Source organism: Psychromonas algarum (genome assembly GCF_004376845.1).
GTDB lineage: Bacteria > Pseudomonadota > Gammaproteobacteria > Enterobacterales > Psychromonadaceae > Psychromonas.
Window position 1 is genome coordinate 1 of the sequence record NZ_SNUW01000014.1, and the last position, 53985, is coordinate 53985.

Below are 53985 nucleotides of genomic sequence, written 5' to 3' on the forward strand. Positions count from 1 at the left end.
GATTATAACGACATAGTCGATCAATGTTGTAGGGCTTGGAACAGCTTCTGCGAAGACACAAGCCGAGTCATTTCATTATGCTTTAGAGACTGGACTAAATTGGAAACTTAATTAACGGAATTGGTATTAGCTAACGGACCAAAATCTAAACCATTAATAACTGTTGTTTCTTGAGAAAAAGTTAAGGGTGAAGTTAATAATAAAGCAGTCAGTATAATTTTATTTTTCATCATCTTTTCCTTTTGATGGACAATCTCCGTATTGGATAAAAGTGAGTCTAATCAGGAAGTAAGAAATGAATATTGATTTGTGTCATTTTAATAATGAGTATTATTTACACTTATCAAAGCAGCATATAGAAAATAGAAAATTGAGAGATTAATCATTAAATTTGGGAAGGAGAAAAAGGCTTGGCAACTTATTCATCCTTAAAGAAGTTGCGTTCGATATTAAACTAGATAGACACTGTTTTAGAACGTGAAAGCTCAGAAACCACTTTATTTATTTCACTAACAGCTATAAGTACTTTATGCTCTTTATTAACATGTTTATAGGCAACAACTTTTCCATCTACAACTCTAAATCGACCTAGGCCAGCAATAAATATACGGCCATTAAAAAAACCCTTAACAAATTTAGCTATTTGACGAGGTTGATACTTTTTAAAACTTCTTAATGTAATTGAACGATTAACTTTCATCGTCATCCCTTTTATTATTTTTGTTTTATTCATAATATGAAGTGAATAATTTAATGCGCATATTACTTTGTTAACATGACACTTTTATTACTATGACATAATTTGTCATAAAACATACGCTTTATCGATCAATTATCAACTGCAATAGTGACTTATGTGACTACCATCAAAATAATACGTATAACAAAAGTCAAATATCAATCAATTCTTTTTTCTTCTTTACGTTCAAACTCACCTTCAATGACCGAGTCATCATCTTGATTTTTTTGAGTAAAACCTTGTTGAGAAAAACCACCCATTGTTGCAGATGAAAATTTAACATTTGCCATCAAAGCTTTAGCAATGTTGGCGCGAATACTAGGTACTAATAATAATAAACCACAGAGATCAGTGACAAAACCAGGGGTCACTAATAACACACCTGTAATAATTAACATGATGCCTTCGATTAATTGTTGCCCAGGCATTTCACCTGCAGCCATACGGCGTTGTAACTCTCGCACTAACTGTAAACCTTGACTGCGTACTAATGCAGAACCAACTAATGCAGACACAATGACCAATAAAACAGTTGGCCAAGCACCTAAAAAGCCACCCACTTTAACTAAAACATATATCTCTAATAAAGAAACACCGGTAAAGATTAAAAACAATCGTGCAAACATAACTACCCCAATTAATAAAAGATCACCCCTATTAGATGGGGATTAAATATAAAAACTCAACCTAATGGCTTTAAAAGCTTAATAATGATGCTTATTCTACACGCCACTTCTTTAAAAAAATGAAAACGGGTAATAAAATGATAACCATCCACAAAAATATAGTGCTTTGTTGAGGAATGTATATCCAACCAGAAAGAAATGTTAATAAAGCCATCATTAACCCTAACGCAACACTCGAATATAAAGTTTGATATCCCACCATCAAGTGATCAGACTGTAATGCAATAAAGCGCATAGCAGCAAGATGAGCAAGTGCAAAAGTGAATGCATGAAAAGTCTGTAGTAACATTAACAAAGTAAAGTCGGTTGTTTGCGATAAAACACCCCAACGTATTATCCCAGCAATTAATGCAAGTAAGATCATTTGTTTAATACTCCAGCGCTTAAACCATTTATCGTTAAAACGCATTAATAAAACTTCAGCACAAACTCCCATCCCCCAAAATAAAGCAATATCAAATTCAGAAATCCCCATGGAATCCCAATACAAGGCACTAAATGCATAATAAGCAGCATGACTGCCCTGTATTAACCCAACGATCAATAAGAAATAGATAACACTCGGTTGCTTTAATAATAAAAATAAACCTCTGTTATTGCCTTTGGAGTTATCATCTTGCTCTTGTAATTGTGGGTTAAGCTTTATCAAACTTAAACAGTAGATACAAAAGCTAGCCACAATCATCAGCCAGAGAATACTTTCATGGCCATACTCAGTGATCGTCCAACCAATAAAAGTTGAACCTACGATAAAACTAACCGATCCCCATAAACGCACCTGCCCATAATTAATTTGGATTTGTTTAACTAATCGAGTACCTACAATATCCCCCAACGGAACCATTGGTGCCATTAAAAAATTGAGCAATAAAGTTAATGCAGCCAGTGCATACCAACCTTGGAAGTAAACTAAAACCAATAAGCAAAGAAAGATACTAAAGCTTAAATAAGAGATAAGTTGCAATGGAGCATTGGCTGTTTTAAGACGTGGTAACAAACCTAGATTACTAGCAAAACGTAATAATAATCCCAGCGAAAATAATGTGCCTATTTGTTCAGGGCTAACACCTTTATCTGCTAACCATATTCCCCAAAATGGTAAGAATATCCCCCATATAAAAAAGAAAAAAACAAAATAAGTCGTTAACCAATATTTAGCTGAGATATGCAATTCTGACTTCCTGTGCTTATAAAAATAACGACGGTATTGAATTTAAGTTCAAAGATAAAAATTGCTCTCAAACTAAAATAAAAATGAAGATTATAGGTATTACAACCTTAATGACAGTTCAAAGATAGGCTAAACAATTTAATGAAATTCTCTATTACGTACTTGAATACGAGTTTGTAACTGATGTTTATAATCACTATTAGCAACAAGCTCTGCTGCAACATGAATATCTACACTACGAATAGTCACCTGAGCATTAGAAACCACACTTTCAACAAAACTTAATTCAGTCACTTTTACAAATTCAGGATATGTTAAATTTACCCAAGTCCCGCTACTGAAACAATTACTTGCTTGGATATCAACCCGCTTACCAAATTGTACACTTTTATTCTTAATAGAATAACGAAAGGCCATAAAATGGGAAGTTGTTGCACTGTCTGTTTGATCATAGTTATATGCATAAACAATACATTTTTGCGTAGTACTATTAATTGAGTCAATCACCTTTGCTTTACCAGCCCCAACCATATATTCATTTCCGCCATAACCAGCGCGGCGAATATCTTCTTCCATTAAAGCAACTAAAGCTTGTAAATCAGTACGAAGGCGTGAAAATTTAAGTGCTTTGGCACTCGCTGTTACATTAGTGACATATAAGCTGATCACCATTGCCAGCAAAACAGAACCTAATAATAATGAAATCAGAATCTCTATTAATGTAAAACCTGATTTTTTATTATGGCAGCCTAACATTTTGGGTAACCTAATTGACTTTTATTAGGAGCACAAACTCTTAAACGCATGGCGCTTTGAATAACTGATAATGAATTTTGTTGACTATTACTGATAGTGATTGTGCCACTTTCTACACTAAAACGTAACGCGCCATAAGAAGCTTCTTTCCCAGCAAAAGTTAACTTATCAGCATCTATTGATAAGATTTTCCCATCAGCTAAATCATATACTTTTTCAATACCATCTAATTGACACGAATTTTCACTAAAACAATCACAATTTGATTGTTCACTAACTCCCATTTTCCAAATACTTTGTTGCTGACAAAAACGTACATATATTTTGTTATTACGTTTAACTGCCTCTGTTTTAACAAGTTGCAGTGTGTAATAAATCTGATCTATTCGATGAGTCAACGTCTGGTTAGCAATTAAACCTTGGTAGGAAACCGTAGAGATTGCAACAACAATCCCTAAGATAATAAGCGAGATAATTAACTCTATAAACGTAAAGCCTTTATAACGAAAGATAAGGACTCCCCCTATACTTATTTAAAGTGAGTCTTTCAGCATAGAAGATAATACAATTTATTGATAATAACCTGATGTTTGTAATATTAAGAAATAGTGATGTACATACCGATTAAGCAATTAATTAAAACATCATACTAGCGTAATAAAAATGTCATCTATAATCATTATTGTATGCAATATACACACACTCTTGGAATGTAATATTTAAGGAAATGATATGAGACAAATTCAATTAAATGATACGGAAATTATCAATGATAGCCTCTTCCACACTCCTGTGAAACGTAAAGCAGCACCTCGTAAGTGGCGTGAAATTGAAAATATTAAAGCCCAGCTTTTATTAGCAAAGGAGTTACGTGAAATTGACTCTTCTTTCAGTTTATCTGAGTCGGAGATTGCATAAATTTATTGAAACACTTATACCTATCACATTAAGTGGCTATGTATTAAATAACGATGTGATTTACTACGATAGGTATTAGGTGCTTACAGCAGAATAAATATTATTAAGAGATAAACTAAAAAACGCATCCACTGGATGCGTTTTTTTAAAGTATTAAAAAGTAGATTTATAAATCATATTGAAATAAAGCATCAATAGATAAACCTTGTTGAGATAAAACATCTCGTAATGCTTTTAGCGCCTCAACTTGGATTTGACGAACACGCTCACGTGTTAAACCAATCTCTTTCCCCACATTTTCTAAAGTAGCAGCTTCATAACCTAGCAAACCAAAACGACGAGCTAATACTTCGCGTTGTTTAGGATTTAAATCCTCTAACCACTCAACTATACGCAGTTTCATATCATTGGTTTGTAATTCATTTTCTGGTGTACAGTCATTACTATCAGGAATGATATCCAATAATTCTTTGTCTGAACTATTACCAATCGGTGTATCGACAGAGCTAATACGTTCGTTTAGTTTTAGAATTTTAGAAACTTCTTTAGCTGATACATCAAGCTCTTTTGCAATATCTTCAGGGGTAGGTTCGTGGGTTAATTTATGTGCTAGTTCCCGTGCTGTTCGCAAGTATACATTTAATTTTTTAACGATATGAATAGGTAATCGGATCGTACGGGTTTGGTTCATGATTGCACGTTCAATCGTTTGACGTATCCACCAAGTTGCATAAGTTGAAAAGCGAAATCCTTTTTCAGCATCAAACTTCTCAACAGCACGAATTAACCCTAAATTACCTTCTTCAACTAAATCAAGTAATGATAATCCTCGATTATTATAACGACGTGATATTTTAACAACGAGACGTAAATTACTTTCAATCATACGTTTACGCGCAACTTCATCACCGCGCTGTGATTTTCGAGAGTAATAAACTTCTTCGGGAGCAGTTAATAAAGGAGAGTAACCAATTTCTCCTAAGTACATTTGCGTTGCATCCATGGCTTTATAATCAACGCCAGCAGCAAAACGTTCAACTTCTTCAGGTTTTTCGGCGATCACTTTTTCTTCAATATCGTCATCAATGACAAGACTGTCATTATAATTATTTAGCTCAGTATTATTTGTATTAATTGCCGTTTTCCCGACCATAGTTAACACTCCCTTAATAACGCTTAATATTTTGATGAACAATTATTTCATGTAGGCCTTATTATTTTATATGTTGCTAATAAACGCTTTCCCCATTCAGACATAAAATATTATCTTTTAGGTAAATAACGTAATGGGTCCACAGACTTACCACGGTAACGGATATCAAAATGTAATCCAACACTACGAGTACCGCTGTCTCCCATAAGAGCTATTTTTTGGCCTACTTTAACCAGTTCATTTTCTTTTATTAATATTTTTTCATTATGTGCATAGGCACTTAAGTAGTCATGGTTATGTTTAATAATGATCAGATTGCCATATCCTCTCAATCCACTACCTGCATAAACCACTTTACCAGCAGAAGCTGCATAAATAGGTGTCCCACGGGCATTAGAAATTGAGATCCCTTTCATACCCTGTGAAGAGCTACCAAAAGTCTTTGTTAATCGACCCTTGCTCGGCCATTGCCAATCACTCACCTTTTCATTATTTTCTTGCTGACTAGACTGTTGTTTTGTGGCGTTTTTTTCAACGACCTTGTTAGCAGAATATTCGTTTGAGGCGTTTTTAACAACCCTACTTTTGATATTTTGTTTACAGCTTTGACCTGTGCAACTTGTAGCGCCTGGTTTATGTGTTTTTTGTGAATGGGATGCTGTTTTATTATTGCTTTCTTGTAATTTTAATACTTGTCCAGTCCTGATCAGATAAGGTGGTTTCAAATTATTACGTTGAATTAAAGCTTCTACATCACTATCGGTACGCCAAGCAATGCCATATAAAGTATCTCCGGATTTAACTACATATTCTTCAGTAGATGAATATACAGACGGTCGACTACCTTGATGTGATTTAACATCATATACAGGCGCTCTGCTACTATGCGAGGAGCAGGCAGTTAGTACAAATAACACAAAAATAAATGATATAGTTTTCACAATAAACTTAATGCTTCAAAATAAAATACAGCACAATTGCCGCAAAAATAGTTAACCAACCGAGTTGATCGATATATTGACTTAATTTAGCTTCCATTTTCTCACCGCCTAATACCATTAGGCCAGCCACCAAGAAAAAGCGTAACCCTCTGCCAATAAAAGCAGTTAATACAAATGGCCAAAAGAGCATACTCATGGCACCAGCAGTAATAGTGAAAACTTTAAAAGGAATAGGCGTAAAACTAGCAATAAAGATAACCATGATCCCCCATTCATTAAACCATGATTGAGCGGTGATCATTTTATCTTGATACCCCATCATATCAATAAATGGAAGAACAACAGGATCATATAAAACACTTCCTAAATAGTAGCCAACTGCACCACCTAAGACTGAAAACATGGTTGCACCTAAAGCATAATGCCAAGCACGTTTGCGCTTAGCTAAAGCCATTGGAGCAAGCATTATATCCACAGGAATAGGCCAAAAAATGGATTCTACAAATGCTGTTAAATATAAATAAAACGGAGCATATTTATGTTTTGACCAAAGCATTACTTTTTCATATAACGGAGCAAATATTTTCACTTAATCTCTCTTTTAATAAATATTGAAATGGATAAGACAAGGATATTAAAATGCACTTAACCATTGTTCTAAAATAGGTAATTGTTCAGTAGCTGTTAAATCAACTTTAATAGGAGTAATAGAGATATAACCATGCTCAATAGCATGAAAATCAGTCCCCTCTCCTGCATCAGCTATATTGCCCGGAGGCCCTACCCAAAAAATTTCACGCCCTCTTGGATCTATACTTTCTTCAATCATTTCAGCTTGATGCCGTTTTCCCAAACGAGTAACTTTTATACCTTTAATATTTTCAAAAGGTAAATCTGGCACATTAATATTAAGTATTTGTTGTTGTGATATAGGAGAGGCTAACAGATGCTCCACTATTTTTTTTGTATAGAGAGCAGCCGTTTCATAATGTGTTGTTCCTACTAATGAAACTGCAATCGCAGGTAAACCTAAAAAGCGTCCTTCCATTGCAGCAGCAACCGTACCAGAATATAAAACATCATCCCCCATATTAGCACCCGCATTAATACCCGACACAACTAGCTTGGGCATGCTCTCACATAATATATTAAGCGCGAGATGCACGCAGTCTGTAGGAGTCCCATTAACTGAAATAAAACCATTCTCTAAATGCTGTTTTCTTAATGGTTGATCCAGTGTTAATGAGTTGCTCGCACCACTATGATTACGTTCAGGTGCAACAACTAAGGTTTTAATTTCGTTTATTTTACTTAACTGTTGCTGTAAAGCTAATAAGCCCGGAGCTCGAACACCATCGTCATTACTAATCAATAACATCATGCATTCATCTCAATGAGTTCTCGAATAATGCTCGTTGCATAGCATCCAGCAGGCAAGTAAAAATCAATTGTCACCTTATTTTCATCTAACCATTGATAATTAAATTTTTCCGGTATTAATAATAAAGGACGACGTTCTTGTTTTAAACCTTCCTTCGCTAATCCAACTTGTAGTGCTGCAAATGAACTCAAACAATCTAGCTCATACTGTTTTGCATCATCGCATGAAGTTAATTCACCAGCCCCCCATAAAGGCGCTGTTAAACATACTTCTCGAGTAGTCAAACGTTGTAACGTTTGCTCTGATAAATCAGGTAAAGGAAAAAATGAACGATTAGCAACAAATTGAACACAATCACCTAAAAGAGGAGTTGACTGTAAGTTATCACTAATTCGTTGTGAGATAACACAATTAAATAAATAGCTTCTTGCTGCGCTCAAATACATACCTCGTTTAAAACGATCTTTTACTTTCCGACCATTAAAAAGTTGTAATGCTGCATTAACGTTATGGCCATCAAAGCCAAAACGTTGATTACCAAAATAATTAGGCACACCTTGCTGTATTTTATCTAATACTATTTGCAAACTTTCTTTATCAGATACCTCGCGTAGTACAATAGAGAATGAGTTGCCAGTTAAACAACCTGTCCGTAGTTTTTTATTATGGCGAATCACTTTTAAAATGGTGACCCCTGGTAACTCAAATTCATTAAAATCTGGTGTTACTTTTCCTGGAATATACAAAGAAAACCATTGATACGTTTCAGCTTGTCGATCTTTTAAACCAGCATAACTTACATTCTTAGCGGCAATACCTGCGAATTTAGCTAATTGACGCGCTAAATAATCAGTATTTTCACCAATTTTTTTAACCCATAAACAAACATGCTCACCTTCACCTGTGAGTTCAAAACCTAAATGCTCTTCTACTTTGAAGTCTTCACAATATTGTTTAAACCGAGCGGTACAGCTTGGTTTGCCATACAAGTAGTTAAAATCCAATGGATAAATCATTTTCTCTAGCGATACATCGCTCATTAGGCTTCCTTTAATAAGATGACAACAGCGTGTGTTGCGATCCCTTCTTTGCGCCCCATAGGCCCCAATTGTTCAGTGGTTGTTGCTTTGACATTCACATTACCAATGTCTGTATTTAATAAACCAGATAACTCACCACGCATTGCATCAATATAAGGAGACATTTTAGGTGCTTGCGCAATAATCGTAATATCTAAATTACCTAATCGATAACCTTTTGTGATAGCAAGTTGATAGACTTGTGAAAGTAATTTTCGACTATCCACTCCTTTATAAGCAGGATCATTATCAGGGAAATGACGCCCTATATCTCCTAAGGCTAAGGCCCCTAAAATAGCATCACAAACAGCGTGTATTGCAACATCCCCATCAGAATGAGCAAGTAAACCTTGTTCATAAGGAATTTTTATACCTGAAATTGTAATTGGGCCTTCACCACCAAACTTATGCACATCATAACCATGACCAATTCGGATCATATTGTTTCCTTAACTGGGATATTAAATTTAGAAAGGTAGAATTCAGCTAATAAAAGATCTTCAGCTTGTGTGACTTTTAAGTTATCACTACGTCCTTCAATTATAGTGACATCCCCTCCTACCATCTCAATGGCAGATGCTTCATCAGTAATTAAATGCTGATCTTCAATTTTAACAATGGCATCAAGTAACTGTTGGTTTTTAAATAATTGAGGAGTTAAAGCATGCCATAAATTATGTCGTTCTACCGTTTGTAAAATGTGATTAGATTGATCACTACGTTTCATAGTGTCACGCACTCTATAAGCTAACATTGCACCACATTTAGCTTTTTTAACGTATGCAATAAGCTTATTAATATCAGACAACTGAATACAAGGACGCGCAGCATCATGCACTAATACGTATTCATCAACTGGTAAAATACTTAATGCATTAAAAACAGAATCAACTCTTTCTTTACCACCTTCAACCACAACCAATTTAGGGTGTTGAGCTATAGTTAATTGGCTAAACCATTGATCATTTTCAGCAATAGAGACAACAACTTTTTTTATCTCAGGGTGTGCTAGAAACGGAGTAATACTATGTTCTATGATTGTTTTATTTAAAATATTTAAATACTGTTTTGGGATCTCTGTACCAACACGTTTTCCGATCCCAGCTGCAGGGATCACTACTGAAAAAGAAATTTCACTCATCCGTTATACCTTTCTTGACGCATTTATCTTTCATCCTTCGGTATAATACGGAAAAATGTTTCGCCCTCTTTAATCAAACCTAATTCATTACGAGCACGTTCTTCTATCGCATTTGTTCCTGTTTTTAAATCATCTATTTCAGAAAACATCATTTGATTACGATTTACTAATTCAGCATTTCCAGCTACAGCAATATTTACTTCTTCAACTAACGCTCTATTATCTTGCAGTCCATTTTTTCCAAACCAGAGGTGATATTGCAACACAGCAAAAAGAAAAATAAAGATAAATAGCAATAAACGCATAGTGTTAAACTCAATATAAAAGAAACAATCATCCCATATTCATGGGAAAATTAAAATATACCAGACCTGCTAAAATAAATTGATAATCGTCATATGATTAATAAATTATTTCTTCCAGAAAAGTAGCTTTTGTTCAACGATTGGAAAATGAGGATGAATAAATAACTTATGAGTCATTATCATCGCTACAATCGCTTTGATGACAATCATCTGTTCAATACCTAATAGGTAATAAGCATATGCGCCAACAAAAGCAGAAAGCAACATAAATGCTTGGAAAAGGCGTAGTTTTTTAACACTTAATGCCGTCAATATAATGGCAAAATCAACCCAAGTTAATAACAAACCAAGTGACGGATTAGCAAGATAATCATTAATTGAAAAATACGTCGCATATAATAAAAAGACGACCATAATAACTAATATTGTACGAGTAGCTGTAATTGATAATTTAGTAAAATCACAAATATAACGATATAAATTAACACTTCCAACAACAAGGTTTAATAATACCTTTGGCATAACACCAATCATAAGGCCCCAAACGACATCATTAACAACAGAAAGAAATGATGCAATCCTCATATTTTTCATTCGATTAAAGACTAATAAAACAATATAGAAGAAGACACTTGTCCATCCAAGTACATCAATTAAATGAGGCATAAATATTTCCAAATAAAACAGCAGATAAATAAATGCCCGCAGTTTACTCTGTCAAACTTCAATAAGATATAACCTAACATCAATGAAAAGTTATTTTCTAAATACACCTAACGAATAAATTAAAAATCGCTAAATAACACCTCCTAGGCAACTTGTTGCTTCTGCCTTAATTTACCAAACGATAGGCAAAAAAAATCCCCAATCTAAGTTGAGGATTTAAATCTTAAAATTTAAAAATCATATTCTATTTAAAGAATTACTGACCTTTAACTTCTTTAAGACCGTTGTAAGGTGCAGCTGCGCCTAGAGCTTCTTCGATACGTAGAAGTTGGTTGTACTTAGCAACACGATCAGAACGGCTTAGAGAACCAGTTTTGATTTGACCAGCAGCAGTACCAACAGCTAAGTCAGCAATTGTTGCATCTTCAGTTTCACCAGAACGGTGAGAGATAACAGCAGTGAAACCAGCATCTTTAGCCATTTTGATTGCAGCTAAAGTTTCAGTTAAAGAACCGATTTGGTTAAATTTGATTAAGATTGAGTTAGCAATACCGTTGTCGATACCACGTTTAAGAATCTTAGTGTTTGTTACGAATAGATCGTCACCAACTAATTGGATTTTGTCACCAAGAAGTTTAGTTTGGTGTGCGAAACCATCCCAGTCAGACTCGTCAAGACCATCTTCGATAGAAACGATTGGGTATTGTTCAGTAAGATCTTTAAGGAAGAAGTTGAATTCTTCAGAAGTGAATTTTTTACCTTCACCTTTAAGGTCGTAGATGTTTGCTTCTTTGTCGTAGAACTCAGATGCAGCACAATCCATCGCTAAAGTGATGTCTTTACCTAATTCGTAACCAGCGTTTGCAACAGCAACTTTGATTGCAGCAAGTGCAGCTTCGTTAGATGCTAAGTTAGGAGCAAAACCACCTTCATCACCAACAGCAGTTGAATGACCGTCAGCTTTAAGTACTTTAGCTAGGCTATGGAATACTTCAGCACCCATACGTAGACCTTCACGGAACGTAGCAGCACCAACAGGTTGGATCATAAATTCTTGGATATCTACAGAGTTATCAGCATGCTCACCACCATTGATGATGTTCATCATTGGAAGAGGCATTGAGTAAACACCAGAAGTACCGTTTAAGTCAGCAATGTGAGCGTATAGAGGTACTTTTTTAGAGATTGCAGCAGCTTTAGCAGCAGCTAGTGAAACAGCTAGAATAGCGTTTGCGCCAAACTTAGCTTTATTTTCAGTACCATCTAAGTCGATCATGATTTGATCAAGTTCAGCTTGTGCTAATGCATCTTTACCAGCAAGAGCTTCAGCGATTGGACCGTTTACAGCTGCAACAGCTTTAAGAACGCCTTTACCTAGGTAACGTGCTTTGTCGCCGTCACGTAATTCAAGTGCTTCACGAGAACCAGTAGATGCACCAGATGGCGCAGCAGCCATACCGATAGAACCGTCTTCTAAATGAACTTCCGCTTCTACAGTTGGGTTACCACGTGAATCCATGATTTCACGACCAAGTACTTTAACTATGTTTGACATGATTTTTCCTTTATTTTAGTAAAAATAAGACTTCAAAATTTCTATGAGTTGCCATGTAATTAAGCAACGCTATATTGTGTAATTTTTTAACAAAAAAATGCGATCTGGTCAACAAAAACTATTCAAATCGTCCTTGTTGATGATCTATCGCAGCTTTTATGAAACCTTTAAACAACGGATGTCCATCACGAGGTGTTGATGTAAATTCCGGGTGGAATTGTGCAGCAACAAACCAAGGATGATTTGGGTTTTCAATGATTTCAACTAATTTTTTATCTGCTGACAAACCAGTAACAGCTAGCCCAGCTTTTTCTAATATTGGTAATAAATTATTGTTTACTTCGTAACGATGACGATGACGTTCAAAAATCTCTTTACTACCGTACATTTCTAATACTTTTGAATTATCAGCAAGGTAACACTTCTGAGAACCTACTCGCATCGTACCACCTAAATCAGAATTTTCAGTACGTTGCTCAACTTCGCCTGTGTTATCAATCCATTCTGTAATTAAACCAACAACGGCTTGTTCTGTAGTTGCATCAAATTCAGTTGAATGTGCATTTGTGAGCCCAGCAACATTTCGAGCAAACTCAATAAGAGCAACTTGCATACCTAAACAAATACCTAAGTAAGGGATTTTATTTTCGCGAGCATATTGTGCCGCTAGAATTTTACCCTCAACACCACGCTCACCAAAGCCACCAGGGATCAGGATAGCATCGACACCATCTAATACTGAAAGGCCCTTGATTTCTACATCTTGAGAATCAATATATTTAATTTTTACTGATGCAGCATTTTTTAAACCACCGTGTTTTAATGCTTCGTTTACAGATTTATATGCGTCTGGTAATTCAATATATTTACCCACCATACCAATAACAACTTCACTGGTTGTATTTGCTTCTTCTGAAACTACTTTTTCCCACTCACTTAAATCTGCTTCAGGGCAGTCTAAACCAAAACGATTAACACAAATTTGGTCTAAACCTTGTTGTTTTAATAAAGCTGGGATTTTATAAATAGAGTCCACATCACGTAATGAAATGACTGATTTCTCTTGAACATTACAGAATAAAGCAATTTTTGCTCGCTCATTGGCAGGGAAGCTAACTTCACTACGACAAATAAGAATATCTGGTTGAATACCTAAACTACGCAACTCTTTTACAGAGTGTTGCGTAGGTTTAGTTTTCACTTCACCAGCAGTTTTTAGGTAAGGTAAAAGCGTCAAATGCATATACATTGCATTTTCTTGACCCACTTTTAAACCTAACTGACGAATTGCTTCTAAAAATGGTTGTGATTCAATATCACCTACTGTGCCACCAAGTTCAACAATAGCAACATCATGACCTTCACCACCAGCAATAACACGGGCTTGAATTTCGTTAGTAATATGAGGGATAACCTGAATAGTTGCCCCTAAATAATCTCCACGACGCTCTTTAGCTAATACGTCAGAATATATGCGTCCCGTTGTGAAGTTATTACGTTTAGTCATTTTGGTGCGAACAAAACGTTCGTAATGACCTAAATCTAGATCAGTCTCAGCGCCATCATCAGTTACAAAAACTTCACCGTGCTGAGTTGGACTCATTGTCCCAGGATCAACATTAATATATGGGTCAAGTTTTAGAATAGTGACGTCTAAACCGCGCGCTTCTAAAATTGCAGCAAGTGAACCCGCTGCAATACCTTTACCAAGTGATGAAACCACACCACCTGTTACGAATATATATTTTGTTGTCATATTAACCCTGAGCCATTAACAATGAGAAAAAGAATTCTAATACCAATTACACTCAATAGCAGATCACACCTTAATGTGATTGGTATCATTTCACCGTAAATAAAAACATGACACAGCAAAAAAACTCAACTTATAAATAAGTAAAGTGTAATTATTAAAGTGTGACCGTTTTATCAAAATGGAGAAAATTGAGCATTTAGATGGGATAGTAGTATAACAAGCCCTATTATTTTCGACAAACAATAAAACACTTTATTGTTAATAAAGTGTTTTAGAAAAAACTATCTATCGGAAGTGCCTAAAATCACGTTATAACTGTTCTTTTTTTACTTCATTCCAGATCGCATCTAATTCATTTAAAGTACAATCACCCATTTCTTTGCCTGATGCTTTAACATGCTGTTCAACCAAACGAAAACGTGAGGAGAATTTGTGATTGGCTTGATTCAATACTTGCTCTGGATTTGCTTTCAAATGACGAACAAGGTTAATATTTGCAAACAATAAATCTCCTAGTTCATCGACAATACGCTCTTTTTGCTCTTCAGCATTTAAGTCTTTTCGTTTAACTTCCACTAATACTTCATCTATTTCTTCATGAATTTTTGCAATAACTGATTCTAATTCAGTCCAATCAAATCCAACACTCGCCACGCGCTTTTGAATCTTATATGCGCGAGTCATAGCAGGTAAAGCTAATGGGATATTATCTAAAATACTTTCTTCTACGTTCAATGATTGTGCTTTTTTAAGGCGCTCTTTTTCTTTCTCTGCTTCCCAATTTGCATTGATTTCTTCATCAGTTGTAAACTCCGAAGTAGAAAACACATGTGGATGCCGACGAATTAACTTTTCATTTAAGACTGCGAGAATGTCGTCAAATTCAAAGAGTTCTTGTTCTTTAGCCATTTGCGCATAAAACACAACTTGAAATAATAAATCTCCTAATTCACCTTTCAGATCATCAAAATCTTTATTCGCAATAGCATCAGCGACTTCATAGGCTTCTTCAATGGTATGTGGAACGACACTATCGAAAGTTTGTTTTAAATCCCACGGACAACCTATTTTCGGTGTTCTTAATTGCTCCATGATGGATAATAATTGGGTTAAGTTTGCTGACATAATAATTCCTAAAAACGATAATTCGAAAGATTAATCCACTAATAATGCAATCACTTTTTTCAAGGCTTCAATAAACATCTTCGCTTCATCTAAGGTGTTATAAATAGAGAAAGAGACTCTGATCGTCCCATTACAATTCAATGCAGACATTAATGGCATTGCACAATGAGTCCCACTTCGAACAGCAATTCCTTGTGCATTTAATAACATAGCGATGTCTGCGCTGTGTTCATTTTTTACGATAAAACTAATGGATCCCGATTTATAAGCGCCTTTTGCAAACACCTCTATTTCAGATATTTGCGACAATGCGTTTTCGGTATATTCGATTAATCTTAATTCATGTTGTTGGCTGGCAATAGCATCTAATTCATTCATAAAATCAATAGCAGCACCTAATCCTATCGCACCTGCGATGTTGGGTGTGCCAGCCTCATATTTAAAAGGTAGTTGATTGTAAGAGCTTTCTTCAAAAGTCACCGTTTTGATCATTTCACCACCGCCCTGCCACACAGGAAGTTGATCTAATAAATCATACTTACCATACAACACACCAACACCCGTCGGACCATATAGCTTATGCCCAGAAAACAGGTAAAAATCACAATCTAATTGCTGTACATCAACGCCTATATGAGCAATAGCTTGAGCCCCATCAATCATCACTTTTGCATCAAACTGATGTGCTAAATCAATTATCTCTTTAATCGGATTAACAATACCTAATGCATTGGACACATGAGCAACGGTAACTATCTTAGTTTTATTTGAAAGTAATTGTTGATAGGCGTGAATATCTAAAGCATGCTCATCAGTTAATGGGATCACCTTGATAATCGCACCTGTTTGCTTAGCAAGTATTTGCCAAGGCACAATATTAGCGTGATGCTCTATAGCACTAATGATGATTTCATCACCTACATTTAATTGCTCTGCAAACACATTCGCTAATAGGTTAAACCCTTCAGTGGTACCTTTAGTCCAAATAATCTCTTGTGAACGTTTAGCGTTAATAAAGTGTTGTACTTTTTCACGGCTTTGTTCAAATAACTGAGTTGCTTGATTACTCAGCGTATGGCTAGATCGATGAACATTAGCATTACTTGTTTGGTAGTAATGACAAATAGCATCAATGACTAATTGAGGTTTCTGAGTGGTGGCAGCATTATCAAGATATATAAGCGCATGCTCATTCACTTGTTGATCTAAAATGGGGAATTGGCGACGTAATTGCTCAATATAAAGATCTGAAATCACGGGCACCTCTTATAAAAAATAAGAAAACAAATAATACCAATTACATTAAGTATGTGATCTAAGTTTTACACAGAAAAAACAATTCAATTCGAGACATAAATTTCGTAAACGTTTGTTCCATTTACGAAATTTATAATAAAGAAGTGATTTTTTTAACCAGTAAAATAGATCCGCTATTTACTGCGATTTGTATAATATAAGGAATAGAAATTGCTAACTGTAAATTAATAGCTATTCACAATTGGCAAGTGATTAATACTTAAAGACTTTGATTACGCCCTTCAACCATTAAACGTTTCATTTCACTCACTGCAGTAGAGAAGCCATCAACTAATGCTCTAGCAACAATTGCATGGCCAATATTTAATTCGATAATTTCAGGTAATGCTGCAATTGCTTTAACATTATGGTAATTCAAACCATGCCCTGCGTTTACCTTAATCCCAGCTTGATGCCCATAAGTTGCAGCTTTAGCAACTCGAGCTAATTCTGCTGCTTGAATGTCTTCATTTTTAGCATCTGCATACTGCCCTGTATGTAACTCTACATAAGCCGCTTTCATTTTTACTGCTGCATCGATCTGAGCTTCTTCAGGATCAATAAATAAACTAACTTGAATGTTAGCTGCATTTAAACGACTTACAGCATCAGCAATTTTATCGAAATTACCTACGACATCTAAACCACCTTCAGTGGTTAACTCTTCACGTTTTTCAGGTACTAAACAAACAAAAGCAGGTTTAGTTTTAATTGCAATCTCAACCATTTCTTCAGTGACTGCCATTTCTAGATTCATTCGAGTTTGTAATGTTTGAGCAAGCACCGCAACATCACGATCATGAATATGACGGCGATCTTCACGAAGATGAATAGTGATCCCATCAGCCCCAGAGGTTTCAGCCACAGCTGCTAAATGTGCAGGCTCTGGGTAACATGTACCACGTGCATTACGAAGTGTTGCAACATGGTCGATATTCACGCCCAATAATATTTTGCTCATGCTCTTTCCTTTATTCTCTTTAATTGTCCGCAAACGATTTATTACAAGTTATTTACTTGCGAATAAAGTGCGGCTATGTAACGGTTTATCACCTAATAATTCGGCCAATGCTTGACGACAAAAACGCTTAGCCATTTTTAATGTTGTATCTGTATCAAGTTTACGTTGCGATAAGTTAATAATGTCTTCACCATCATAAACGTGTTGAGGGTTACAAATAGCTTGTTTAGCAAAGAACCCGAGTTGTTGCTTATATTGATATTGAAAACCTGACTCTATGAGTTCATCGCTATAAACATCACGATCGAAGTTAACGCCATAACCCAGTGTTTCTAATAAGGTAAGCTCAAAAAGACGCAATGCTTTTTGTGGATCATCATCACGAGCAATACTAATTAATGTACGCTGATAACATTCGAACAAACCATCGCAGGCAGTTTCTGCTTGTAACAACCGATACAATAACTCATTGATATACATAGCAATATACAATCTTTGTCCATGCAATGGGACAACCTGAGTCTGTGCTTCTAATGACTTAACTGTTTTTAAACTTCCTCGACCAAAGTAACTCGCCAGTAATAATGTAAAAGGTTGCGCCATACCACGCTTCATGCGTGTACTACTACGCCCACCTTTAAACACTAAACTTACCTTACCTATATCTTGACAGAACAGATCAACTATCTGACTCGTTTCACCATAAGGACGGCGATGTAATATAAAAGCATTGTGGCACTCAATAGACATAAATTACGCCATCATTAACAACTAAAACAATAGTTGGGCTGTTAGTTCCTAATAAAAGAACTAACAAGAATACTACGCTCTAACCGTTATAATCATCACCATAACCCAGTGAGCGTAATGCACGATCATCATCCGCCCAACCAGACTTCACTTTCACCCAGATTTCTAAAAATACTTTTGAATCAAATAATTCTTCCATATCAATTCGTGCATTTTTACCTATTGCTTTTAGTTTTTCGCCTTTATTACCAATCACCATACGTTTTTGGCCTTCGCGCTCAACTAAAATCAAGGCATTAATGTGTAATAAACCATTCGCTTTTTGCTTAAATTGTTCAATTTCAACAGTGACTGAATACGGTAATTCGTCACCTAAAAAGCGCATTAATTTTTCACGTACAATTTCAGATGCCATAAAACGAGAAGAACGATCGGTGATGTAATCATCTGGAAAGTAGAATTCAGATTCAGGTAAAACAGCTTTTGCCCATTCACGGATTTTTTCAACGTTATCACCAGACTTAGCTGACATCGGTAAAATATGAGCAAAATTATAAAGCTTACCGATCTTTTGTAGATGCGGTAATAATAGTTCTTTATCTTCTACGTTATCAATTTTATTAACCGCAAGAATAACCGGGCATTTTAAGTATTCAAATTTTCTTAATACCATCTCATCATCAGCATTCCAATTTGTACCTTCAACAACAAATACAATCATTTCAACATCATTAATTGAACTTGATGCAGCACGGTTCATTAAACGGTTAATGGCACGTTTTTCTTCAATATGTAATCCGGGTGTATCAACAAAAATTGTTTGATAATCACCATCAGTATCAATACCTAAAATACGATGACGTGTTGTTTGTGCTTTACGCGAAGTAATACTTACTTTTTGTCCAAGTAATGCATTAATTAGAGTCGACTTTCCTACATTAGGGCGCCCGACGATGGCAACTAGGCCACATTTTTGAGTCATTATTTAGCTCCTAAATAGATCAAAGTTAAAGTGAAGAATACAGGTAAATAAATACTATTTAGTAATAACATTATTGTTCACCTAATAATGCAGTTAGCATAGATTGAGCAGCAACTTGTTCCGCTTTACGACGACTAGTTCCTTTACCCTGTACCGCTTGCATGCCTTCAATAGTGCAACTCATCGTAAATTGTTGATTGTGAGCCTCACCTTTAACATCCAGTACTTCATAAAGTGGTAATGCTTGCTTGCGAGATTGTAAATGTTCTTGTAATCGGGTTTTAGGATCTTTTTGACTAATCCCTGGTTTGATTGTGTTAAGGCGGCTATCAAACCAATTTAATACTAACTTATTCGCTGTATCGATATTTGAATCTAAAAAAACAGCACCAATAATTGCTTCGACACCATCGGCAATAATAGAATCGCGACGAAAGCCACCGCTTTTTAATTCGCCAGGACCTAAAATTAGGCAGTCACTTAAGACAAATTCACGCCCTACTTCAGATAACATTTTTCCACAAACTAAGGTTGCACGCATACGGCTTAAATCACCTTCATCAACTTTAGGAAAACGTTTATATAAATCTGTTGATATAGCAAAACTTAAAATAGAATCACCTAAAAATTCCAAACGCTCATTATGGTCACCTAATGCACTGCGATGTGTAAGCGCTTGCTTCAACAATGAAAAGTCAGAGAACTGATAACCAATTCGTTTTTCTAATCGCTTTAATTCTTCTTCTTTCATGTTCATTTAATACTACCTATACGCTCAAAACGCACATTGCTTGGCACCCAATTTGGTAAGAAACTATCAGCACCACGATCAAATTCAAAGCTGATCCATTTTGCAACTGCTTTACCTACAAGATTACGTTCAGGAACAAATCCCCAGTAACGACTATCTCGGCTATTATCTCTGTTATCACCCATTACAAAATAATTACCTTCAGGAACAACCCACTCATAAGCATAAGTAGCAACATCTTTTTGCTGATAATAAGCAGCTACCTGATCGCGTCGAGATGGATTAATCAATAACTGATGCGCACCTTTGCCCAAAATTTCACTATAAACATCCATTAATCCATTTTCATGTTTAAAGCTTTCTTGTCCTAAGAAATTCATATCTAGTTTTTTATAATCACCACAAGTTGCTTCACCGCAGGCTGGTATTAAATATAATTGTTTGTCTTTGTAGACAATACGGTCACCAGGCAAACCAACAACGCGTTTAATAAAATCAACTCGTTGATCTTCTGGGTATTTAAAAACAGCAACGTCACCACGCTCAGGTGTGCCTGTTGGTATGATAGTATTTTGCCAAATAGGCTCTTTAATCCCATATGAGAATTTCTCTACAAGAATAAAATCACCCACCAGCAATGTAGGCATCATTGAACCTGATGGAATTTGGAATGGCTCATAAATAAATGAACGTAATACAAAAACAATGGCTATAACGGGAAATAAACTACGCGCGTTTTCAACGATTGGATTTTCAGGATACATTTTAGCTAAGGTTTTATCATCTAAAGGGACTTCAGATTTTTCTTGTAATGCTTGATAAGCGAGCTTACGTTTTTTAGCCCATTTCACTTTATCAATAACCCACACTATCCCGGTGACTAAAGTTAAAAGAACTAATATTAATGCAAATGAATTTGCCATTTGGTTTCCTATCTATTTTATAAATCAGATTACTTAATTTTTTCACTAATAAATTAGTGACATTTAAATAATATGACTCATTGAAATTTAAATGCGCCACTGAATACCAGCGCATTACAAAGCTATTAGTAAAACTCTACTGCCTAATAGTCAATAACTACTTATCTTTACCAATATGAAGAACGGCTAAGAACGCTTCTTGTGGTACATCTACATTACCTACAGACTTCATACGCTTTTTACCTTCTTTCTGTTTTTTCAACAGTTTTTTCTTACGGCTAATATCACCGCCGTAACATTTTGCTAATACGTTTTTAGTTAATTGCTTAACCGTTGAACGAGCAATAATCTTACTGCCTATTGCTGCTTGTATAGCAATATTAAACATTTGGCGGGGAATAAGTTCTTTCATTTTTTCCACTAATTCACGGCCGTAAGCTTCTGAATTATCACGGTGAGTGATTAGCGCTAAAGCATCAACACGATCACCATTGATCATTACATCAACGCGTACCATATCCGCTAACTGGAAACGAATGAAATTATATTCAAGTGACGCATAACCGCGACTGGTTGACTTCAAACGGTCAAAGAAATCGAGTACAACTTCACCCATTGGAATTTCATAAGTTAATGCAACTTGCTTACCGTGATAAGCCATTTTAGTTTGCACGCCACGTTTACCAATACATAAAGTAATTACATTACCTAAATAATCTTGTGGTACTAAAATATTACATTCAGCAATTGGCTCTCGGATCTCTTTAATATTATTAATTGGTGGTAATTTAGCAGGACTATCAACGTACTCCACTTCACCATTGTTTTGCTCAACTTCATAAATTACAGTTGGCGCTGTGGTGATCAAGTCAATATCGTATTCGCGTTCTAAACGTTCTTGAATGATCTCCATGTGTAATAAACCTAAGAAGCCACAACGGAAACCAAAACCAAGTGCCGAAGAGTTCTCTGGTTCATACAATAAAGAAGCATCGTTAATACTTAATTTACCCAATGCATCACGGAAGTTTTCATAATCATCCGAACTAACAGGAAATAATCCAGCATAAACTTGTGGTTGAACACGTTTAAAACCCGGTAACGCTTCAGGAGAAGGATTATCAGCTAACGTTAATGTATCCCCTACTGGCGCACCTAAAATATCTTTAATACCAGAAATAACATACCCTACTTCACCAGCTTTTAAGACACCTGTTTCTTTTTGTTTTGGTGTGAAATAACCCACTTTAGTAACTAAATGAACTTGACCCGTTGTCATCACTTTCATTCTATCGCCAACTTTAATTTGGCCATGTTTAATACGAACTAATGAAACAACACCTTGGTAATTATCGAACCATGAATCAATAATTAATGCCTGTAAAGGTCCATCAAGGTCCCCCTCTGGTGGTGGGATCATACGCACGATTTCTTCTAAAACTAAATCAATACCTAAACCTGTTTTTGCAGAACAACGAACGGCTTCCGTTGCATCTATCCCAACAATATCTTCAATTTCTTCTGCAACACGATCAGGTTCAGCAGCAGGTAAATCAATCTTATTTAAAATAGGAACAACTTCTAAGTCCATTTCTAATGCGGTGTAACAGTTTGCTAATGTTTGTGCTTCAACTCCCTGACCAGCATCAACCACTAATAATGCACCTTCACAAGCAGCTAAAGAACGTGATACTTCATATGAAAAATCCACGTGTCCTGGTGTATCAATGAAGTTCAATTGGTAAGTTTCACCATCTTGAGCTTTATAATCTAGGGTGACACTTTGCGCTTTAATGGTAATGCCACGCTCACGTTCAATATCCATAGAATCGGTTACTTGTGCCGCCATTTCTCGTTCAGTCAAACCACCACAAGTGCTGATTAAACGATCTGACAATGTTGATTTGCCATGGTCGATATGGGCAATAATTGAAAAGTTACGAATATTTTTCATGAATACTATAAATACCTTTTAAGTGACTACATGTTGCATTGCGATTATCGGTCCATCACGACTGAGGATCACTTTATCGCTGCTAACTCAAAACTGTTTTAATGTCAGCTTTAAGCAACTTAAATGCTTATTTTAAATGTCTAGTTTTAACACGCCTACTTGACGCATCTTAATTGCCGTGCATTCTAGCGAATTTCTATTTTAATCTCCATCTTTATACGTTTGATAAGCGAATGCTTTGACACTTCACTCAGTTAGCTCTTTTTTATTATTTGAATCGAAGTCAGAATAAAATCACGGCTTACTTCCAAAAAAGCATTTAGTAGATAAAAACAGCAGCTTACGTTTAAAACTTAGCCACTAACAGCGAGGGTTACTTCACATTTTTGACTTTTCTTGAATAAGATTAATGCGGATCAGCTAATCTGTGGAGGTTAATTTTGTTTTTTGGCATACAATAGCAAACGCTTTTAATGGATTAATCATGGCAAGGACTTCGCCACCATTCTCAAAGCATTATGCTGTCGTTTCAATCAAGTATCTTTTGAATACTATTAATTTGAATCTACACTTACGTTTCCAATTCTTTTTCTTTTATTATTTTTGAGGTTATTAAATTATGAAATCAAACACTCCAGTGTTGCTTTCTGTTGCAGTTGCCGTTGTCGGTATCATTGTAGTTAGCGTATTACCACTCGAGCTAAGTGGCGCAGTTTTATTTGCTGCAGGTGCAATTTTAAGTGGTTTAGCAATTCAAGTTGCAAACTCAGGTCAGAAAACAGCTTCATCAAGCTCTGCTGAAGGTGACTTTGCAACAACAACTCTTTACGTTGGTAATTTACCTTACCGCGCAAACGAAATGGCTATTCGCTCATTATTTTCAGAGCACGGTAAAGTTATTTCAGTACGATTAATGAAAGATAAGCACACAGGTAAACGTCGTGGCTTTGGTTTTGTTGAAATGCCTGAAAGTGATGCAGCAAATGCAATTGAAGCTTTAAATGAACAAGAGTTCCAAGAGCGTTCATTAAAAGTTAGAGAAGCAAATGAACGTACTCCTCGTGAAGAATCTGCACAATAATCATTTGTAAAATAAATTAAAAAATCCGAAAGTGATCCTATTACTTTCGGATTTTATTTTTACCACTGTTTTCACTTTAATCAAATTCAATATTGTTTATAGACTTTTCTTCCTCATCAAAATCCTTATCGATAATAGAAAATAAAAAATCACTTTTAATTGATTTTACCAAGCAATATTAGTGTATATTTCCTTACTAGATAGCGTTTCTCTATAGTTCTCATTATTGCATTGAGTCATTTATTTTAAAAAACATCTAAAAGAACAGAAACTCAAAGCAAAATTTGCTTTTAAATAATTATCTTCTTCTATAGAAATTCAGTAAATACATAACTTATTTTTAAGTAAAAAATAGCCAAAACTATTTTATACAATTGATATTATTATATTTTCTAGGTGGTTTTATGTCAGTCCTTTCTCCAAATAGTGTATTCACTTCTCTACAACAGGCAGGCCCTTTCTCTGTTTCTAATAATTCCTTAAATGCAGGACGATTTTCTACTCAAACACGTGAATGGATAAAAACCTTACAAAAAGATCCTAATAACATTACTAAATATCGAGCATTGCGCAGCCAAATATTTGAATTTTTGGAAGTCGATAATTTTGAACAGATCCAAAGTTTGATTGCAGATAAAACCTTACAAGAACAGCGAACTGAACGAGCATTACGTTTACTTGGTAATATGTTTGGTATTGATGGCAACCTTAATGAAATAAAAAGTCGCGTAGATGAGTACTCTCGTACAGCAGACGCCGTTATTCACTCATTGATTGGTAAAATTTTATCTCCTTACGTATCACATATTGAAGCCACCAATGAAATCGAAGTAACCAATAATCCGATCGAATTATTATTAATTATGTTCAATGATAATTATTATAAAAAAGCGCGTTTTGAAGCTCGTCGTAAATTAATTTTAATGACCTTGGCGGCAAGTATCGACCAACGAGAGAGAGAAACTGGTATTGAAAGTAAATTTTCAACATTCTTATCATTTTTAAATGGTTATGTATGGAGTCCAAATTTAAAAATAGGCGAATTAACGCCTGTTTACTTACACTCAAAACATCAAAAAGAAGATTATAAATGCACAGATGTAAACGTATTAACACCATCACAAGCGAAGTTAATACAACCAGCACAAGGACAAAAATTAACGCTTATTAAACGCCGTAGTTTTACTGTCGGTGACAAAAAAACACCTATTTATGTTTCAATCAGAAAAAAACCACCAGAAGCAAAAGTATTAAAACTATTAAGAAAGAACCAAAAAAATCCAGCAGTAGCTGTAGATGACGAACTAGGGTTAATGGCCGTACTGGACTCGGTAAGTGACGTTAAAGCCTTTCAACAACATTTAACTCGTAGTGCTTCTAAAGCTGATTCATTAATGGTACTTGAAGATATATCAGATACATTAAGTGAACGTACACACTATCGGGGTAAGGCCGTTGGATCTAGTGATAAAACCCCTATGATGAAATTCTTTGCAAGATTGGGTGGAATGCGTGTTGAGTTTATCATTCATACCAATCAATCATGGTTAAATTATAAATACCAACAAGATGTTGCACATAATGAATATGAAGTAAAACGTATCTTTGATACGGGAGTTATTGAACTACTTTTCCCTATGGATATTTTTCATTTACAGCATTCAAAAACGCGAGATGAAATGATTCAGTTTTTCCGTAAGCAGATAGAAACATAAAACTTCATTTTTACAAGTAGTTGCTGTCATCAACACGAATCCAGCAACTACTTAATCTTCAAACTATTTTGCTAAATCAATCAAAAATGCAAACTCTCTAGCGATATCTTCGAAATGTTTAAACCTTCCAGATTTACCGCCATGGCCTGCTTCCATATCTGTATATAACAGTAATAAGTTATCATCTGTTTTTAATTCTCGAAGTTTAGCAACCCATTTAGCGGGTTCCCAATATTGTACTTGAGAGTCATGTAGCCCGGTTGTTACTAACATATTAGGATACGATTTTTCTGATACCTGATCGTAGGGGCTATAACTAAGCATATAATGATAATACTCACGCTCATTAGGATTTCCCCATTCATCGTACTCTCCCGTCGTTAACGGGATTGATTCATCTAACATAGTTGAGACAACATCAACAAAAGGAACAGCAGCAACAACACCTCGGTATAATTCAGGAGCTTGATTAATAATAGCTCCCATTAATAACCCCCCAGCACTTCCCCCCATTGCAAAAACTTTCTCTTTTACGCCATAACCTTTGTTGACTAAAGCTTTTGATACATCGACAAAATCATTAAAAGTATTCTTTTTATTTAATAACTTACCTTGTTCATACCAATCTCGTCCAAGCTCTTCTCCACCTCGAATATGCGCAACAGCATAAACGAAACCACGATCCAACAAACTTAAATTAGCGCTACTAAAAGCAATATCTAAACTATGACCATATGATCCATAGGCATAAATCAATAGAGGGTTATTTTGATTAAATAACGCACGTTTATAAACTAATGAAACAGGAACTTCCACTCCATCGCGCGCTTTCACCCAAACACGCTCACTTTTATAGTCTTCACGACTAAACTGCCCCATAACCATGCTTTGTTTTAAAAGCGTTGTTTCACCACTTTCAAGATCTAACTCATAAACCGTTGAAGGTGTTGTGAATGAGGTATATTGATATCGAAATTTATCACTATCAGCCTGCGGATTGTAATGACTGAATACCGTATAAACAGGATCATGGAAGCTTAATTTTTTAGACTCTCCTGTTTTAAAATTAATTTGACGTAATACAGGTAAACCTAACTCTCTTTCTTCAACAACTAACCAGTTATTCATTAACTCATAACCTTCAAGCAATACATCATTCCTTGCTGGCACTAAGGTTTTCCATTCATTAGGTTGAATTAACTTACTTTCTAGAATTGAAGCTTTAAGTGTATGTAAAGCAAAGTTTTTACCCGTATAGTTACTGCGAATAAAAAACTGCTCTTGAAAATGATCAATACTATATTCATGATCTCGTTGTCTAGGCAGAAAACAATGAAACTCTTCTTCAGGCTTATTGGCATCTAGGACTAAACATTCAGAAGTTGTTGTACTATCGGCACAAATAATTAAATAGTTTTCATCACGTGTTTTATATAGATTCAGATGAAAAGTATCATCTTGCTCTTCATAAACTAATAGATCATTAACCGGCGAGTCACCTAATACATGGCGATAGACCTGATAGGATAATAATGTTTGAGGGTGCTGTTTTACGTAAAATATGGTTTTATTATCACTTGCCCATACCACATCGGTGACATCTTCAATACTTTCATCAAAAAGTATTCCTGAGTTTAAATCTTTAAAACGCAATGTGTATTGTCGGCGACTCACGGTATCTTCAGTAAAAGCCAACAACATAGAATCAGGCGATAAACTTAGCGCTCCAAGTTGATAATAAGCCAAGCCTAATGCACGCTCATTACAGTCGAAAAAAATATCAGCCTCAGATTCCATTGATGATTGATGACGAGAATAAATACAATAGTCTTGACCTTCTTCATAACGAGATAGGTACCAAAAACCTTTTTTAAAATAAGGTACAGACGTTAATTCTGGCTCCTGCCTTGCAACCATTTCATCATATAAATTTTGTTGGAGTGTAGATAAAGGAGCCATGATTTGCTCCGTGTACTTATTTTCTTGTTCTAAATAATCTAAGACATTTTTATCTTCTCGATTATCATCTCGTAACCAAAAATAATTATCTTGACGTTGATGATCATGAATTTCATGTATATGAGGTTTAATAGTCGCACGTGGTATCGCTAGATTTATTTTATTGTTCATCTTAATCCTATCATCAAATTGCATTTCCCTAAGGGCAGAGCTTCTTTATACAAGTCTTATCCCGAATAGAGGTTATTCAGGGATTAAATCTATCAATAATTAATCTTTAATTAACCAACCATTCGATACAGCAAGGTCTGTCTGTGAAATTACATATTCCCATAATTTAGGAGCAATAAATTGCAAGTAGCTATTACGTGCTAACACTTGTGATTGTTTAACTTTATGCTTAACCCAACTTCCACCTTGATTATTCATGTTTTGCACTAAGGGTAAAATTCGATCCATCGATTTTGCAAATTGTGCATCATGAGTCTCAGCAGCTTCAAACTCAAACCATAATGTTTTATATTCGTTATATTGCTGTTTCGGTAACAAACCAAATAAACGTTGTGCCGCTTTTTCTTCTTTTAAGGCTTGTAGATCGTGATCTTTGGTTTCAGCAAAAGCAAACAAATCTCCAGCATCAATCTCTATAATATCGTGGATCAATAACATTTTAACGACACGGTTAATATCGATAGAGTATTCAGCATACTCCTGTAATAATTGTGCCGTTAAAGCGATATGCCAACTATGCTCAGCACTATTTTCAGAACGGTTTTTGTCTTCTTTTACCGTCGTTTGACGATATACTGCTTTTAATTTGTCAATTTCTAGAATAAAAGCTAATTGCTTTTCTAAATCGTTCATAAATTATTCCTCTTAATATTCACACTCTATTTCAGAAGCTAGCTGTTGGATATAAGCTTTCATGAATTCAGTTCGTTTCGAAGCAAGCTTCTTTCCATAAGAGGTATTCATAGCATCAGCTAATTTTAATAACTTTTGATAGAAGTGATCTAACGTAAATTGCTGATCATCCAATGCTCTATTTTTAGCAAAAGGATCGTCTTCCGAATATAACATGCGCTTTAATTGACTACTCACTTGAATACATCGGGATACCCCGATTGCACCTAATGCATCTAATCTGTCGGCATCCTGTACTACTTGAGCTTCAATTGTCATGGCTGTTAAACCACCACTCACACTATGTGCCACAATAGCATGATGAATTGCACTTAAATACTTCTCTGGGTAATTGATACTTTGTAAGAATAAAACCGCTTTATCTGCAGCGTGTAATGAGCTCTGAGCACGTGAGGGATCGTTTTTAGGATAACTAACACAATCATGTAACCAAGCAGCCGGTAAAACCACATTTAATTCAGCATGCTCTATATCCGCTATTTTCTTTGCTAAACAGACAACTCGTTTAACATGTAATAAATCATGTGCTAAATCCGTTTTCATATTAATACGAATAAACTGTTCGCATTGAGCCTGATAATTATTAAACATATAGTACTCATATCCTGATCAATATTATAAAAATATTTTAATTTAAAAGGTGTTCCGTCATTAACGTTAATATTAACTTAGCCGAGAGCGCTAACAATGGATATTGAGCAATAAAATCAAAATCATCTGTTCCTGTTTTACCTACTCCAATGCCAACCATATCGGGATGAGCATTAAGAATAATAAACATTAAGCGTTTTTCTTTTTGAAGGTTATCAACTGTGACTGCATTAGAGCCTTGTAAGTTTTTTTCTAATAAACCAACCACAGTTGAAAGATTCAAATGAGTTTGTGTAAATCCGTCATTTGCCTCTGCAACTAACGTTAATAATGTTTCTATATTCTGTTTCATTTAATCGTACTTTTCTGATGCGTTTTACTGTTGATATAAACAAGGTTTTTATTAAGGTTAAACATTATCAATAGACAACCAATATTGTTATTCTTTTAGTAAACGCTTCAGCTCATCTACACGTTTTTTATTCGCACCTAAATCACTTTTCCCTACTCGTGATGAAGAGCGGAAATGTACTTTCTTATCCTCTGTCACACGTACTTCTAAATCATCTACAAAACCAAAAATACCCGAGGTGAATGTACTCGCAATGTAACCTTCTTCAACAATAACGATTTCACCCTTCATTGATTCTATTGCTGTTTTTAATTTAATAATGGATGTATTGATATCCCCTTCAAAAGTAAAAGGTTCAATTGTATTTTTAATCCCATCAACTGTTTCACTAATCACACAATTTTCAGTACTCGCGCAGGCTTGTAATTGCCCATCTTTTAAACCAGGAGCTTGGCCATTTTTAGAGATGACGCCTAATACAAAGAAAACGATAATTATCAATAAAATAATGGTAGCGGCAATATAGAGTAATTTAATCATTGTTATTGTTCCTAATAAGTTAAATGAGGTGGGCGTTTTAAGCTAAAAATAAAAACTGACTTCCATATCCTTTTTCTATGATACTCACTTTAAAGTTGTTAACTGCTATTCGGATTCAAGTTGTGTGAGCACATCTACTGCTTTAGGAAATTGCTCAATATTAAATAATTTATCTCGAATTTGCCAAAAACGCCCTACTTTATTTGCGATAATAATTTCAGGTGGCTGTAAACGATGTTCATTATTAATAACTTTAGTCACAGTGGCATCGGTGAAAGGACGAAAACGATCAATTAAATGAGGTTGAATAAAACGTTGTAAAAACTGAGCTTTTTGTTTTGCCGTGGTTAGTTGCCAGAACTCACTTATCTGCCCTTGGCCACCATAATAAGTGACTTTTAACTGGTTTTTCCCGTGCTTGTTTTTACTCGATTCAAGTTGCATGTCTTCACATCGAATAATCAATGCATCTTTTAATTTTAACGCTTCACGTAGTTTTTTATCAGGATCTACGAGCACTGCTTCACAATGTCCGCAAACACGTGCTGCGATATCATTATCCATTCCACACTGGTCGCAAAATTTAGCCCTAAAGCGATAGTCACAATGCACACGTTCTTCAAGCTGTTTACCATCATCATCTTCGGTAATTTTTAATGAATAGCCTTGGCACTTACGTCCATAATGTTCAATAACAAAACCAGCAGGATCTAGCTTTCCCCAAAAATTATTATTAAACTGACAAGCAGGACAAGGAATGGTGACGATTTCACTGCCACTTTCAGGTTTTTCTTGCCCAACTTCTGGCTGATATAAATCATAACAATTACCTGCAAACTCCATGACTAGACAATCTTTTTTACCTTCAGATAAACGTAACCCTCGTCCAACTATTTGTTGATATAAACTAATAGATTCAGTCGGCCGTAAAATAGCGATTAGATCAACATGAGGCGCATCAAACCCAGTCGTTAATACAGAAACATTGACTAAGAATTTAATTTTTTTGTTTTTAAAGTCTTGAATTATTTGGTCTCTATCTTTACCAGCCGTATCACCAACAATTAATGCAGCACTTTGATCACTTAAATAACCTAAGATTTCTTGAGCATGTTTTACGGTAGAAGCAAAAATCATCACTCCTTGGCGACCTTTTGCATGTGCAATAACTGACTTAATAATTTCAGGTGTTGCACGCCCTGATTTTTCAATCACTTTATTTAAATCAGCTTCGCGATAACTCCCCGTATTAGCAGGGCTAATTTGTGAGAAATCATAACTTAATACCGCCATATCCATCACTTTAGGCTCAGTTAAAAATTGCTCATCTAATAAAAAACGGATTGGTAAATCAAAAATACAATCTTTAAAGAAACGCGGTTCCTCACTACGCACCTGACCACGAGTATGGTATTGATATATCCAACCTAATCCTAATCTATAAGGTGTCGCTGTTAAGCCTAAAACCTTTAAATTCTCGTTGATTGACTGTAAGTGTTTAATCACTTTTTGATAACTTGAATCTTCTTGCATAGGGACACGATGGCATTCATCGATCACTAATAATGAAAAAGCATTTTTAAATAAATCGAGATTATTGACGATCGACTGAACTGAAGCGAATACCACTTGTTCGCTAGTTTCTTTACGACCTAATCCCGCTGAAAAAATAGACGCTTCCACGCCATAACTTTCATATTTAGCATGGTTTTGCTCAACAAGTTCCTTTACGTGAGCGAGTACTAACACACGACCTTTTGCAATCCTAGCAAGCTCTGCAATGATTAGACTTTTTCCAGCACCTGTTGATAATGCAAGCACTGCAGGAGAAGTATTACGCCGAAAATAATGCAGAGTCGCATTAACAGCATCTTGTTGATAAGGACGGAGTTGAAACATAAATCATTAACTTAAAATAAAAAAAGCGAAATAAACAGTTTGCTCATTTCGCTTAATAATAGAAACACAATGGATTAAAGCACTTAATCTTCTAGCTGTTTTTGAACATCCGCTACAATACTTTGTGGATCACCTATATATTGAGCATGATTTAATAAAACAGCATTATCATTATGTACTAGCAATAATGCAGGGATTGAAACAGTTCCCATAAAACCTTGTAAGTCATTGATATCAGAGAGTGTAAACATGGCATCTTTACTAAGCTCTTCTTTAAAAACTTTATTAGGAATAGATAATTTAAGATCTTCTGCAAGTTCATTAAAATCTATTTTTTTACCTAATGAATTACCTTCAACAAAATGCGCATGCTGTAACGCTTGTAATACAGGTAATAATTTATCCGACTGCTTAGTTGCAATCCAAGTTAATAAATTTGCACAAATAATGCTATTTTTGGGACTGTCGGCAAAACGCACATATTCTTGAGAAAAAGGTACATCGCTTTCTTTTTCAACAGCTTTAATAGTATTAAAACCAACACTATTACTACCATCATAATTTGCACAATGCCACACATGCACTTCCATTTCAGGGAAAGCTTCATCCAGAGCAACAACAAGCGGTGTTGCTGCATAACTCCATGGACAATGAGAGTCGTAAATAAAATATAATTCTGAGCTCATAAAACCTACCTTTTTAACATCTTATATGTCGAGTTCTAAATTGATTTGAGTGCAGCCTTTATTGCACTGAACACCACTTTCACCTTCACTGAGCACAGTTAAAGTAAGCGGTTGCTGACACTGTTCGCAAAGCACTGTCTGCCCTTTTGCAAGGCGCTTAATCACATTACGCTGTTGATTAAATGACTTAGCCGCTATTTTATTTATTTGAGAAAAATCTATTTTTGTCATATTAATCTTAACTGTACTTATAAGTCTAAATTAGCTAAACGTTTAGGCGCAATTAAACCATCATCATTCATTTGACCAACACCAATAAAAGTATGCTCGTCACCAACAGTGATACGAACGATAGTATCATCAGGAGCACCAAAAACTTGTACAGGTTGTCCGTGTAGCACATAAGCGCCCATTTCATCTGAAATATTCACTTCCGGATAATTTTTAACTGCAGTATCCATATCTAATAATAATGGATCAAGTAAATCATAAGGGCTGATATCTTCCCTTTTTGCTTGTTCAATTAATGCTTCAAGTTCATCGATAGTGACCATTCGTTCATAAGGATAATCAGCTACTTGTGTACGGCGTAACATTGAAACATGTGCACCACAGCCTAATAACTCACCTAGATCGTCAACAATAGTACGAATATAAGTCCCTTTACTCACATGAATATCAAGATCAACTTCATTACCTTCAAAGCGTAATTGATTGATTTCATAAACCGTAATTGGACGTGCAGGGCGATCAATGGTAATACCTTCACGCGCATATTTATACAAAGGTTTGCCTTCAAATTTTAATGCCGAATACATTGAAGGAACTTGTTCAATATCACCACGAAAAGTATCAACAGCCGCATCAAGTTGTGCTTGTGTTACTGCTACAGGTTTCTCACAAACAACATCACCTTGTGAGTCACTCGTATCAGTTCGAATACCTAAAGTTGCCGTCACGGTGTAACGTTTATCAGAATCTAATAGAAACTGAGAAAACTTAGTCGCTTCACCTAAACAAACAGGTAGCATACCCGTTGCTAATGGATCTAATGCGCCGGTATGCCCTGCTTTTTGAGCAAAGAAAATACGTTTAACACGTTGTAATGCATGGTTGGAACTGATGTCCGTAGGTTTATCTAATAATACGATGCCATTAATCGGGCGACCCTTTCCACGTTTTGCCATTACTTCGCTTCCTCTTCTTCATTAACCTCTAGTTCGTCTTCTTCACGACCAGATTCTTTAATTTTAACTTTATCATTTTTCACTGCACCACTAACAAGTTCTGAAATACGTAAACCTTCAGTCAGTGTTTCATCAAAACAAAAACGTACTTCAGGCACAATGCGTAATTTCATTGCCTTGCCTAAAAGACGACGAATGTAACCTGAAGCTGCATTCAAACCTTTTAATGATTCATCATTAGTTTGTTCACCAACAGTAAAAAACGTCACGTATACCGTTGCATAAGCAAGGTCACGAGTAATATCAACACCAGAAATCGTTACCATTCCAATGCGAGGATCTTTAACTTCTTGTTGTAAGATTCGAGCAAGTTCTTTTTGTACTTGCTGAGAAACTCGAGAAGCACGGCTATATTCTTTTGCCATTTGTAACTCCTAAATCAGCACTTATTTAGTGCTGTTTTTAAATGAGAATGGAGGCAAAAGCCCCCATTCTTAATAGTAATTAAGATTTGAAATTATAAAGTACGTTTTACTTCAATTGTTTCAAATACTTCTATTTGGTCACCTACACGTACATCATTGTAGTTCTTAACGCCGATACCACATTCTACGCCATTACGCACTTCGTTTGCATCGTCTTTAAAGCGACGTAGTGACTCTAGTACACCTTCGTAAATTACAACATTTTCACGTAGTACACGAATTGGGTTATTACGTTTAATAGTACCTTCTGTCACCATACAACCTGCAATTGCGCCGATCTTAGGAGATTTAAATACTTCACGTACATCAGCAATACCTGTAATTTCTTGTTTGAACTCAGGTGCTAATAAACCACTCATTGCAGAGCGAACTTCATCAATTAGATCATAGATGATGCTGTAATAACGTAACTCAACTGCTTCGTTATCAATTAACTTACGTGCAGTTGCGTCAGCACGAACATTAAAGCCGATAACAATTGCGCCAGAAGCTGATGCTAATGAAGCGTCAGTTTCAGTAATACCACCAACACCACGACCAATAATGTTAACTTTAACTTCATCTGTCGATAGTTTATTTAGTGACTCACAAATCGCTTCAAGTGAACCTTGAACATCCGCTTTAAGTACTAAGTTAAGTTCAGAAACATCACCAGATTCCATGTTAGAGAACATGTTTTCAAGTTTCGCTTTTTGTTGACGCGCTAGTTTAATATCACGGAATTTACCTTGACGGTATAATGCAACTTCACGTGCTTTTTTCTCATCTTTAACAACAGTCGCTTCATCACCTGCTTGTGGAACACCTGATAAGCCAAGTACTTCAACAGGGATAGATGGGCCGGCAGCTTCAATTGGCTTACCATTTTCATCACGCATTGCACGAACACGTCCGTACTCAAGACCACAAAGAACGATGTCACCTTGTTTTAACTCACCTTGCTGTACAAGAATAGAAGCAACTGGACCACGACCTTTATCTAGGCGAGATTCAATAACAACACCTGAAGCAGGACCTGTTGAAACAGCTTCTAAATCTAACATTTCAGCTTGTAATAAGATGCTATCTAATAGCTCATCAACACCTGTACCTACTTTTGCAGATACGAATGAGAAGATGTTTTCACCACCCCATTCTTCTGAAATAACATCATGTTGAGAAAGTTCTGTTTTAACTCGGTCAAAGTCAGCACCTTCTTTATCGATTTTATTCACAGCAACCATAAGTGGTACTTTAGCCGCTTTAGCATGCTGAATCGCTTCGATAGTTTGTGGCATAACACCGTCATCAGCAGCAACAACTAGTACAACGATATCTGTTGCTTTAGCACCACGAGAACGCATAGAAGTAAAGGCCGCATGTCCAGGAGTATCTAGGAACGAGATCATACCTTTATCTGTTTCAACATGGTAAGCACCGATGTGCTGTGTAATACCACCAGCTTCACCATCAGCAACTTTTGCACGACGAATGTAATCAAGTAATGATGTTTTACCGTGGTCAACATGACCCATGATAGTCACAACAGGTGCACGAGAAGTTTTTTGACCACCTTGTTGTGCTTCTGCCATTACTGATTCTTCTAACTCATTTTCTTTAGTTAGAATTACTTTGTGGCCCATTTCTTCTGCAACAATAGATGCTGTTTCTTGGTCGATAACTTGATTAATGGTTGCCATTGCTCCCATTTTCATCATTACTTTAATTACTTCAGTTGCTTTAACAGCCATTTTATTAGCTAATTCTGCAACTGAAATTGTTTCGCCAATTTTCACATCACGCTCAACTTTAGCAGCTGGTTTCTCAAATGCTTGTTGTAATGCAAGTGGTGTAGCTGTTGCACCTTTTTTACCACGACGATTATTACCACGACGGTTATAAACTGTTTCAAGTGGTTTAGCAGCGACTGCTTTTTTCTTCTTCTTACGACGAGATGGACCTTCTGCTTTAGTATCAACAGCATCTTCCGCTGCACGAGCTTCTGTAGATGTTGTTACATGGTAATCACCACCTTCTGCAGCTTTACGGTCAGCTTCTTCTTTTGCCCAGCGCGCTGCATTTTCTTCAGCTAGTTTTTTAGCAAGTTCAGCTTGTTCTGCTGCATCTTTCTCTGCTTTAGCTAGCGCTTCAGCTTCCGCTTTTTTCTGCAAATCAGACTGTTCTTTTTCTAATTTAATTTGTTCTTCTGTTTTAACTGATTTAGTTGCAGCTTGTTTTTGCTTATTTGCAACAGCAGCGGCTTTCGCTTTTGCTTCAGCATCTTTTTTAGCAGCTAGCTTCTCAGCTAATAGTTTTTCTGCTTGTGCTTTTTTAGCATCTAATTCAGCTTGTATTTTTGCTTCTGCTTCTGCTTTTAATGCTTGCTCAGCTGCTTTTTCAGCTTGTAATTCTTCATCAGTACGTTTAACAAAAGTTCGTTTTTTACGTACTTCAACATTAACTGCGTTTGATTGACCTTTAACGTTTAACGTTGTTTTTGTTTTACGTTGTAGCGTCATTTTTTGCTTTTGCTCACCGCCATGTTGCTTTTGTAAATGAGTCGTTAATTTTTCTTTTTCTTCAACACTTACTGTGTCACTCGCTTTTTTTGTAATACCAGCAGCTGCAAATTGTTTAACCAATGCATCTTCAGATTTATTTAAGTCTTTTGCGAGGTCTTTTAATAGAATTTCTGACATACTTTATTTCTCCTTACTGACGCTATTAAGCATCTTCACTAAACCAACAGATGTTACGTGCAGCCATAATTAATTCAGCGGCTCTATCTGCATCTAGTTTTTCAATCTCTAGTAGATCATCAACAGCTTGTTCTGCTAAGTCTTCTAACGTGATAATACCTTTACTTGCTAACACAAATGCAAGATGGGCTTCTAGTCCCTCAAGTGCTAATAGGTCATCAGCAGGTTTTGCACCTTCTAAGCTTTCTTCATCTGCTAAAGCTTTAGTTGTTAATACGTCTTTAGCTCGAGTACGAAGCTCTTCAACCATATCTTCATCAAGACCATCGATTGCTAATAACTCTTCAGCTGGAACATAAGCGATTTCTTCTAAAGAACTAAAGCCTTCATCAACTAATACACCTGCAAAATCTTCATCAATTTCTAATGCACCAGTGAATAATGAAATAACATTATCCGCTTCAGCTTGATGTTTAGATTTTAATTCTGCAACAGTCATTACATTTAGTTCCCAACCGGTTAGTTGAGATGCTAAGCGAATGTTTTGTCCATTACGTCCAATAGCTTGTGCTAAATTTTCATCTTCTACTGCAATATCCATGCTGTGAGTATCTTCATCAACAACAATTGACGCAACTTCAGCTGGAGCCATTGCATTGATTGCAAATTGAGCAGGGTTTTCATCCCACAGAATAATATCAACACGCTCACCACCTAACTCGTTTGAAACAGCTTGAACACGAGCACCACGCATACCAACACAAGCACCAATTGGGTCAATACGTTGGTCATTTGATTTAACGGCAATTTTTGCGCGAGAACCAGGATCACGAGCAGCGCCCATTAAGTCGATCATTTCTTCTGCGATCTCAGGCACTTCTAAGCGAAATAACTCAACCAATACTTCAGGTTGTGTACGCGTCATAAATAACTGAGCACCACGAGCTTCAGGACGAACAGCAAATAATAAACCACGTAAACGGTCACCAGGACGGAAATTTTCACGAGGTAACATTTCATCACGGAAAATAACTGCTTCAGCATTATTTCCAAGATCTAATAAAATGCTATCACGTGTCATACGCTTAACAACACCAGTGATTAATTCACCTTCTTTTTCGGCATATTGAGCAACAACTTGTGCACGTTCAGCTTCACGTACTTTTTGTACGATAACTTGTTTTGCTGTTTGTGTTGTAATACGGTCAAATGTTACTGAATCGATTTCATCTTCAATATATTCACCCACTTGAATTTCAGGGCTATCGTATTGTGCAGCTTCGAAAGTCATTTCTTTTGCTGGATTTTCCATTTCAGCTTCACTTTCTAATACTAACCAACGACGGTAAGTATCAAAATGACCTGTTTCACGATCAATATCTACGCGAACTTCGATTTCTAATTCATATTTCTTTTTAGTTGCAATAGCCAATGCACTTTCTAATGCTTCAAAAATCGCTTCTCTTGGTAAGCCTTTCTCATTTGAAACAGCTTCAACAACCAATAAAATTTCTTTATTATTCATTTTTAACGCCCTAATTAATCAAATTTTGGAACTATATTCGCTTTTTGGATATTACTCAGCGCAAAACGCTCTTCTTTACCCTCAACAGCAATGGAAATAATTTCACCATCGACATTACTAATTACACCTTTCCATCGACGACGATTTTGAATTGGCATACGTAATTGCACTTTAACTTCTTCACCTATAAATGCAGCATATTGTGACGCAGTGAATAATGGTCTTTCTAAACCTGGAGATGACACTTCTAGCGTGTATTCATTAGTGATTGGATCTTCAACATCCATAATAGCACTTACTTGACGACTTACTGCTGCACAGTCTTCAACCAAAATACCTGCTTCTTGATCGATATAAACGCGTAATGTCGAGTGTTTACCCGCACGTACATATTCAACCCCTACTAATTCATATCCAAGATCTTCTACACTTGGTGCTAACATTTCAGTTAGACGCTCTTCTAAACTTGCCAAATCTATCCCCTTTCAGAAACAAAAAAAGGGCATATAGCCCTATTTAATTAACAACTTATGTTTATTTTTGATAAACATAAGTTGTTAGTAAACGTATCTCAATCTAAATTCAAATACGTAAATAACAAAAAAGCCCCAATAAATTGGAGCTTCATTCTTTTTGTTTGAGTAAATCAAACAAGATATTGCGATTGAAAACTACAATATCGAATGTGGTTACGAAAGTGATATTTAAAAAACCACCTTCGCCAGTGTTTTATTAAGAGTTGAGCCCGACGACCTTTCTCTTAAAACATACACTTAAATGTGGTTGCGAGAGCAGGATTTGAACCTACGACCTTCGGGTTATGAGCCCGACGAGCTACCAAGCTGCTCCATCTCGCGACTGTACTGCGATGCTTCAACATTCACTTAACAAATAAACATTGAAACTAAAATTCTAAAAAACAATATTTTTTAAAAACATTGAGGATTATTTTATTTCTAACTTTCTGAAAACCAGCACATTATATATAAAGTGTGATCTGAGTGCAATCAGAATTCTATAATTGGTGCGGATAGAGAGACTTGAACTCTCACGGCCTAAGCCACAGCCCCCTCAAGGCTGCGTGTCTACCAATTCCACCATATCCGCTAAATTATTACTCAGGAATTTGTGTAGATGTATCCACTTCAACTGGCTTTTCAACAACATGATCAACAGCTAAATTTGAGAAATCATCATTCACTGATACTTTGTGTGTAGAAAGGTTACCTAATGTAAGACTTAATACAAAGAATGCTAAAGCTAAAATACCTGTAGTACGAGTCATAAAATTACCCGAGCCACCTGCACCAAATACTGTGTTAGAAGCACCTGAGCCAAATGAAGCACCCATACCCGCTCCTTTACCTTGTTGGATTAATACAAAACCAACTAAAATAATTGAAACAATTAAATAAAGAACTAACAGCATCTCATACATATTTTATATACCTAATTTATCTTATTAAAACTTTCCATGCTCCCACAAAGAAGCGGACGAATACTACCCAATGCAAGGTCGGATCACAAGTGAATATTGATACAAAATAGTGGCGAATGTCGCTTCTTTATAAAAGTGTATAAAAAAACCTCAACCACTTGCATTTTATTACTCTACATTTGATATTCGAGTATCAGTTAAACTTTCACTTTACTTGCTAAAGATTTTGCATAAGCGATGACAGTATCTTCATCTTCATCAGCTTCAACCATTACTCTGAAAACAGGCTCTGTTCCTGATTTTCTTAATAATACTCGACCTCGAGAACCTAACAGGTCTTCAATACGAGCTAATTCTTCAAGTACATCTGGATCTTGTAGTGGATCGATCTGGTTATTAAAACGAACACTTTCAAGAATCTGTGGATATTTACGTATCCCTTGACGTAATTCATGTAAATTCATGCGACTGCTTTGCATTGCACTCATTACTTGCAAACCAGAAACAATACCATCGCCTGTAGCAAGATGTTCAGAACAAATAACATGCCCTGAATTTTCAGCACCAATGCTCCACCCATTCTTTTTCATTAATTCCATCACATGGCGGTCACCAACATCAGAACGATCAAATGGAATACCTAATGCTTTTAATGCTTTCTCCAAACCTAAGTTAGACATGGTCGTACCAACGGCACCACCACCGCCTAAAGTACCTTCGCGTAATTTATTACGAGCGATAATATATAAAAGTTCATCACCATCTAAAACATATCCAGTATGATCAACCATCATGACGCGATCACCATCACCATCAAATGCAATACCAAAATCAGCTTTTTCTGCAACGACTCTTTCTGATAAAGCCTGCATACTAGTCGCACCACAATTTAGATTGATGTTAATACCATTAGGTTCAACTCCCATGGCAATAACTTCAGCCCCTAATTCACTAATAACTAAAGGCGCAATGTGATAAGTTGCACCATTTGCACAATCGACAACTATTTTTAATCCACTTAAATCGTATGATGATGGGAAAGTGCTTTTACAAAACTCAATATAACGACCTGCTGCATCATTAATTCGGTATGCTTTCCCCATTTCACTACAATCAACACATTTAAGTTCTTTATCAATTTCAGCTTCAATTTCTAATTCAACTTTCTCTGATAATTTAAGACCTTCATCAGAGAAAAATTTAATCCCATTATCATAATATGGGTTATGTGATGCGCTGATAACAATCCCAGCAGTTGCTCGGAAGGTATGTGTTAGATATGCAACGGCAGGTGTAGGCATAGGCCCCATTAATACAGGAATAACACCTGCAGAGGTCAATCCTGCTTGTAATGCGGCTTCAAGCATATAGCCTGAAATGCGAGGATCTTTACCGATAAGTACTTTTTTATTACCGGCTTTTGCTAATACGCGACCAGCAGCCCAACCTAACTTTAATGCAAATTCAGGGGTAATAAGAGAAGCCCCAACTTTACCTCTTATACCATCAGTACCAAAATACTTTTTTTTCATGAGAAACTCTTATAATAATCAGTAATACCTTTGTTATTTAAAGGTATTCACTTGCTGTAATACTTTCATCACATCCACTGTTTCTGCGACATCATGAACTCGAATTATTTTTGAACCTTGCTGCATTGCAATAACTGCTCCAGCTAAGCTACCTGCTAAACGACTATTTATATCACGATTTAGCAATTGACCAAACATGGATTTTCTAGAAACACCCGTTAAAATTGGAAATCCTAATGTTAAAAATTGATCAGTCGCGTTCAACAAATCAAAATTGTGTTGTAACGACTTACCAAATCCAAAGCCCAAATCAATAATAATATTGTTAGGTTTTATGCCAGCACTAATACATTGCTCTGTGCGTTGAATTAAAAACTCTCTAACATCATGCACAACATTTTGATAATTAGGCGCCACTTGCATACTTCTAGGTTGGCCTTTCATATGCATTAAACAAACGGGTACATTTGCATTAACAGCGGCTGTTAATGCCCCATCTTCACGTAATGCCCTAACATCATTAATAATGTCAGCTCCTGCGTTTACAGCAGCAGTCATCACTTCAGCTTTACTAGTATCAATTGAAATCCAACAATCAAGCTCTTGCTTAATACGTTCAATAACAGGAACAACTCGTACTAACTCTTCATCTAGCAAAACATCATTTGCACCTGGTCGAGTTGATTCACCACCAATATCAATAATTGAAGCCCCTTGCTCCACCAATTTCTGAGCATGACTTAAAGCTTTATCTATTTGAGTATGCTTTCCACCATCTGAAAAAGAATCTGGCGTCACATTTAAAATCCCCATTATCTGGGGGAACTCTAAAGAAAGTTGTTTTTTACCACTGGTTAATATCATAATTTATACTTTTGGATAAATGCTGGATTAAAAAAAACCTAAGCAAGCTTAGGTTTTTTATTACTGGATAAAATAAACGATTTATTTATCGTTATTTTTATCTGCAGTGACATCGTCTTTTGAAGATTCATTCACTTCAGGCTCATCACTTTCTTTAACTGCTTCAGTCTCTTGGCTTTCATTCACAGCATCAGGAGTAACTGATTCTGATTTCTCAGATGTTTTTGATTTAGCACTTTCTAACTCTTCATCCCAATCTGTTGGTGGACGAACTGTTACTCGAGCCATTAAATCATCAACTTGATCTGAATCGATAGTTTCATATTTCATCAATGCTTCTTTCATCGCATGTAAAATATCAATATTATCCGTTAATAGTTGATAAGCACGTTTATAGTTTGTATCGATAAAGGCTTTTACTTCATCATCAATAATTTTTCCTGTTTCATGAGAAACAACATTAGAACGTAAACTACCTTGCTCACCAGTTAATAAAATAGGTCCTAATTTTTCAGAGAAGCCCCATTCAGTCACCATAGCACGAGCAATTGCAGATGCTTGCTTGATATCTTGTGATGCACCTGTAGATACTTTCTGAGCTCCGTAGATAAGCTCTTCTGCAATACGACCACCGTAAGCCACAGAGATACTACTTTCTAACTCATCTTTATTCTGAGAGATTTGATCACCTTCAGGTAAAAACTGAGTTACACCTAGTGCTCGACCACGAGGAATAATGGTCACTTTATGAATTGGGTGATGTTGTGGCACTAACTTAGCTACAATTGCATGCCCTGCTTCATGATAAGCTGTAGACTCTTTGTCTTTATTTGTCATCACTAAGCTACGACGTTCAGCACCCATTAATATTTTATCGCGAGCTTGCTCAAAATCTTCTTTAGAAACAGTACGTTTGTTACCACGTGCAGCAAATAAAGCAGCTTCATTAACTAAGTTAGCTAAATCAGCACCTGAAAAGCCAGGTGTTCCACGAGCAAGTACTGTTGCTTTCACATCTTCATCAAGAGGGATTTTACGCATGTGAACTTTTAATATTTGTTCACGACCACGTACATCAGGTAAACCAACAACAACTTGACGGTCAAAACGACCTGGACGAAGTAGTGCAGCATCTAATACATCGGGGCGGTTAGTTGCAGCGATGACGATAATACCTTCATTACCCTCAAAACCATCCATTTCAACTAACATTTGGTTTAATGTTTGTTCACGCTCATCATTACCGCCGCCCATACCTGCGCCACGTTGACGACCGACAGCATCGATTTCATCGATAAAGATAATACAAGGAGCTGATTTTTTAGCTTGTTCAAACATGTCACGAACACGTGATGCACCAACACCAACAAACATTTCTACAAAATCAGAACCTGAGATAGAGAAAAATGGCACTTTAGCTTCACCCGCAATGGCTTTTGCTAGTAATGTTTTACCCGTACCAGGGGGACCAACTAATAAAACACCTGTTGGTATACGGCCACCTAATTTTTGGAACTTAGTCGAATCTTTTAAATAATCAACTAATTCAACAACATCTTCTTTAGCTTCATCACAGCCAGCAACATCAGAAAACATCGTTTTGATTTGATCTTCGCTCATCAATTTGGCTTTACTTTTACCAAAGGACATCGCACCACCTTTACCGCCACCTTGCATGTTGCGCATAAAGAAGATCCAAACACCAATTAATAACAGCATTGGGAACCATGAAACAAAAATAGAAGCAAGGAAGCTTGTTTCTTCTGGCGGAGTCCCTTCAACTTTTACATTATTTTTAATTAGGTAATTTACCAAATCTAAATCTGGAGCAGGAATATAAGTGACAAAAGTACTTTGATTACTTTTTAGCCCTTTAATTTCTTGACCATTAATCTGTACTTGTTGAATTTGCCCTTGGCTTACTTCTTTATTAAAAGTCGTGTAGTCGATTTGTGCTTTTTTAGTGTCGTCTGAACCAAATCCTTGGAATAAAGACATTAAGACTACTGCGATGACTAACCACAATATTAGGTTTTTTGCCATATCGTTCAAGATGTAAACCTCATGTTAAAAAATGAAAAGAGTGTTAATAATAAAGCAGATTACTACAGTTTAAAACCAGTCGCCACTAAATAAACTTCGCGCGATCTCGCTCTTGATGAATCTGGTTTTCGGGTTTTGACTGATTTAAATAATTTTCGAACATCGTTCATAAATGACTCGTACTCTGCGCCCATAAAAACTTTAACAATAAAGCTACCGTCTTTAACAAGTACATCTCGACACATATCCAAAGCAAGCTCAACCAAATACATTGATTTAGGTTGGTCAATACCGGTGTTACCACTCATATTGGGAGCCATATCTGATAACACGACATCAACTTTATTATCTCCAATACGTTGTAATAATGCATTTAAGACAACTTCTTCACGAAAATCTCCCTGCAAAAAATCAACACCAGCAATTGAATCCATTGGTAAAATATCACAGGCAATGACTTTGCCTTTTAATCCAACCTTATCTACCGCCCATTGCGACCAACTACCTGGAGCAGCACCTAAATCAACAACGGTCATACCCGAACGAATCAATTTATCTTTACCGTTTATTTCATCCAGTTTGAAAACCGCACGTGAACGCAAACCTTGTTTATTAGCCTCTTTCACATAAAAATCATTTACATGTTCATGCATCCATCGTTTAGAACTACCCGATGCACTCTTTTTAAGACGATTTGTACTGTCTGGTTTTGCCACAATAACTTCCTTAGCGGATGAATAATTAGGATAAATAATAATCTAAATAGTAAAGGTTAATATTTAAGGGTAGAATGAACCGATTTCAACCCTTAATGAAAGATATTTGCATGAATTTATCAAACACACAGAAAAAATATTTAAAAGGTTTAGCTCATAAACTAAATCCAGTTGTTTTATTAGGCCAAAATGGCTTAACCGAAGGCGTCTTAGCAGAGATTGAAAATGCTATTAGTCACCACGAATTAATTAAAGTAAAAGTAGCAACTGACGATCGTGAAACAAAACAGTTAATCATTGATGCCATTGTGCGTGAAACTGAAGCACTTGCTATTGCTAAAATTGGGCACATTGTTGTTTTATATCGTCCTAGCGAAGAAAAGAAAATAGAATTACCACGTAAATAATAAAAACGTTGAAAACTATTTTATAGCTATAAAAACCCAGTTTATCTGGGTTTTTTATTAACTATCATATTATTAAGCAATATATTCCACTTTAATAATATCATAATCAATTACGCCACCTGGGGTGGTAATAGAAATTTCATCATCGATATTCTTTCCAACTAAACCACGTGCAATTGGAGAATTAATCGATATTAAATTCTTTTTAATATCAGACTCATCATCACCAACAATTTGATAAGTAACTTCTTCATCAGTTTCTATATTTAAAATAGTAACCGTCGAACCAAAAATAACTTTACCGTTATTTGCAATTTTACTTACATCAATAATTTGAGCGTTAGATAATTTAGCTTCAATGTCTTGAATTCGACCTTCACAAAATCCTTGTTGCTCACGAGCAGCATGATATTCAGCATTTTCTTTTAAATCACCATGTTCACGAGCTTCTGCAATCGCATGAACAATCTCAGGGCGTTTTACTGTTTTTAACTGCTCTAATTCAGCACGTAAAATATCAGCGCCTTTTGCTGTCATTGGATATTGAGTCATGTTGTGCATTACCTTATTTTGGAAACCATGTTTCGCTAACTGTATTTAGAAAGGCGACTATTTTACGCTACTTAAGCACATTAGTCATTGATTATAGAAAAAATGCTTTGGCAATTTAGATACAGTTCTCGTTCAATGACATCAATCGGTTCTTTTCTTAATTTACACAATTCATTAAAAATAATTTTTAAATTTAATGGTGAATTATTTAGCGTATTTTGTTTATAAATTGGCATGTCAGGCGCATCTGTTTCAAGTACTAAAGAGTTCAACGGCAGTCTACTTATAGTTTGTTTTGTTTTCGTTGAATTAGGGTATGTAATAACACCACCAACACCTAATTTAAAACCTAATTTAATAAACTCATTTGCTATTTCTTCACTACCTGAAAATGCATGATAGATCCCACCACAATTAAACTTACTTTGTTTCAGTAATGCTAAAACTCGTGATTGTGTTTTTACAATATGTAAAATCACCGGTAATTTCAAAGATTGAGCAAGCGCTAATTGTGCCAAAAAAATAGCCTCTTGTTGTATCAAATCAGTTTCAATTAATTTATCTAAACCAATTTCGCCTAGCGCAACACACTTACTATTTGTTTGCTGACGGGTAAGTAATAACAATTCTTTTAAATATGTTAAATCTTGTTCATCAAAATCTCTTAAAAAATGAGGGTGGATGCCTAGCGAAAAATAAATATTATGATTATTTTCAGCTAATTTAATAATCTCAGCCCATCGTTTTGCATCGGTTCCGGGAATTACGATATGACTAATGTTGCTATCAATAAGCTGTGACATCAAAAGCTTTCGATTTGTATTAAAGCAAGCAAAGTTAAAGTGACAATGACTATCGATAAACATATCTCACCTTTGTAACGTCTCTAAATAAAAAAAGCGCCTAAAAGACGCTTTGTAAGGTTAACCTATTAATAAGATTAATGTTCCCGTGTTTTACGGAAACGAATATCCGGGTAACGCTCAATAGCTAAGTTTAAATTAACCATAGTCGGTGCAACATAAGTTAAGTTATTACTGCCATCTAATGCTAAATTATCGTAAGCTTTTTTCTCAAATTCAGCCATTTTTATTGGGTCATCACAATCAACCCATAAAGCGGTTGCCACACTTATTCCTTCATAGATTGCATCCACTTTATATTCTGATTTTAATCGCTGCACAACCACTTCAAACTGAAGCACACCAACGGCACCAACAATTAAATCATTACTACGTAATGGACGAAATACTTGTACAGCGCCCTCTTCAGATAACTGCATTAACCCTTTTAACAATTGCTTTTGTTTTAAAGGATCTTTTAAACGAATACGACGAAACATCTCAGGCGCGAAGTTTGGGATACCTGTAAATTTAAGATCTTCACCAATGGTAAAAGTATCACCAATTTGAATGGTACCATGGTTATGTAAACCAATAATATCACCAGAGAATGACTCATCAGAAGCTGTACGGTCACCAGCCATAAAGGTAACAGCATCTGAAATACTAACCATTTTTCCAGTACGAACATGATGCATCTTCATGCCTTTTTCATATTTACCTGAACAAATACGCATAAATGCAATACGGTCACGATGTTTTGGATCCATATTCGCTTGAATTTTAAAAATAAATCCAGAAAAGGTTTCTTCTGTTGGCTCAACAACGCGCTGCACGGTTTCTCTTGGAAGAGGTTTTGGTGCCCATTCAACTAACCCATCTAACACATGGTCAACACCAAAGTTACCTAAAGCCGTACCAAAATAGACAGGAGTTAATTCTCCAGCTAAAAACATCTCTAAATCGAACTCATTAGAAGCACCTAATACAAGTTCCATCTCTTCACGTAAATCATCTGCATGATTAGGTAATACTTTGTCTAACTCAGGATTATCTAAGCCTTTAATAATGCGAACATCTTGAATCATATGCCCCTGACCAGATTCATATAAAATCACTTCATCACGCAATAGATGATAAACACCTTTGAACTCTTTACCCATGCCAATTGGCCAAGTAATAGGTGCACAAGCAATATTTAAGACATCTTCTACTTCATCCATAAGATCAACAGGATCACGAGTATCACGGTCACATTTATTCATAAATGTAATGATCGGTGTATCCCGTAAACGTGTCACTTCCATTAATTTAATCGTACGTTGCTCAACACCTTTAGCAGCATCAATTACCATTAAACATGAATCCACAGCCGTTAGCGTACGGTAAGTATCTTCAGAAAAGTCTTCATGTCCTGGAGTATCTAATAAATTAACTAAACCATCACCATACGGAAATTGCATAACAGAAGTTGTGATTGAAATACCACGATCTTTTTCCATTTCCATCCAATCTGACTTGGCATGTTGTCCTGATTTTTTGCCTTTTACTGTACCGGCTTTTTGTAATGCATTACCGAATAACAGTACTTTTTCCGTAATTGTTGTTTTACCCGCATCAGGGTGAGATATGATTGCGAATGTGCGTCTACAATTGACGGCTTCTAGAAACTTAGCGTCTGCCATTTTTAGTTATCTCTTAATATATGAGCATTTATATTTTGCAAAAAGGAGTTGTTTATAAAATTGGCAGAATTATAGCAAATTGAAAGGATGAATTCATTTTCTATTACATGTTTAAGCAATGAATAAAAATTAATAAAAATAGAATTTTCTTCTATATATGTATTTACGACAATTCAAATTTAACCTGAGCTGGAATGAATTAATCAAGCTTTAATCTACAATCCATTCCACTTCCTGCTAAAATAATAAAAATTATTCAATTAAGTAGGCTCAAATGAAATTATTAGTACGCAACCTTGCTAAAGCAACCACTGAAGAAAAAATACTATCTCTCTTTAAAGAGCATGGTAACGTCCAGTCATGCAATCTTGTTTTAGATAAAGAAACAGGACAATCAAAAGGTTTTGCCTTTGTTGAAATGCCAAAAGTAGGTGAAGCAAAAGCTGCTATCAAACAGTTAAACGGATATAAATTAGCTGGAAATATAATTCGAGTAAAAAAAGCAGAAGCTAAAAAGAATACCGATGATGCATCAGAGATAGAAAAAATAATTAAACCTAAAGCAGCAAAAAAAGTAATTAAAACAGACGAGAAAACAACACCTATGGTTGATACGACAAAAGTATGGGGAACAGTTAAAGATTAAGCTAAGACTTAATTTTAACATTCCCCTCTTTCGTTTAACGCTTATTTTCTAACTGAGTTTTATAATACTGACGGGAAATAGGAGCAAATCGATTTTGACAGAGCTGGAGCATACTAGCACTGTCAATCTGATTTAAAACCTTTAATGACTTTACTTCTTCCTTGGCAATAACTTGACCTTGCTCATTTGTATAAACTTCATTTTCTATATCACTATTCTTTAGCATCTCAGCATAATAATAAGCCATGACCAAATCACCAGACTCATTGGCTAACTGCTCACAAACTTTGTAATTAGCAAGTGAACGAGCTTTCAATTTAATTATATCGTCGCTCATTTGTGCATAAACAAAAGTGCATTGAGAAAACAATAGAAGAAGTATCAAGGTTTTTATTAGCGAAAACATATTTACTAAAAAGAGGTCATTGACCTCTTTTTATACCTTTTGAATTAAGCTAATGCCTGTTTAAAATCGGCAATTAAATCAGCAGTATTTTCAATACCTACAGAGCAGCGGATCATATTCTCACTGATCCCCATTTCTTGGCGTAATTGTAACCCCATCTCAAAGTAAATTGTTGGAGCAACAGGTAAAGCAAGTGTTCGGTTGTCACCTAAATGGGTTGCACTAATAACAAGGTTTAATTTATTTAAAAACTCGCAGCAATCGATATCATCAATTAAATCAAAACTTAATAATGCACCAAAACCATTAAATAATGTTTTTGCTCGAACATGCTGAGGGTGAGATGCTAAACCAGGATAATAAACTTTAGCAACCTTAGGGTGATCTTCTAATAACTCAGCTAAAGCCATTGCATTAACGGCTTGGCGTTGCATACGTAGCTCCATGGTTTCACTGCCTATTGAAATAAGGTGTGCACCTTGAGAGCTCAAACATGCTCCCATATCACGCAATCCTTTTTTCTTAATCTGGCTAATACCCCACATTTTGCTATCACCTTTGCGATAACCTTCATAGATATTTGGATAATTTTCCCAGTTATATAAACCAGTGTCCGTTACAGATCCGCCCATTGCATTACCGTGGCCAGCAACATATTTAGATAGTGAGGTAACAATTAAACTTGTTTTAACTGCTCTAGCATCAAAAAGAAAACTAGATGTTATTGTATTATCAACAACATAAACTAATTCTTCTTTTTCACAAAAATCACCAATTTCAGCTAATGCACTTACTTGTGTTACAGGGTTAGCAATTGTTTCCACAAATACCATTTTTGTATTTTGTTTTAATGCTTTTTCAACTTCTTTTATTTCAGTCGCGTCAACTAATGTAATCTCAATACCGTAACCTTCTAAGGTTCTTAATAAAGAAGTTGTATTACCAAAGAGAAAACGACTACAAATAACATGATCGCCTGCTTTTAATAAGGTTAAAAACGTTGCTACGATAGCTGACATACCAGAAGAAAAAACAGCCGTTGCAACACCATTATCCATCTTTTGGATTTTTTGGCATAACGCATCTAAAGTTGGAGTTGAAGTTCGTGCATAGGCATGGCCTGGTTGCCCTTGAAAGACATCTATTAAACCTTGCACATCTGAAAAGCCATAAGGTACCGAGTTATGAATTGGAGCATGGACCGCCCCAGCTTCTAAACCTAATTTATGATCTGAATGCACTATCTTTGTAGTAAAACCTAACGCTGACATATCAATTCCTTGCTTATAATCTCAATAATGATCGCTTGGATCTAAAAAATATTTTATTTAACGTATTATGCCTAATCTAGCTGAATATAGCATTAGGTGTATTAAGGAAATAAGTTGAAATCAAATATATATAGTGTTTTTGTCTTTCTAATTGGAGTGAGTCTTTCATATCTAATTTCAGTTCAATTAACCCTGGATGAAAAAAAACGACAACAGCAGACTATTCAGATAGAAAGTCAAAATATACGCTACAACATTCAAGGTAATATTGAGAATAATGCGAATCAAATTTCATTGATAGTTAATCGCTGGCAAACAATAAATGATATTAACCAACACTGGCAAGCCGATACAGATACTTTAAAAAAACTTAATCCATTTATAGTATCAATAAAATACTTTCCATTAATAGAAAAAACTAAATTACGATTACCTTCTCAATCATCCTTTGAAAATGAAAATTTGATTCATAGAAAAAGACAGCTACGAGATAGACAACATCTTCCTATGAAAGCAGAAAAATTAACTGCAGACTCAATTTATACTAGTAAAGGTTATTATACAGATGACCATAAAATGGCATTTGATTTACAATTTCCTATCGTAATAAACCAAATATTAATTGCTTATGTAGAAGTCGCTATCGATATTGATAAGTTATTGCAACATGAAATAGCAAATTATCAAATCGTCAAACCATTTTCACTTTCAGAGGATGGAATTACTTTATTTACTTCATTACCTAAGACTATGCATATTAATGACGTAACAGAGCAATTTAGTGTTCCTATTTACGGTCGAGAATGGACGTTAATGATTTGGTCTGATGCAACACCTCGAGATAAAGGGCTAATTCTAATATTAACGTTATTACTATCGTTTTTAGCAGCCGCTAGTGTCAAATTTTACAGTATTCACTTAAATATGCGCCAAAAAATTATTGATAGTAATAACCGTTTAAAACAAATAAGTAACGAATACAGAAGTAGTGAAGCCAAACTAATACAATCAAATAAATTAACCTCCTTAGGTGAAATTGCAACCGGTATTGCTCACGAAATTAATCAACCTCTACAAGTAATTTGTATTCATACAGATATGTGCCAAGATAATTTAAGTAGCAAAAACTACCACTTAGTTGAAAGAAATGTGGCTACTATTGTGACTCAAATTGAACGCATAGAAAAAATCGTAAAACAAGTTGGTAGCTTTGGGCGTGATAGCGAACTTGATAACTATCAAATAGAAAAAACAGCTGATATTTTTGATAGTGTAATTGCAATTGTAATTAATCAATACAGACAAGATGAAGTTGAATTACGACAAGTGATTCCCCCTTCTTTAGCTGATCTATATTGTAATAAAACACAAATTGAGCAAGTTCTAGTAAATCTACTTATCAATGCAAAAGACTCTGTTGAAACCTCTGAAGAGAAAGTTGTATTTATCAAAGCACATGTACAAGAGCATTATTTGTATATTCAAATTTCAGATACAGGAACAGGCATTGAAGAAACGAAAATAAATGAAATTTTCACGCCTTTTTATACAACAAAACCGTTAGGCAAAGGCACTGGGTTAGGATTATCTATTAGCTATTCGATCATTCATCAACATAAAGGAGAAATAACCGTTTCTAGCGAGATTGGTAAAGGAAGTGTTTTTACAGTGAAATTACCACTTGAAGCGATAGTTTAATCTTCACAGGGGATTAGGAAAAGTGGGTGAAATTTTTTTCAGGTATAAAAAAAGGCAAGTCAGTAACTTACCTTTTTTTCAATCAGAATGAGCACTAAATGCTCACCGAAGCAATATTAAAGAGCTACGATGTTTTCTGCTTGAGGACCTTTTTGACCTTGAGTAACAGTGAACTGTACTTTTTGGCCTTCAGCAAGAGTTTTAAAACCAGTGCTTGCGATAGCAGAGAAATGTGCGAAAACGTCAGGACCGTTTTCTTGCTCGATGAAACCAAAACCTTTAGATTCGTTGAACCATTTAACTGTACCAGTAGTTGTAGACATGTGTATATCCTATTTTATTTGAGTAATTTAACCTTGAAACCAAGGCAGTTTGCTAGAAGTGTTGCTATTACTTATGAATTATAGGATTCAGTACATTAATACGAAACAATGAACATAAATATAAAACGAACTTTCAAGCTAAAAAAGATTATATAGTGCTTTAAAAAGGTGTCAACAGCTATTTAATAAAAATATAAAAAAAAAGTTAAAAATATAAGTAACAATCATATTAAATACGCATTTTCAATTACTTACATTCTAGATCTAATTTAAATATTAATTAACCTTACAAATTTTGTTATATTACCTCTTTAGTTATAAAGAGGTGTCCATGACAATTTGGATTGATGCAGATGCTTGCCCTGTAGCGGTAAGAGAAATGGTATTAAGAGCAAGTACAAGAACACAGACCGCTCTTATTTTTGTTGCTAACTCACCCTTACCAGTAAAAAGAAGTGCTTTAGTTAAAACAATTCAAGTATCGCAAGGGTTTGATGTCGCTGATAACTACATTAGCCAACATGTAGAAATAAATGATCTTGTTATTACGCAAGATATCCCACTAGCAGCCGAATTAGTTGAAAAAGGTATCATAGCCCTTAACCCTCGAGGAGAGTTGTATACAGCTGATAATGTGCGCCAACGTTTAGCGATGCGAAACTTAGCAGAAGAACTACGGAGTGTTGGTCAAATAAGCGGAGGGCCAAATAAATTTTCAGATAAAGATAAACAGAATTTTGCTAATTCATTAGATAGATGGCTACAGAAAGCAAAAAGGTAGGTAACAACCTACCCTCGCTCTCATTGTTAGAAATAAAAACTATAGAGACTGTAATAAAAACTGTGTAACTGCTTATTTATAATCCTACTATTTGGAAAAGGATAAGCAGTTATGGATCAGAAGCAATTAGAAGCGTTTGCTCGTGAAGCCGCGAAAACATTAAAAACAGA

55 protein-coding genes, 2 tRNA genes and 2 pseudogenes are annotated in these 53985 nt (G+C 35.5%); 7 read left to right on the forward strand and 52 right to left on the reverse strand.

Going from position 1 to position 53985, the window contains the following annotated elements; all coding sequences use genetic code 11:
* Positions 1-107: 107 nt before the first annotated feature.
* The 7 genes and pseudogenes from E2R68_RS14215 to E2R68_RS14220 all read right to left on the reverse strand — a co-directional run.
* Entirely contained in the window at positions 108-230 is a 123-nt protein-coding gene (locus E2R68_RS14215; protein ID WP_279587482.1) for a hypothetical protein, read from the reverse strand.
* A gap of 224 nt (positions 231-454) precedes the next feature.
* The gene (gene ytfK, locus E2R68_RS12180; protein WP_134277962.1) at positions 455-700 is read right to left on the reverse strand and encodes a DUF1107 family protein; all 246 of its coding nucleotides are present in this window, start codon (positions 698-700) and stop codon (positions 455-457) included.
* A gap of 197 nt (positions 701-897) precedes the next feature.
* Entirely contained in the window at positions 898-1365 is a 468-nt protein-coding gene (locus E2R68_RS12185; protein ID WP_134277963.1) for an FxsA family protein, read from the reverse strand.
* A 91-nt stretch (positions 1366-1456) separates the two neighbouring features.
* On the reverse strand, positions 1457-2596 hold the full coding sequence (locus E2R68_RS12190) for a 3-phenylpropionate MFS transporter (protein ID WP_134277964.1): 1140 nt from the start codon (positions 2594-2596) through the stop codon (positions 1457-1459).
* Positions 2597-2734: 138 nt separating this feature from the next.
* Positions 2735-3352: a prepilin-type N-terminal cleavage/methylation domain-containing protein gene (locus tag E2R68_RS12195; protein ID WP_134277965.1), complete on the reverse strand. Its 618-nt coding sequence runs from the start codon at positions 3350-3352 to the stop codon at positions 2735-2737.
* Positions 3346-3750, reverse strand: a complete 405-nt coding sequence (locus tag E2R68_RS12200; RefSeq protein WP_243834679.1) for a GspH/FimT family protein — start codon at positions 3748-3750, stop codon at positions 3346-3348. Before E2R68_RS12200 ends, E2R68_RS12195 begins: the two co-directional genes overlap by 7 nt.
* A 42-nt stretch (positions 3751-3792) precedes the next feature.
* Positions 3793-3885, reverse strand: a pseudogene (locus tag E2R68_RS14220) (prepilin-type N-terminal cleavage/methylation domain-containing protein); the annotation flags it as partial.
* Positions 3886-4084: 199 nt separating this feature from the next.
* Between E2R68_RS14220 and E2R68_RS12205 the strand changes: the two are divergent.
* Positions 4085-4270, forward strand: coding sequence for a DUF3545 family protein (locus tag E2R68_RS12205; RefSeq protein ID WP_134277967.1), 186 nt, complete (start codon positions 4085-4087; stop codon positions 4268-4270).
* 166 nt (positions 4271-4436) lie between these two features.
* On the opposite strand, the gene rpoS is transcribed toward E2R68_RS12205, so the two are convergent.
* The 19 genes from rpoS to lepA form a co-directional block, all read right to left on the reverse strand.
* Positions 4437-5423 carry an RNA polymerase sigma factor RpoS gene (gene rpoS / locus E2R68_RS12210; protein WP_134277968.1) on the reverse strand — a complete coding sequence of 329 codons (987 nt, stop codon included), beginning with the start codon at positions 5421-5423 and terminating at the stop codon, positions 4437-4439.
* 110 nt (positions 5424-5533) lie between these two features.
* Positions 5534-6364 (reverse strand): peptidoglycan DD-metalloendopeptidase family protein, encoded by an 831-nt coding sequence (locus E2R68_RS12215; protein WP_134277969.1) that lies wholly within the window; start codon positions 6362-6364, stop codon positions 5534-5536.
* 7 nt (positions 6365-6371) lie between these two features.
* Positions 6372-6953: a YqaA family protein gene (locus E2R68_RS12220; protein WP_166738854.1), complete on the reverse strand. Its 582-nt coding sequence runs from the start codon at positions 6951-6953 to the stop codon at positions 6372-6374.
* A gap of 45 nt (positions 6954-6998) precedes the next feature.
* Complete coding sequence (gene surE / locus E2R68_RS12225; RefSeq protein ID WP_134277970.1) at positions 6999-7745, reverse strand: 5'/3'-nucleotidase SurE; 747 nt, start codon at positions 7743-7745, stop codon at positions 6999-7001.
* Positions 7742-8785 (reverse strand): tRNA pseudouridine(13) synthase TruD, encoded by a 1044-nt coding sequence (truD, locus tag E2R68_RS12230; RefSeq protein ID WP_208380236.1) that lies wholly within the window; start codon positions 8783-8785, stop codon positions 7742-7744. The genes surE and truD overlap by 4 nt, the downstream gene beginning before the upstream one ends.
* On the reverse strand, positions 8785-9264 hold the full coding sequence (gene ispF / locus E2R68_RS12235) for a 2-C-methyl-D-erythritol 2,4-cyclodiphosphate synthase (RefSeq protein ID WP_134277971.1): 480 nt from the start codon (positions 9262-9264) through the stop codon (positions 8785-8787). Before ispF ends, truD begins: the two co-directional genes overlap by 1 nt.
* Positions 9261-9965 (reverse strand): 2-C-methyl-D-erythritol 4-phosphate cytidylyltransferase, encoded by a 705-nt coding sequence (ispD, locus tag E2R68_RS12240; RefSeq protein WP_134277972.1) that lies wholly within the window; start codon positions 9963-9965, stop codon positions 9261-9263. The genes ispF and ispD overlap by 4 nt, the downstream gene beginning before the upstream one ends.
* Positions 9966-9988: 23 nt before the next feature.
* The gene (ftsB, locus tag E2R68_RS12245; protein WP_134277973.1) at positions 9989-10270 is read right to left on the reverse strand and encodes a cell division protein FtsB; all 282 of its coding nucleotides are present in this window, start codon (positions 10268-10270) and stop codon (positions 9989-9991) included.
* A 105-nt stretch (positions 10271-10375) separates the two neighbouring features.
* Positions 10376-10936 (reverse strand): phosphopyruvate hydratase, encoded by a 561-nt coding sequence (locus E2R68_RS12250; RefSeq protein WP_243834680.1) that lies wholly within the window; start codon positions 10934-10936, stop codon positions 10376-10378.
* Positions 10937-11192: 256 nt separating this feature from the next.
* Positions 11193-12491 (reverse strand): phosphopyruvate hydratase, encoded by a 1299-nt coding sequence (eno, locus tag E2R68_RS12255; RefSeq protein ID WP_134277974.1) that lies wholly within the window; start codon positions 12489-12491, stop codon positions 11193-11195.
* A 118-nt stretch (positions 12492-12609) separates the two neighbouring features.
* The gene (gene pyrG / locus E2R68_RS12260) at positions 12610-14247 is read right to left on the reverse strand and encodes a CTP synthase (RefSeq protein WP_134277975.1); all 1638 of its coding nucleotides are present in this window, start codon (positions 14245-14247) and stop codon (positions 12610-12612) included.
* Between the two features lie 309 nt (positions 14248-14556).
* Positions 14557-15372: a nucleoside triphosphate pyrophosphohydrolase gene (gene mazG / locus E2R68_RS12265; RefSeq protein WP_134277976.1), complete on the reverse strand. Its 816-nt coding sequence runs from the start codon at positions 15370-15372 to the stop codon at positions 14557-14559.
* A 30-nt stretch (positions 15373-15402) separates the two neighbouring features.
* On the reverse strand, positions 15403-16629 hold the full coding sequence (locus E2R68_RS12270) for an aminotransferase class V-fold PLP-dependent enzyme (protein ID WP_134277977.1): 1227 nt from the start codon (positions 16627-16629) through the stop codon (positions 15403-15405).
* Positions 16630-16888: 259 nt separating this feature from the next.
* Positions 16889-17629, reverse strand: a complete 741-nt coding sequence (gene pdxJ, locus E2R68_RS12275) for a pyridoxine 5'-phosphate synthase (protein WP_134277978.1) — start codon at positions 17627-17629, stop codon at positions 16889-16891.
* A gap of 48 nt (positions 17630-17677) precedes the next feature.
* Entirely contained in the window at positions 17678-18379 is a 702-nt protein-coding gene (gene recO, locus E2R68_RS12280) for a DNA repair protein RecO (RefSeq protein WP_134277979.1), read from the reverse strand.
* A 79-nt stretch (positions 18380-18458) separates the two neighbouring features.
* Entirely contained in the window at positions 18459-19361 is a 903-nt protein-coding gene (gene era, locus E2R68_RS12285) for a GTPase Era (RefSeq protein WP_134277980.1), read from the reverse strand.
* A 70-nt stretch (positions 19362-19431) separates the two neighbouring features.
* Positions 19432-20118 carry a ribonuclease III gene (gene rnc, locus E2R68_RS12290; RefSeq protein WP_134277981.1) on the reverse strand — a complete coding sequence of 229 codons (687 nt, stop codon included), beginning with the start codon at positions 20116-20118 and terminating at the stop codon, positions 19432-19434.
* The gene (lepB, locus tag E2R68_RS12295) at positions 20115-21035 is read right to left on the reverse strand and encodes a signal peptidase I (RefSeq protein ID WP_134277982.1); all 921 of its coding nucleotides are present in this window, start codon (positions 21033-21035) and stop codon (positions 20115-20117) included. The genes rnc and lepB overlap by 4 nt, the downstream gene beginning before the upstream one ends.
* Before the next feature lie 157 nt (positions 21036-21192).
* The gene (lepA, locus tag E2R68_RS12300) at positions 21193-22989 is read right to left on the reverse strand and encodes a translation elongation factor 4 (RefSeq protein WP_134277983.1); all 1797 of its coding nucleotides are present in this window, start codon (positions 22987-22989) and stop codon (positions 21193-21195) included.
* A gap of 619 nt (positions 22990-23608) precedes the next feature.
* On the opposite strand from lepA, the gene E2R68_RS12305 reads away from it, so the two are divergent.
* Together E2R68_RS12305 and E2R68_RS12310 are read left to right on the forward strand one after the other, a co-directional pair.
* Positions 23609-24070, forward strand: coding sequence for an RNA recognition motif domain-containing protein (locus E2R68_RS12305; protein WP_134277984.1), 462 nt, complete (start codon positions 23609-23611; stop codon positions 24068-24070).
* A gap of 404 nt (positions 24071-24474) precedes the next feature.
* Positions 24475-25785: a hypothetical protein gene (locus E2R68_RS12310; RefSeq protein ID WP_134277985.1), complete on the forward strand. Its 1311-nt coding sequence runs from the start codon at positions 24475-24477 to the stop codon at positions 25783-25785.
* A 63-nt stretch (positions 25786-25848) separates the two neighbouring features.
* On the opposite strand, the gene E2R68_RS12315 is transcribed toward E2R68_RS12310, so the two are convergent.
* The 20 genes from E2R68_RS12315 to rlmE form a co-directional block, all read right to left on the reverse strand.
* Entirely contained in the window at positions 25849-27915 is a 2067-nt protein-coding gene (locus tag E2R68_RS12315; protein ID WP_134277986.1) for a S9 family peptidase, read from the reverse strand.
* Between the two features lie 99 nt (positions 27916-28014).
* Complete coding sequence (locus E2R68_RS12320; RefSeq protein ID WP_134277987.1) at positions 28015-28608, reverse strand: HD domain-containing protein; 594 nt, start codon at positions 28606-28608, stop codon at positions 28015-28017.
* Positions 28609-28620: 12 nt separating this feature from the next.
* The gene (locus E2R68_RS12325) at positions 28621-29259 is read right to left on the reverse strand and encodes an HD domain-containing protein (RefSeq protein WP_134277988.1); all 639 of its coding nucleotides are present in this window, start codon (positions 29257-29259) and stop codon (positions 28621-28623) included.
* 37 nt (positions 29260-29296) lie between these two features.
* Positions 29297-29611: a hypothetical protein gene (locus E2R68_RS12330; protein WP_134277989.1), complete on the reverse strand. Its 315-nt coding sequence runs from the start codon at positions 29609-29611 to the stop codon at positions 29297-29299.
* A gap of 87 nt (positions 29612-29698) precedes the next feature.
* The gene (locus E2R68_RS12335; protein ID WP_134277990.1) at positions 29699-30151 is read right to left on the reverse strand and encodes a DUF1499 domain-containing protein; all 453 of its coding nucleotides are present in this window, start codon (positions 30149-30151) and stop codon (positions 29699-29701) included.
* 105 nt (positions 30152-30256) lie between these two features.
* The gene (gene radD / locus E2R68_RS12340) at positions 30257-32050 is read right to left on the reverse strand and encodes a DNA repair helicase RadD (RefSeq protein WP_134277991.1); all 1794 of its coding nucleotides are present in this window, start codon (positions 32048-32050) and stop codon (positions 30257-30259) included.
* Positions 32051-32133: 83 nt separating this feature from the next.
* Positions 32134-32736: a protein-disulfide isomerase gene (locus tag E2R68_RS12345; protein WP_134277992.1), complete on the reverse strand. Its 603-nt coding sequence runs from the start codon at positions 32734-32736 to the stop codon at positions 32134-32136.
* Between the two features lie 21 nt (positions 32737-32757).
* Complete coding sequence (locus tag E2R68_RS12350; RefSeq protein ID WP_134277993.1) at positions 32758-32967, reverse strand: hypothetical protein; 210 nt, start codon at positions 32965-32967, stop codon at positions 32758-32760.
* A 17-nt stretch (positions 32968-32984) separates the two neighbouring features.
* Positions 32985-33923, reverse strand: coding sequence for a tRNA pseudouridine(55) synthase TruB (truB, locus tag E2R68_RS12355; RefSeq protein ID WP_134277994.1), 939 nt, complete (start codon positions 33921-33923; stop codon positions 32985-32987).
* Positions 33923-34348 carry a 30S ribosome-binding factor RbfA gene (gene rbfA, locus E2R68_RS12360; protein ID WP_134277995.1) on the reverse strand — a complete coding sequence of 142 codons (426 nt, stop codon included), beginning with the start codon at positions 34346-34348 and terminating at the stop codon, positions 33923-33925. Before rbfA ends, truB begins: the two co-directional genes overlap by 1 nt.
* 92 nt (positions 34349-34440) lie before the next feature.
* On the reverse strand, positions 34441-37086 hold the full coding sequence (gene infB / locus E2R68_RS12365; RefSeq protein ID WP_134277996.1) for a translation initiation factor IF-2: 2646 nt from the start codon (positions 37084-37086) through the stop codon (positions 34441-34443).
* Positions 37087-37111: 25 nt separating this feature from the next.
* Positions 37112-38611 carry a transcription termination factor NusA gene (gene nusA / locus E2R68_RS12370; RefSeq protein WP_134277997.1) on the reverse strand — a complete coding sequence of 500 codons (1500 nt, stop codon included), beginning with the start codon at positions 38609-38611 and terminating at the stop codon, positions 37112-37114.
* Between the two features lie 14 nt (positions 38612-38625).
* The gene (rimP, locus tag E2R68_RS12375) at positions 38626-39084 is read right to left on the reverse strand and encodes a ribosome maturation factor RimP (protein ID WP_134277998.1); all 459 of its coding nucleotides are present in this window, start codon (positions 39082-39084) and stop codon (positions 38626-38628) included.
* A 307-nt stretch (positions 39085-39391) separates the two neighbouring features.
* Positions 39392-39468: transfer RNA gene (locus tag E2R68_RS12380), tRNA-Met, on the reverse strand.
* A 165-nt stretch (positions 39469-39633) separates the two neighbouring features.
* Positions 39634-39718: transfer RNA gene (locus E2R68_RS12385), tRNA-Leu, on the reverse strand.
* 7 nt (positions 39719-39725) lie between these two features.
* Positions 39726-40049 carry a preprotein translocase subunit SecG gene (gene secG, locus E2R68_RS12390; protein ID WP_134277999.1) on the reverse strand — a complete coding sequence of 108 codons (324 nt, stop codon included), beginning with the start codon at positions 40047-40049 and terminating at the stop codon, positions 39726-39728.
* Between the two features lie 197 nt (positions 40050-40246).
* A complete protein-coding gene (gene glmM, locus E2R68_RS12395) occupies positions 40247-41581 on the reverse strand; it encodes a phosphoglucosamine mutase (protein ID WP_134278000.1) in 1335 nt (444 codons plus the stop codon).
* Between the two features lie 33 nt (positions 41582-41614).
* A complete protein-coding gene (gene folP / locus E2R68_RS12400; RefSeq protein WP_134278001.1) occupies positions 41615-42445 on the reverse strand; it encodes a dihydropteroate synthase in 831 nt (276 codons plus the stop codon).
* 81 nt (positions 42446-42526) lie between these two features.
* Positions 42527-44497, reverse strand: a complete 1971-nt coding sequence (gene ftsH / locus E2R68_RS12405; protein WP_208380238.1) for an ATP-dependent zinc metalloprotease FtsH — start codon at positions 44495-44497, stop codon at positions 42527-42529.
* Positions 44498-44550: 53 nt separating this feature from the next.
* The gene (gene rlmE / locus E2R68_RS12410) at positions 44551-45204 is read right to left on the reverse strand and encodes a 23S rRNA (uridine(2552)-2'-O)-methyltransferase RlmE (RefSeq protein WP_134278002.1); all 654 of its coding nucleotides are present in this window, start codon (positions 45202-45204) and stop codon (positions 44551-44553) included.
* Positions 45205-45314: 110 nt separating this feature from the next.
* On the opposite strand from rlmE, the gene yhbY reads away from it, so the two are divergent.
* Positions 45315-45611, forward strand: coding sequence for a ribosome assembly RNA-binding protein YhbY (gene yhbY, locus E2R68_RS12415; protein ID WP_134278003.1), 297 nt, complete (start codon positions 45315-45317; stop codon positions 45609-45611).
* A gap of 72 nt (positions 45612-45683) precedes the next feature.
* Here yhbY and greA read toward each other — a convergent pair whose 3' ends face one another.
* The 3 genes from greA to prfC all read right to left on the reverse strand — a co-directional run bounded on the left by greA (position 45684) and on the right by prfC (position 48690).
* Positions 45684-46163, reverse strand: a complete 480-nt coding sequence (gene greA, locus E2R68_RS12420; RefSeq protein ID WP_134278004.1) for a transcription elongation factor GreA — start codon at positions 46161-46163, stop codon at positions 45684-45686.
* Between the two features lie 80 nt (positions 46164-46243).
* Positions 46244-47029, reverse strand: a complete 786-nt coding sequence (locus E2R68_RS12425; RefSeq protein WP_134278005.1) for a TatD family hydrolase — start codon at positions 47027-47029, stop codon at positions 46244-46246.
* A gap of 74 nt (positions 47030-47103) precedes the next feature.
* On the reverse strand, positions 47104-48690 hold the full coding sequence (prfC, locus tag E2R68_RS12430) for a peptide chain release factor 3 (protein ID WP_134278006.1): 1587 nt from the start codon (positions 48688-48690) through the stop codon (positions 47104-47106).
* Between the two features lie 274 nt (positions 48691-48964).
* On the opposite strand from prfC, the pseudogene E2R68_RS14145 reads away from it, so the two are divergent.
* Positions 48965-49201, forward strand: a pseudogene (locus E2R68_RS14145) (RNA recognition motif domain-containing protein); the annotation flags it as partial.
* Between the two features lie 169 nt (positions 49202-49370).
* On the opposite strand, the gene E2R68_RS12440 reads toward E2R68_RS14145, so the two are convergent.
* Together E2R68_RS12440 and E2R68_RS12445 are read right to left on the reverse strand one after the other, a co-directional pair.
* Positions 49371-49673, reverse strand: a complete 303-nt coding sequence (locus tag E2R68_RS12440) for a hypothetical protein (RefSeq protein ID WP_134278008.1) — start codon at positions 49671-49673, stop codon at positions 49371-49373.
* A gap of 113 nt (positions 49674-49786) precedes the next feature.
* Positions 49787-51013, reverse strand: a complete 1227-nt coding sequence (locus tag E2R68_RS12445) for a cystathionine gamma-synthase family protein (RefSeq protein WP_134278009.1) — start codon at positions 51011-51013, stop codon at positions 49787-49789.
* 114 nt (positions 51014-51127) lie between these two features.
* On the opposite strand from E2R68_RS12445, the gene E2R68_RS12450 reads away from it, so the two are divergent.
* Positions 51128-52711 carry a sensor histidine kinase gene (locus E2R68_RS12450; RefSeq protein WP_134278010.1) on the forward strand — a complete coding sequence of 528 codons (1584 nt, stop codon included), beginning with the start codon at positions 51128-51130 and terminating at the stop codon, positions 52709-52711.
* Positions 52712-52827: 116 nt separating this feature from the next.
* Here E2R68_RS12450 and cspE read toward each other — a convergent pair whose 3' ends face one another.
* Positions 52828-53034 (reverse strand): transcription antiterminator/RNA stability regulator CspE, encoded by a 207-nt coding sequence (gene cspE / locus E2R68_RS12455; protein WP_019613006.1) that lies wholly within the window; start codon positions 53032-53034, stop codon positions 52828-52830.
* A 331-nt stretch (positions 53035-53365) separates the two neighbouring features.
* On the opposite strand from cspE, the gene E2R68_RS12460 reads away from it, so the two are divergent.
* On the forward strand, positions 53366-53815 hold the full coding sequence (locus E2R68_RS12460; RefSeq protein WP_134278011.1) for a YaiI/YqxD family protein: 450 nt from the start codon (positions 53366-53368) through the stop codon (positions 53813-53815).
* The last annotated feature ends 170 nt before the right edge of the window (positions 53816-53985 follow it).

What these genes read in the sequence shown, in the direction of transcription:
- rnc (WP_134277981.1), bottom strand. Translation starts at nt 20,118, where the DNA reads ATGAACATGAAAGAAGAAGAATTAAAGCGATTAGAAAAACGAATTGGT.
- E2R68_RS12325 (WP_134277988.1), bottom strand. Translation starts at nt 29,259, where the DNA reads ATGTTTAATAATTATCAGGCTCAATGCGAACAGTTTATTCGTATTAAT.
- rbfA (WP_134277995.1), bottom strand. Translation starts at nt 34,348, where the DNA reads ATGGCAAAAGAATATAGCCGTGCTTCTCGAGTTTCTCAGCAAGTACAA.
- E2R68_RS12185 (WP_134277963.1), bottom strand. Translation starts at nt 1,365, where the DNA reads ATGTTTGCACGATTGTTTTTAATCTTTACCGGTGTTTCTTTATTAGAG.
- E2R68_RS12460 (WP_134278011.1), top strand. Translation starts at nt 53,366, where the DNA reads ATGACAATTTGGATTGATGCAGATGCTTGCCCTGTAGCGGTAAGAGAA.
- E2R68_RS12445 (WP_134278009.1), bottom strand. Translation starts at nt 51,013, where the DNA reads ATGTCAGCGTTAGGTTTTACTACAAAGATAGTGCATTCAGATCATAAA.
- E2R68_RS12335 (WP_134277990.1), bottom strand. Translation starts at nt 30,151, where the DNA reads ATGATTAAATTACTCTATATTGCCGCTACCATTATTTTATTGATAATT.
- E2R68_RS12330 (WP_134277989.1), bottom strand. Translation starts at nt 29,611, where the DNA reads ATGAAACAGAATATAGAAACATTATTAACGTTAGTTGCAGAGGCAAAT.
- E2R68_RS14215 (WP_279587482.1), bottom strand. Translation starts at nt 230, where the DNA reads ATGAAAAATAAAATTATACTGACTGCTTTATTATTAACTTCACCCTTA.
- yhbY (WP_134278003.1), top strand. Translation starts at nt 45,315, where the DNA reads ATGAATTTATCAAACACACAGAAAAAATATTTAAAAGGTTTAGCTCAT.
- ftsB (WP_134277973.1), bottom strand. Translation starts at nt 10,270, where the DNA reads ATGCGTTTATTGCTATTTATCTTTATTTTTCTTTTTGCTGTGTTGCAA.
- prfC (WP_134278006.1), bottom strand. Translation starts at nt 48,690, where the DNA reads ATGGCAGACGCTAAGTTTCTAGAAGCCGTCAATTGTAGACGCACATTC.
- mazG (WP_134277976.1), bottom strand. Translation starts at nt 15,372, where the DNA reads ATGTCAGCAAACTTAACCCAATTATTATCCATCATGGAGCAATTAAGA.
- E2R68_RS12320 (WP_134277987.1), bottom strand. Translation starts at nt 28,608, where the DNA reads ATGAACGATTTAGAAAAGCAATTAGCTTTTATTCTAGAAATTGACAAA.
- pdxJ (WP_134277978.1), bottom strand. Translation starts at nt 17,629, where the DNA reads ATGAGCAAAATATTATTGGGCGTGAATATCGACCATGTTGCAACACTT.
- ytfK (WP_134277962.1), bottom strand. Translation starts at nt 700, where the DNA reads ATGAAAGTTAATCGTTCAATTACATTAAGAAGTTTTAAAAAGTATCAA.
- lepB (WP_134277982.1), bottom strand. Translation starts at nt 21,035, where the DNA reads ATGGCAAATTCATTTGCATTAATATTAGTTCTTTTAACTTTAGTCACC.
- recO (WP_134277979.1), bottom strand. Translation starts at nt 18,379, where the DNA reads ATGTCTATTGAGTGCCACAATGCTTTTATATTACATCGCCGTCCTTAT.
- E2R68_RS12310 (WP_134277985.1), top strand. Translation starts at nt 24,475, where the DNA reads ATGTCAGTCCTTTCTCCAAATAGTGTATTCACTTCTCTACAACAGGCA.
- truB (WP_134277994.1), bottom strand. Translation starts at nt 33,923, where the DNA reads ATGGCAAAACGTGGAAAGGGTCGCCCGATTAATGGCATCGTATTATTA.
- greA (WP_134278004.1), bottom strand. Translation starts at nt 46,163, where the DNA reads ATGACTCAATATCCAATGACAGCAAAAGGCGCTGATATTTTACGTGCT.
- E2R68_RS12425 (WP_134278005.1), bottom strand. Translation starts at nt 47,029, where the DNA reads ATGTTTATCGATAGTCATTGTCACTTTAACTTTGCTTGCTTTAATACA.
- lepA (WP_134277983.1), bottom strand. Translation starts at nt 22,989, where the DNA reads ATGAAAAATATTCGTAACTTTTCAATTATTGCCCATATCGACCATGGC.
- E2R68_RS12315 (WP_134277986.1), bottom strand. Translation starts at nt 27,915, where the DNA reads ATGAACAATAAAATAAATCTAGCGATACCACGTGCGACTATTAAACCT.
- glmM (WP_134278000.1), bottom strand. Translation starts at nt 41,581, where the DNA reads ATGAAAAAAAAGTATTTTGGTACTGATGGTATAAGAGGTAAAGTTGGG.
- pyrG (WP_134277975.1), bottom strand. Translation starts at nt 14,247, where the DNA reads ATGACAACAAAATATATATTCGTAACAGGTGGTGTGGTTTCATCACTT.
- folP (WP_134278001.1), bottom strand. Translation starts at nt 42,445, where the DNA reads ATGATATTAACCAGTGGTAAAAAACAACTTTCTTTAGAGTTCCCCCAG.
- E2R68_RS12305 (WP_134277984.1), top strand. Translation starts at nt 23,609, where the DNA reads ATGAAATCAAACACTCCAGTGTTGCTTTCTGTTGCAGTTGCCGTTGTC.
- surE (WP_134277970.1), bottom strand. Translation starts at nt 7,745, where the DNA reads ATGATGTTATTGATTAGTAATGACGATGGTGTTCGAGCTCCGGGCTTA.
- secG (WP_134277999.1), bottom strand. Translation starts at nt 40,049, where the DNA reads ATGTATGAGATGCTGTTAGTTCTTTATTTAATTGTTTCAATTATTTTA.
- ispF (WP_134277971.1), bottom strand. Translation starts at nt 9,264, where the DNA reads ATGATCCGAATTGGTCATGGTTATGATGTGCATAAGTTTGGTGGTGAA.
- E2R68_RS12350 (WP_134277993.1), bottom strand. Translation starts at nt 32,967, where the DNA reads ATGACAAAAATAGATTTTTCTCAAATAAATAAAATAGCGGCTAAGTCA.
- eno (WP_134277974.1), bottom strand. Translation starts at nt 12,491, where the DNA reads ATGTCAAACATAGTTAAAGTACTTGGTCGTGAAATCATGGATTCACGT.
- E2R68_RS12440 (WP_134278008.1), bottom strand. Translation starts at nt 49,673, where the DNA reads ATGAGCGACGATATAATTAAATTGAAAGCTCGTTCACTTGCTAATTAC.
- truD (WP_208380236.1), bottom strand. Translation starts at nt 8,785, where the DNA reads ATGAGCGATGTATCGCTAGAGAAAATGATTTATCCATTGGATTTTAAC.
- infB (WP_134277996.1), bottom strand. Translation starts at nt 37,086, where the DNA reads ATGTCAGAAATTCTATTAAAAGACCTCGCAAAAGACTTAAATAAATCT.
- rpoS (WP_134277968.1), bottom strand. Translation starts at nt 5,423, where the DNA reads ATGGTCGGGAAAACGGCAATTAATACAAATAATACTGAGCTAAATAAT.
- era (WP_134277980.1), bottom strand. Translation starts at nt 19,361, where the DNA reads ATGACTCAAAAATGTGGCCTAGTTGCCATCGTCGGGCGCCCTAATGTA.
- cspE (WP_019613006.1), bottom strand. Translation starts at nt 53,034, where the DNA reads ATGTCTACAACTACTGGTACAGTTAAATGGTTCAACGAATCTAAAGGT.
- E2R68_RS12250 (WP_243834680.1), bottom strand. Translation starts at nt 10,936, where the DNA reads ATGCCTCATTTAATTGATGTACTTGGATGGACAAGTGTCTTCTTCTAT.
- nusA (WP_134277997.1), bottom strand. Translation starts at nt 38,611, where the DNA reads ATGAATAATAAAGAAATTTTATTGGTTGTTGAAGCTGTTTCAAATGAG.
- ispD (WP_134277972.1), bottom strand. Translation starts at nt 9,965, where the DNA reads ATGAGTGAAATTTCTTTTTCAGTAGTGATCCCTGCAGCTGGGATCGGA.
- E2R68_RS12205 (WP_134277967.1), top strand. Translation starts at nt 4,085, where the DNA reads ATGAGACAAATTCAATTAAATGATACGGAAATTATCAATGATAGCCTC.
- radD (WP_134277991.1), bottom strand. Translation starts at nt 32,050, where the DNA reads ATGTTTCAACTCCGTCCTTATCAACAAGATGCTGTTAATGCGACTCTG.
- E2R68_RS12345 (WP_134277992.1), bottom strand. Translation starts at nt 32,736, where the DNA reads ATGAGCTCAGAATTATATTTTATTTACGACTCTCATTGTCCATGGAGT.
- E2R68_RS12195 (WP_134277965.1), bottom strand. Translation starts at nt 3,352, where the DNA reads ATGTTAGGCTGCCATAATAAAAAATCAGGTTTTACATTAATAGAGATT.